This is a genomic window from Dickeya sp. MK7, from assembly GCF_000406305.1.
Lineage (GTDB): Bacteria > Pseudomonadota > Gammaproteobacteria > Enterobacterales > Enterobacteriaceae > Dickeya > Dickeya fangzhongdai.
Genome location: NZ_CM001984.1, coordinates 3,954,588 through 4,012,258, shown reverse-complemented (window position 1 = coordinate 4,012,258; position 57,671 = coordinate 3,954,588). Strand labels below are relative to the sequence as shown.

General features: G+C 57.2%; 46 protein-coding genes and 3 CRISPR repeat arrays (2 of these 49 cut by a window edge). Of the genes, 32 read left to right on the top strand and 14 right to left on the bottom strand.

What is annotated here, in order from left to right:
- Positions 1-1,897: the 3' portion of an excinuclease ABC subunit UvrA gene (gene uvrA, locus DXXMK7_RS17365; protein WP_038920160.1), read on the top strand. 935 nt of this gene lie to the left of the window's left edge; only the last 1,897 of its 2,832 coding nucleotides appear in the window; its start codon lies off the left edge, out of view; the stop codon is at positions 1,895-1,897.
- 90 nt (positions 1,898-1,987) lie between these two features.
- A complete protein-coding gene (locus tag DXXMK7_RS17360) occupies positions 1,988-2,407 on the top strand; it encodes a secondary thiamine-phosphate synthase enzyme YjbQ (protein ID WP_038920159.1) in 420 nt (139 codons plus the stop codon).
- A 4-nt stretch (positions 2,408-2,411) separates the two neighbouring features.
- On the opposite strand, the gene DXXMK7_RS17355 is transcribed toward DXXMK7_RS17360, so the two are convergent.
- Together DXXMK7_RS17355 and DXXMK7_RS17350 are read right to left on the bottom strand one after the other, a co-directional pair.
- Entirely contained in the window at positions 2,412-3,737 is a 1,326-nt protein-coding gene (locus DXXMK7_RS17355) for a diguanylate cyclase (RefSeq protein WP_157987368.1), read from the bottom strand.
- Positions 3,738-4,011: 274 nt separating this feature from the next.
- Positions 4,012-5,556, bottom strand: coding sequence for a sensor domain-containing diguanylate cyclase (locus tag DXXMK7_RS17350; RefSeq protein WP_231348882.1), 1,545 nt, complete (start codon positions 5,554-5,556; stop codon positions 4,012-4,014).
- Between the two features lie 1,036 nt (positions 5,557-6,592).
- Between DXXMK7_RS17350 and DXXMK7_RS17345 the strand changes: the two genes are divergently transcribed.
- From DXXMK7_RS17345 to cas6f, 7 genes are all read left to right on the top strand, one after another.
- The gene (locus DXXMK7_RS17345; RefSeq protein ID WP_038920155.1) at positions 6,593-8,293 is read left to right on the top strand and encodes a methyl-accepting chemotaxis protein; all 1,701 of its coding nucleotides are present in this window, start codon (positions 6,593-6,595) and stop codon (positions 8,291-8,293) included.
- Between the two features lie 330 nt (positions 8,294-8,623).
- Positions 8,624-9,912: direct repeats of the CRISPR family, unit length 28 nt; unit sequence TTTCTAAGCTGCCTACTCGGCAGTGAAC.
- 297 nt (positions 9,913-10,209) lie between these two features.
- The gene (gene cas1f, locus DXXMK7_RS17340; protein ID WP_038920154.1) at positions 10,210-11,190 is read left to right on the top strand and encodes a type I-F CRISPR-associated endonuclease Cas1f; all 981 of its coding nucleotides are present in this window, start codon (positions 10,210-10,212) and stop codon (positions 11,188-11,190) included.
- Positions 11,187-14,462: a type I-F CRISPR-associated helicase Cas3f gene (gene cas3f, locus DXXMK7_RS17335; protein WP_038920152.1), complete on the top strand. Its 3,276-nt coding sequence runs from the start codon at positions 11,187-11,189 to the stop codon at positions 14,460-14,462. Before cas1f ends, cas3f begins: the two co-directional genes overlap by 4 nt.
- A 760-nt stretch (positions 14,463-15,222) precedes the next feature.
- On the top strand, positions 15,223-16,560 hold the full coding sequence (gene csy1, locus DXXMK7_RS17330; protein ID WP_038920151.1) for a type I-F CRISPR-associated protein Csy1: 1,338 nt from the start codon (positions 15,223-15,225) through the stop codon (positions 16,558-16,560).
- Positions 16,557-17,495: a type I-F CRISPR-associated protein Csy2 gene (csy2, locus tag DXXMK7_RS17325; RefSeq protein ID WP_038920150.1), complete on the top strand. Its 939-nt coding sequence runs from the start codon at positions 16,557-16,559 to the stop codon at positions 17,493-17,495. The genes csy1 and csy2 overlap by 4 nt, the downstream gene beginning before the upstream one ends.
- Before the next feature lie 16 nt (positions 17,496-17,511).
- Positions 17,512-18,519, top strand: coding sequence for a type I-F CRISPR-associated protein Csy3 (gene csy3 / locus DXXMK7_RS17320; protein ID WP_038920149.1), 1,008 nt, complete (start codon positions 17,512-17,514; stop codon positions 18,517-18,519).
- A 6-nt stretch (positions 18,520-18,525) separates the two neighbouring features.
- Positions 18,526-19,080: a type I-F CRISPR-associated endoribonuclease Cas6/Csy4 gene (gene cas6f, locus DXXMK7_RS17315; protein WP_038920148.1), complete on the top strand. Its 555-nt coding sequence runs from the start codon at positions 18,526-18,528 to the stop codon at positions 19,078-19,080.
- 129 nt (positions 19,081-19,209) lie between these two features.
- Positions 19,210-20,018: direct repeats of the CRISPR family, unit length 28 nt; unit sequence GTTCACTGCCGTGTAGGCAGCTTAGAAA.
- A gap of 393 nt (positions 20,019-20,411) precedes the next feature.
- Here cas6f and DXXMK7_RS17310 read toward each other — a convergent pair.
- The 3 genes from DXXMK7_RS17310 to DXXMK7_RS17300 form a co-directional block, all read right to left on the bottom strand.
- Positions 20,412-21,605 (bottom strand): amino acid aminotransferase, encoded by a 1,194-nt coding sequence (locus DXXMK7_RS17310; protein ID WP_038920147.1) that lies wholly within the window; start codon positions 21,603-21,605, stop codon positions 20,412-20,414.
- Between the two features lie 41 nt (positions 21,606-21,646).
- Complete coding sequence (locus DXXMK7_RS17305; protein WP_038920146.1) at positions 21,647-22,261, bottom strand: YitT family protein; 615 nt, start codon at positions 22,259-22,261, stop codon at positions 21,647-21,649.
- 251 nt (positions 22,262-22,512) lie between these two features.
- Positions 22,513-22,989: an Lrp/AsnC family transcriptional regulator gene (locus DXXMK7_RS17300; protein WP_033112060.1), complete on the bottom strand. Its 477-nt coding sequence runs from the start codon at positions 22,987-22,989 to the stop codon at positions 22,513-22,515.
- Positions 22,990-23,371: 382 nt separating this feature from the next.
- On the opposite strand from DXXMK7_RS17300, the gene DXXMK7_RS17295 reads away from it, so the two are divergent.
- The 3 genes from DXXMK7_RS17295 (at position 23,372) to DXXMK7_RS17285 (ending at position 26,754) form a co-directional block, all read left to right on the top strand.
- Positions 23,372-24,745: an amino acid permease gene (locus DXXMK7_RS17295; protein ID WP_038920145.1), complete on the top strand. Its 1,374-nt coding sequence runs from the start codon at positions 23,372-23,374 to the stop codon at positions 24,743-24,745.
- Positions 24,746-24,782: 37 nt separating this feature from the next.
- Positions 24,783-25,290: direct repeats of the CRISPR family, unit length 28 nt; unit sequence TTTCTAAGCTGCCTACACGGCAGTGAAC.
- Positions 25,291-25,494: 204 nt separating this feature from the next.
- The gene (locus DXXMK7_RS17290; protein WP_038920144.1) at positions 25,495-26,262 is read left to right on the top strand and encodes a transporter substrate-binding domain-containing protein; all 768 of its coding nucleotides are present in this window, start codon (positions 25,495-25,497) and stop codon (positions 26,260-26,262) included.
- A gap of 243 nt (positions 26,263-26,505) precedes the next feature.
- Positions 26,506-26,754, top strand: a complete 249-nt coding sequence (locus DXXMK7_RS17285) for a DUF1471 domain-containing protein (RefSeq protein ID WP_038920143.1) — start codon at positions 26,506-26,508, stop codon at positions 26,752-26,754.
- A gap of 133 nt (positions 26,755-26,887) precedes the next feature.
- Here the strand turns inward: DXXMK7_RS17285 and alr are convergent, their stop codons facing one another.
- Both alr and dnaB read right to left on the bottom strand, forming a co-directional pair.
- The gene (gene alr / locus DXXMK7_RS17280) at positions 26,888-27,964 is read right to left on the bottom strand and encodes an alanine racemase (RefSeq protein WP_038920142.1); all 1,077 of its coding nucleotides are present in this window, start codon (positions 27,962-27,964) and stop codon (positions 26,888-26,890) included.
- 106 nt (positions 27,965-28,070) lie between these two features.
- Positions 28,071-29,474, bottom strand: a complete 1,404-nt coding sequence (gene dnaB, locus DXXMK7_RS17275) for a replicative DNA helicase (protein ID WP_038665989.1) — start codon at positions 29,472-29,474, stop codon at positions 28,071-28,073.
- A gap of 121 nt (positions 29,475-29,595) precedes the next feature.
- Here dnaB and DXXMK7_RS17270 point away from each other — a divergent pair, with 121 nt between their 5' ends.
- Positions 29,596-30,597 carry a quinone oxidoreductase gene (locus DXXMK7_RS17270; RefSeq protein ID WP_038920141.1) on the top strand — a complete coding sequence of 334 codons (1,002 nt, stop codon included), beginning with the start codon at positions 29,596-29,598 and terminating at the stop codon, positions 30,595-30,597.
- 370 nt (positions 30,598-30,967) lie between these two features.
- Positions 30,968-32,374 carry a cytochrome P450 gene (locus DXXMK7_RS17265; protein ID WP_038920140.1) on the top strand — a complete coding sequence of 469 codons (1,407 nt, stop codon included), beginning with the start codon at positions 30,968-30,970 and terminating at the stop codon, positions 32,372-32,374.
- Between the two features lie 409 nt (positions 32,375-32,783).
- Here the strand turns inward: DXXMK7_RS17265 and pspG are convergent, their stop codons facing one another.
- Both pspG and dusA read right to left on the bottom strand, forming a co-directional pair.
- Positions 32,784-33,059 carry an envelope stress response protein PspG gene (gene pspG / locus DXXMK7_RS17255; RefSeq protein WP_038920138.1) on the bottom strand — a complete coding sequence of 92 codons (276 nt, stop codon included), beginning with the start codon at positions 33,057-33,059 and terminating at the stop codon, positions 32,784-32,786.
- Positions 33,060-33,234: 175 nt separating this feature from the next.
- On the bottom strand, positions 33,235-34,251 hold the full coding sequence (dusA, locus tag DXXMK7_RS17250) for a tRNA dihydrouridine(20/20a) synthase DusA (RefSeq protein WP_049842463.1): 1,017 nt from the start codon (positions 34,249-34,251) through the stop codon (positions 33,235-33,237).
- Positions 34,252-34,396: 145 nt separating this feature from the next.
- Here dusA and DXXMK7_RS17245 point away from each other — a divergent pair, with 145 nt between their 5' ends.
- Positions 34,397-34,849, top strand: a complete 453-nt coding sequence (locus DXXMK7_RS17245) for an antitoxin Xre/MbcA/ParS toxin-binding domain-containing protein (protein ID WP_033569168.1) — start codon at positions 34,397-34,399, stop codon at positions 34,847-34,849.
- Positions 34,849-35,307, top strand: coding sequence for an RES family NAD+ phosphorylase (locus DXXMK7_RS17240; protein ID WP_038666006.1), 459 nt, complete (start codon positions 34,849-34,851; stop codon positions 35,305-35,307). The genes DXXMK7_RS17245 and DXXMK7_RS17240 overlap by 1 nt, the downstream gene beginning before the upstream one ends.
- A gap of 37 nt (positions 35,308-35,344) precedes the next feature.
- Here the strand turns inward: DXXMK7_RS17240 and DXXMK7_RS17235 are convergent, their stop codons facing one another.
- On the bottom strand, positions 35,345-36,052 hold the full coding sequence (locus tag DXXMK7_RS17235) for a UTRA domain-containing protein (RefSeq protein WP_038920135.1): 708 nt from the start codon (positions 36,050-36,052) through the stop codon (positions 35,345-35,347).
- Between the two features lie 267 nt (positions 36,053-36,319).
- On the opposite strand from DXXMK7_RS17235, the gene DXXMK7_RS17230 reads away from it, so the two are divergent.
- The 5 genes from DXXMK7_RS17230 to DXXMK7_RS17210 are packed head-to-tail and all read left to right on the top strand — an operon-like array spanning position 36,320 to position 40,886.
- Positions 36,320-37,372, top strand: coding sequence for an ABC transporter substrate-binding protein (locus DXXMK7_RS17230; RefSeq protein ID WP_038920134.1), 1,053 nt, complete (start codon positions 36,320-36,322; stop codon positions 37,370-37,372).
- A gap of 21 nt (positions 37,373-37,393) precedes the next feature.
- Positions 37,394-38,218, top strand: coding sequence for an alkaline phosphatase family protein (locus DXXMK7_RS17225; RefSeq protein ID WP_038920133.1), 825 nt, complete (start codon positions 37,394-37,396; stop codon positions 38,216-38,218).
- On the top strand, positions 38,215-39,057 hold the full coding sequence (locus DXXMK7_RS17220) for an ABC transporter permease subunit (protein WP_038920132.1): 843 nt from the start codon (positions 38,215-38,217) through the stop codon (positions 39,055-39,057). The genes DXXMK7_RS17225 and DXXMK7_RS17220 overlap by 4 nt, the downstream gene beginning before the upstream one ends.
- 20 nt (positions 39,058-39,077) lie before the next feature.
- Positions 39,078-39,860, top strand: a complete 783-nt coding sequence (locus DXXMK7_RS17215) for an ABC transporter permease (RefSeq protein WP_038666024.1) — start codon at positions 39,078-39,080, stop codon at positions 39,858-39,860.
- 33 nt (positions 39,861-39,893) lie between these two features.
- Positions 39,894-40,886, top strand: coding sequence for an ABC transporter ATP-binding protein (locus DXXMK7_RS17210; RefSeq protein WP_038920131.1), 993 nt, complete (start codon positions 39,894-39,896; stop codon positions 40,884-40,886).
- 13 nt (positions 40,887-40,899) lie between these two features.
- On the opposite strand, the gene DXXMK7_RS17205 is transcribed toward DXXMK7_RS17210, so the two are convergent.
- Positions 40,900-41,835: a LysR family transcriptional regulator gene (locus tag DXXMK7_RS17205; protein WP_038920129.1), complete on the bottom strand. Its 936-nt coding sequence runs from the start codon at positions 41,833-41,835 to the stop codon at positions 40,900-40,902.
- A gap of 124 nt (positions 41,836-41,959) precedes the next feature.
- On the opposite strand from DXXMK7_RS17205, the gene lysA reads away from it, so the two are divergent.
- A complete protein-coding gene (lysA, locus tag DXXMK7_RS17200; protein ID WP_038920128.1) occupies positions 41,960-43,222 on the top strand; it encodes a diaminopimelate decarboxylase in 1,263 nt (420 codons plus the stop codon).
- A 15-nt stretch (positions 43,223-43,237) separates the two neighbouring features.
- Here the strand turns inward: lysA and DXXMK7_RS17195 are convergent, their stop codons facing one another.
- The gene (locus tag DXXMK7_RS17195) at positions 43,238-44,248 is read right to left on the bottom strand and encodes a LacI family DNA-binding transcriptional regulator (RefSeq protein WP_038666035.1); all 1,011 of its coding nucleotides are present in this window, start codon (positions 44,246-44,248) and stop codon (positions 43,238-43,240) included.
- A 127-nt stretch (positions 44,249-44,375) separates the two neighbouring features.
- The gene (locus DXXMK7_RS17190; RefSeq protein WP_038920127.1) at positions 44,376-44,702 is read right to left on the bottom strand and encodes a PTS lactose/cellobiose transporter subunit IIA; all 327 of its coding nucleotides are present in this window, start codon (positions 44,700-44,702) and stop codon (positions 44,376-44,378) included.
- Positions 44,703-44,937: 235 nt separating this feature from the next.
- Here DXXMK7_RS17190 and DXXMK7_RS17185 point away from each other — a divergent pair, with 235 nt between their 5' ends.
- The 5 genes from DXXMK7_RS17185 to DXXMK7_RS17165 all read left to right on the top strand — a co-directional run bounded on the left by DXXMK7_RS17185 (position 44,938) and on the right by DXXMK7_RS17165 (position 49,513).
- Positions 44,938-46,278 carry a PTS sugar transporter subunit IIC gene (locus DXXMK7_RS17185; RefSeq protein WP_038920126.1) on the top strand — a complete coding sequence of 447 codons (1,341 nt, stop codon included), beginning with the start codon at positions 44,938-44,940 and terminating at the stop codon, positions 46,276-46,278.
- Positions 46,279-46,323: 45 nt separating this feature from the next.
- Positions 46,324-47,760, top strand: a complete 1,437-nt coding sequence (locus tag DXXMK7_RS17180) for a glycoside hydrolase family 1 protein (RefSeq protein ID WP_038920125.1) — start codon at positions 46,324-46,326, stop codon at positions 47,758-47,760.
- Between the two features lie 9 nt (positions 47,761-47,769).
- Entirely contained in the window at positions 47,770-48,087 is a 318-nt protein-coding gene (locus DXXMK7_RS17175) for a PTS sugar transporter subunit IIB (protein ID WP_038666046.1), read from the top strand.
- Between the two features lie 181 nt (positions 48,088-48,268).
- Positions 48,269-49,036 (top strand): FCD domain-containing protein, encoded by a 768-nt coding sequence (locus DXXMK7_RS17170; RefSeq protein ID WP_038921112.1) that lies wholly within the window; start codon positions 48,269-48,271, stop codon positions 49,034-49,036.
- 3 nt (positions 49,037-49,039) lie between these two features.
- Positions 49,040-49,513 (top strand): GNAT family N-acetyltransferase, encoded by a 474-nt coding sequence (locus DXXMK7_RS17165; protein ID WP_038920124.1) that lies wholly within the window; start codon positions 49,040-49,042, stop codon positions 49,511-49,513.
- A gap of 369 nt (positions 49,514-49,882) precedes the next feature.
- On the opposite strand, the gene galR is transcribed toward DXXMK7_RS17165, so the two are convergent.
- On the bottom strand, positions 49,883-50,893 hold the full coding sequence (gene galR, locus DXXMK7_RS17160; RefSeq protein WP_038921111.1) for an HTH-type transcriptional regulator GalR: 1,011 nt from the start codon (positions 50,891-50,893) through the stop codon (positions 49,883-49,885).
- A gap of 337 nt (positions 50,894-51,230) precedes the next feature.
- Between galR and lpxO the strand changes: the two genes are divergently transcribed.
- From lpxO to DXXMK7_RS17135, 5 genes are all read left to right on the top strand, one after another.
- Positions 51,231-52,133 carry a lipid A hydroxylase LpxO gene (lpxO, locus tag DXXMK7_RS17155; protein ID WP_038920123.1) on the top strand — a complete coding sequence of 301 codons (903 nt, stop codon included), beginning with the start codon at positions 51,231-51,233 and terminating at the stop codon, positions 52,131-52,133.
- 524 nt (positions 52,134-52,657) lie between these two features.
- Positions 52,658-53,533: a BglG family transcription antiterminator LicT gene (licT, locus tag DXXMK7_RS17150; protein WP_038920122.1), complete on the top strand. Its 876-nt coding sequence runs from the start codon at positions 52,658-52,660 to the stop codon at positions 53,531-53,533.
- A gap of 306 nt (positions 53,534-53,839) precedes the next feature.
- Positions 53,840-55,738 (top strand): beta-glucoside-specific PTS transporter subunit IIABC, encoded by a 1,899-nt coding sequence (locus DXXMK7_RS17145; RefSeq protein ID WP_038920121.1) that lies wholly within the window; start codon positions 53,840-53,842, stop codon positions 55,736-55,738.
- Positions 55,739-55,754: 16 nt separating this feature from the next.
- Positions 55,755-57,245 (top strand): glycoside hydrolase family 1 protein, encoded by a 1,491-nt coding sequence (locus DXXMK7_RS17140; protein ID WP_038920120.1) that lies wholly within the window; start codon positions 55,755-55,757, stop codon positions 57,243-57,245.
- Positions 57,246-57,299: 54 nt separating this feature from the next.
- On the top strand, positions 57,300-57,671 hold the start of the coding sequence (locus DXXMK7_RS17135) for a glycoside hydrolase family 1 protein (protein WP_038920119.1). It continues 1,026 nt past the right edge of the window; 372 of the gene's 1,398 nt are visible here — the first part of the coding sequence; its start codon is at positions 57,300-57,302; its stop codon lies beyond the right edge, outside the window.

The window sequence follows — 57,671 nt, the reverse complement described above, 5'->3', positions numbered from 1 at the left end:
CCGTAACTTCTACTATTTTCAGATGCTGCGCTCGCTGGCGGATCATTACGAATTCGACGTTGAAGCGCCGTTCGATAGCCTTAGCCCGGCGATTCAGAAAGTCATTCTTTATGGCTCCGGCAAAGAAAACATCGAGTTCAAATACATCAACGATCGCGGTGATACGTCGGTGCGCCGCCATCCGTTCGAAGGGGTGCTCAATAATATGGAGCGCCGCTACAAAGAGACTGAATCGACCGCGGTGCGCGAGGAACTGGCGAAGTTCATCAGCAACCGGCCGTGCGCCAGCTGTAACGGTACCCGACTGCGTGAAGAAGCGCGCCACGTCTATGTGGAGCAGACCACGTTGCCGCAGATTGCCGATATGAGCATCGGCCACGCGATGGAGTTTTTCCATAACATCAAACTGAGCGGTCAGCGGGCGAAAATCGCCGAAAAAGTGCTGAAAGAGATTGGCGACCGCCTGCGTTTTCTGGTCAACGTCGGCCTGAATTACCTGTCGCTGTCGCGCTCGGCGGAGACGTTGTCCGGCGGCGAGGCGCAGCGTATTCGCCTGGCCAGCCAGATCGGCGCCGGTCTGGTCGGGGTGATGTACGTGCTGGATGAGCCGTCTATCGGTCTGCACCAGCGCGACAACGAGCGCTTGCTGGAGACGCTGATCCATCTGCGTAATCTCGGCAACACCGTGATTGTGGTGGAACACGATGAAGACGCCATCCGCGCCGCCGACCATATCATCGACATCGGTCCCGGCGCGGGCGTTCACGGCGGGCAGGTGATCGCCGAAGGGACTGCCTCCCAGATCATGGCGGTGCCGGAATCGCTGACCGGCCAATTCCTGAGCGGCGCGCGCAAAATCGAGATCCCGGCGCAGCGCATTCCGGCGGATCCGGGTAAAGTCCTTAAGCTGATTGGCGCACGCGGCAACAACCTGAAAGACGTGACTCTCACCCTGCCGGTCGGGCTGTTCACCTGCATTACCGGGGTGTCCGGCTCCGGCAAGTCGACGTTGATCAACGATACCCTGTTCCCGATCGCCCAGCGCCAGCTCAACGGCGGCGAGCTGAACGAACCGGCGCCGTATCGCGACATTCAGGGGCTGGAGCATTTCGACAAGGTGATCGACATCGATCAAAGCCCGATCGGCCGTACCCCGCGTTCCAACCCGGCGACGTACACCGGCGTGTTCACGCCGATCCGCGAGTTGTTCGCCGGCGTGCCGGAAGCGCGCAGCCGCGGTTATAACCCCGGTCGTTTCAGCTTTAACGTGCGCGGCGGGCGTTGCGAAGCCTGTCAGGGCGATGGCGTGATCAAGGTGGAAATGCACTTCCTGCCGGATATTTACGTCCCCTGCGATCAATGCAAAGGCAAACGCTATAACCGCGAAACGCTGGAAATTAAATACAAGGGCAAGAGCATCCATGAAGTGCTGGAGATGACTATCGAAGAAGCACGCGAGTTCTTCGACGCCATCCCGGCGCTGGCGCGTAAACTGCAAACGCTGATCGATGTCGGTTTGTCCTACATCCGACTGGGGCAGTCCGCCACTACCTTGTCCGGCGGCGAAGCGCAGCGCGTGAAGCTGGCGCGCGAGCTGTCGAAACGCGGCACCGGGCAGACGCTCTATATTCTGGACGAACCCACCACCGGCCTGCACTTTGCCGATATTCAGCAACTGCTGGCGGTACTGCATCAGTTGCGCGATCAGGGCAACACCATTGTGGTGATCGAACACAATCTGGATGTGATCAAAACCGCGGACTGGATCGTGGATCTGGGGCCGGAAGGCGGCAGCGGCGGCGGTGAAATTCTGGTTTCCGGCACGCCGGAAACGGTGGCGCAGTGCGAGAAATCCCACACCGCCCGTTTCCTGAAACCGATTCTGGAACGCGGTTAAGCGTGTTCCAGACGGCGGTTGTTAAGCGCGGCTTGCCGCGCTTTTTTATGGCATCCTCCGGCAATCATTCATCACCACAGGAGACGTGAGATGTGGAAACAATACGATATTCGGCTGAAACCCCGTGCCCGCGGTTTTCATTTGATTACCGATGAGGTGCTGGCGCAGGTGACGGATCTGCGTGACGTTAAGGTGGGGTTGCTGCATGTGTTTATCTGCCACACCTCGGCCTCGCTGACGCTCAATGAAAACGCCGATCCGACGGTACGGCAGGATTTTGAAAGCGCCTTTAACCATCTGGTACCGGAAGACGAGCCGTATTACCGCCATACCTACGAAGGCAGCGACGACATGCCGGCGCACCTGAAAAGCAGTTTGCTGGGCAGCAGCCTGATGTTGCCGGTGCGCAATGGTCGGCTGCATGTCGGCACCTGGCAGGGAATTTACCTGTGCGAACACCGCAATAACGGCGGCAGCCGTTCGCTGGTGGCGACGCTGCAGGGCGAGTAAGTTATTACAGTTTCTCGTGTTCCGCCGACGGTAAGACGGGCAGGTATGATTCCGATTCGTTTGTGTCCTGCGCCAGAATGCGCAGGGTAGCTCTATCTTTCCCCGCCTGCTTGGACTGATACAGTAGTTTATCCGCCGTTTCGATCGCCATGACAAAATCCGGTGATTGCCGATACTCGAATGTGCAACCGCCGATACTCACCGTGACGTGCCGGGCAATGTCGCCGTCAAGCGTAATCTGCAACTCGCGGATACTGTCCAGAATGCGCGTGCTGAGGGTATTGAGATACGGTTTGTCCGGTGAGCGCGACAAAATCAGAAATTCTTCGCCGCCCCAGCGCACGGCGAGATCGTGGTGCGAAATATGCGTTTTTATGGTGTGGGAGACGGCCTGAATAATTTTATCGCCATTGCCGTGCCCATAGGTGTCGTTAATGTGCTTGAAGTTATCAATATCGCAGATCAAGACCGACAGCGTGGTCTCTTTGGGTATTTCCTGGACCTTTTTCCACAGGAATTTCCGGTTGTATAGCCCTGACAGATAATCGGTATAAACTTTCCGCTTGATAATGTTGATGGCGAAACGTTTGGCGTAATTCTTTTCACAAATGAGCATGATCACCAGACAGGAAATCAGGGTGTTCAGGCGATAGGAAATCAGGTTTTCAAGATAGATAAGCGAGGTGTCTTTCCAGTAGTCGCCATAATAACGTGTGGAGATAAGGGTATAGACGATGAATAGCGTCAGGCCCGACAGCAGGGCCGACGGATAGAAATTCAGTTTTATCGAAACCAGCGCCAGCGGGATAAGCAGCAGTATGGTTTGTTCCAGCGTGCTGCTTTGTATCAGCAGAATTTGCACCAGCACCGAGGCGGCGATCAGCATCGCGTCGGCTTTATGCCGCTGAACCGCCTTTAATAATGGCGCGCCTACCCGTTTATAGGCCATGAATCCGGTCAGAATCAGGAACAGCAGAACGCCGGTGGCGATCTGTTCGGTCGCCCAGTCGAGCGATGCCATCACATAATTGCCGTTATCAAGCGAGTACAGCAGGCTGCAATATACCAACGACTGGAGAATACTGGTCACCACTATCGGCGCACACAAAATGACCGTTCTTCGAATGGGGTAGTACAGGTTCTTAAACCGGATAACCGTCTGCAAGGACAGAAAATAGAGCGGCACAAACAGGCTGTCGATAACGCCGAGCAGCATCTGATTTTGTCGGGAAATATCCTGCGGGATGCTGAATGAGGCCGCCGTGTGGCTAATAAAAAACAGGACAAAAAAAACGGAGTAATGGAGCTGCTTTCTGTTGGTTATCGCCATGAAAGCCATAAAAGCGTTAACCGGCCAGAGCGGGGCAATTTTCGCATTCTGGATGTTAAATAAAAATAAATAAGATAAACAAAAAGATACCAATAAACCGGCACAAAAAAGTTTGGTTTTTTGACAGTCTGCCATTGTCGTTTAACGTCCGATTTTTTGTTGTGATTACACGAATCTATAACATTAGGCAGGGTCTCACAATTAAGCTAATGCGCCCAGGTCGAGCCTTTAGGCAGGCGGAGGAACCGCGCCGCGACACAGCGGCCGGGCGTGGTTAATGCTGTGCCAGAGAAATATCGTCGGAGAGGTATTCCACCACCACCTGATTACGGCCGCCATTTTTGGCTTTGTACAGCGCGTTGTCCGCCGTCTTGATGGCGATATCCAGCGCCGACTTCTGCGGGTTAAAGGTCGTCACGCCAATTGAAATGGTGACCTGATGGTGACGGGAACCTGGCATATAGACGGTGTTGGCGACGTTATTGCGCAGCCGTTCGGCAATTACCGTGGCGACATGAATATCGGCGCCCGGCAGCAGAATCAGGAATTCTTCGCCGCCAATGCGGCAGACCAGGTCGGTCTTGCGGAAGTTTTTACGGATCTGCTGGCTCAGTTTGCGGATCACCTCGTCGCCGACGTCGTGACCAAAAGAGTCATTGATCGTTTTGAAGTGATCGATATCAATGGCGATCACCGAGACCTTCTTATATTCGCTGCGGATCTCTTCCATGCTTTCCAGCATGCCTCGTCGGTTCAACATGCCGGAAAGCAGGTCGGTATGGGCTTCCGAGCTGAGGCGGCCAATACGCTTGTGCAGCAATACAGTGCCCATTAGTAAGACCCGTTTTAGCTGTTCTGCTTCCAGGTACCAGGACTTGACCGAGCGGATTTTGCTAATGACGCCGAGCTGATCCATGCTGCTGGCCGATTTGGCCAACTGACGCAGCGGTTTGGAGATGTAATAGGCCAGAATGCTGAGCGCCAGCAGAGTAAGGATACCCAGCGGCGTGCCTTGCTTCAGGACGCTGAGCATCACATCGTTCAGCGCTTCCTCAAGCGAATGGAACGACTGCTGGGTGATAATAATCCAGTCCGCCTTTTGTGTTCGGATAAACGACGCCGGTGAAGGGATACCTTGTTCGTCCGGCATCATAAAACTGCCCTTACCCTGATTGGCGATCGAATTCAGAATATTTGAGTCGCTGAATTTTCTGCCAATCTGACTGGCGTCGCGGTGATAAATAATGGTGCCTTCTTTATCAATCACATAAGTATTAAAACTGTCATTGCTGAATTGCGTATTCATGAATTCATTCAGAATACGGCGGTTATTAAGATAAAGGGAGCCACCGATATAACCGAGATAATTACCGATGTCATCCACGATAGGGTAGGATATATAGACAATATAATTGCCGCTTAGGGACGTATGAGGTGAGCTAATAAAAAATCTTCTGGCTTTTAATGTCGCCAGGTGTTCGTTTGAGGTAAGTGTGATGCCTGTCAAATTTAGCGACGTCGGCGAGGCTGCAATGACCTGGCTGTTTGCCGTAATCACCAACATCGAGTTGAATCCGTGGCTTAACTGATGAATACGTTGCAGCTCGGCTTGTAGCGACCGAAAATTACCGGACTGGATATGGTTGGCGATCAGCCTGGCGCTGTAGTCCAGCTGTTCTTCCGACGTAGAGAAAAAGTTATCCACGGTCGCGGATAATTTGGCTGAATAACTAGAATTTACCTTAACTGCCTGTTCAATAAGCAATTTCTTTTGAACATGATAAAAGGTGAAATAGCTATTCAATAGCGTAACGAACATGCTGGAGAGAGAAATGAACAGGATTAAATGCAAAAGATTTATTTGTAGCAGTTTTTTTATCCGCATTTAGTTATATTTACCGGCTTATTACCATTTCTGGTTGCACAAAATGTGCAATTAATTCATTTCCCAATTAAGGCAGAGTATTACCCTTAATGATTAAGTATTAGTCAAGGTTTAAAATAGTGTCAACAGACGCTACGGGAAATTTTTAGCAGGAACGGGAATAAGGGAAGGAACCGTGTTTTAATAAAATTAATTCCATGATTATGAATGTCGGATATAAGAATTGTTATCACGTCTGGCTGCTTTTGATTAGCCTGGTATTAATTTCGTTTGGTTTTCTTACTCCCTGGTTTGCTCAAAAATAGGGATTAAGGAAACCGGTCTGGCGACGGTCTTTTTAACTCATTCTGGCCGTTTACCGCGATCACCGTTCGCAATTTTTTTTGCAACTGATTATTTTTATTAATGAAAAATAGTCAGGTTGCTCTTCTTCTCCCTCTCTCTTTTTTAGCCGGCGTTGCCGCGGAACCTTGTTAACGTTTCGCTGCTGATGTGCGTTAACCTTGAAAAGAGTATGTCTTTTTTGTGGTTATTTCCGATCGATATCTGAAAACCAATAGCCAATTGCTATTTATAGTCATTATTTGAATGTTTTTATCGATCGAATCATAAAGGTTGTTAGAATGAGGTGCCGATAGTAGGTCAGGGAGCAGGCCAGAGTGCATGTCATGGCGGCCGATGAATACTATTCCGCGTCCGGTCTTAGCCTTACTATTTTTGAATTTCTTTTTTTTATAATGTTTTTGTCTTACACACTGTGGAAAAGAAATGATTTTTGTCGCCTGAAAAGGGGATGAGAAGTATTTCATCGTGATGGCTGGCGACGTATTAGCCTGATTGTTGCTGTGCCCTTATCACGATTACTGACAGTAACGGATGCGATGCCTGTTTTAACGCGGCTCTGTGTTTTGCCCCTGAGGACGTCATGTTTATGACATTTTGTTATTAGTAAAGGAGTGAGGAGCTGAGAATGCGTTTATCTGACTGGCGAATTGGTTATCGTCTGGGGGCCGGATTTGCCGCCCTGGCAGCCATGCTGTTGATAGTGGGAATACTATCAATATTGAAGTTGTCGAGTTTTCATGACAATGCACGCGATATCGTACAAGAGATATATCCCAAAACTGTTGATGCCAATAATCTGATCGAAAATGTTAGTGAAGGTGTCAGGGTATTTCAGCAATTATTGCTGGTGTCTGGTGATGACAAAATCAAGTCCGTCACCGATCAAATTCCTCCTGTTTCCCAGGAAATTACCCGGCTGATGAGCGAGCTGGAAAAATACGCCAACGAATCCAATAATGCAAAAATTCAGCAGGTCATTAGTGATATTCGCACTATTCGTGCTGATTTTTTGAGTTCCGGCCAAAAAGTGATTGCGCTGGTGAAAGCCAATGATCGGGACGCGGCGATCAACGAATTCAACGACCACCTTAATCCGTTACAAAAAGCCTACCGCAAGGCGGTGCGCCAACTGGTGGATTATCAGGACGATATGATGATGAGTACTGTCGATAGCATGTCGGCTACCTATCATGAGATCCGTCTGGTGCTGCTGGTGATTCTGGGGTTGGGTGTGGCGCTCAGTGTGTGGATTGCCTTGGCGATCACCCGTAGCGTCACCCAGCCGATTCAGCAGGCGCTGGTGATGGCGGACCGCGTATCGCAGGGCGATCTCACCTCGCAGATTTCCACCAGCCGCAAGGATGAAGCCGGATTGCTCTTGCAGGCGCTGGACAACATGAACGACAGCCTGCGCCAGATTGTCGGCCAGGTGCGCGACGGCGCGGAGGCGATTTCCACCGCCGCCTCGCAAATTGCCGCGGGTAATCAGGATCTCTCGTCCCGTACCGAAGAACAGGCCAGTTCGCTGGAGCAGACGGCGGCGTCGATGGAAGAGCTGGTGTCGACCATCAAAAACACCGCGGAAAACACCCAGCAGGCCACGTCGATCGCCAATCAGGCGTCGTCGGCCGCGCACCGTAGCGGCGAAGTGATGCTGTCGGTCACCAATAAGATGCGGAGTATTCGTGAAGCCTCTATGCGTATGGCTGAAATCATCGGCGTGATCGATGGCATCGCGTTCCAGACCAACATTCTGGCGTTGAACGCCGCGGTGGAAGCCGCGCGTGCCGGCGAGCAGGGGCGCGGTTTCGCGGTAGTGGCCGGCGAGGTGCGTTCGCTGGCGCAGCGTAGCGCCACTGCGGCCAAAGAGATCAAGGAACTGATCGACGATTCGGTGGACAAGATTCAGGAAGGGATGCAACTGGTGGATACCGCCGAATCCACTATGGATGGCCTGACCGGTCACGTTAAAGATGTGCATAGCATTATCAATGAGATCTCGCAGGCCAGCCATGAGCAGAGCGATGGCATCAGCCAGATCAACATCGCGGTCGGACAAATCGACACCACCACCCAGCAGAACGCGGCGCTGGTGGAAGAGTCGGCATCCGCCGCGCTGTCGCTGCAATCGCAGGCGTCGCTGCTGGCCGAAGCGGTCAGCGCGTTCCGCCTGACGCCGCAGGGCAACAACGGCGCGCCGTCGCCGGCCCGCCGGTCAGCGGCGCTATCCCACGCGCTGCCGTCTGCCGCTTCCGTTCGCCCGGTTGCGACTGAAAAACGTGCCGCCGCCACCGCTGGTAGCAATGACGACTGGACGTCGTTCTGAGTGATATTTCCCTCCCCGAGTGGGGGAGGGAATACTGCCGGATGAGGATAGAGAGAACATGTCGGTGCTGTGAAGGGTTTCGTGCGTGATAAACAGTGTCGTTTCTTTGCCACTTCATCGCACGCACGACAAGGATAGGCTCAAACGCCGCCTCTCCTTGACCACTGGCTGGAGGCTAAACTACGCCGCTACGCGGTGCCTTCGGCGTTCGCCTTCGCTGTTCGGGCCGCCTGTGACGTGCTCCCAGCACGGCACAGGCTTTCGCCGCGTCCGTGCGGCTCACCCGGCGAAGTCGCCCACCTCAGCGTAGTTTTTAACGCCAGAAAACCCGCCAACCTCTGCCTACTCGGCAGTGAACCTCAGTGAAGCCGCGGACTTATTCCCCTTTCGTTTCTAAGCTGCCTATCCGGCAGTGAACTCGTGGAACGGCGCAATCGATGCGGCTGTGCTTTTCTAAGCTGCCTACTCGGCAGTGAACTTTCAACCGTCATTTCTACGGTTTTGTAGTCATTTCTAAGCTGCCTACTCGGCAGTGAACGCAGGCATCCTGCAGGCGTTGATTAAGTGTAGGTTTCTAAGCTGCCTACTCGGCAGTGAACGGATAGCCCTTTGCTGCCCGCCTGCGCCTGACTTTCTAAGCTGCCTACTCGGCAGTGAACGTACTATCCTCTGCACGCACAACTACGTCATTTTTCTAAGCTGCCTACTCGGCAGTGAACTATCGCTCGCATCGACAACGAGCGCGGTTTCTTTTCTAAGCTGCCTACTCGGCAGTGAACCAGCAATAGCGGATAAAGGGCTTGAGCGCGGCTTTCTAAGCTGCCTACTCGGCAGTGAACTTCAGGGTCATTAGTTACATGCCACTGCCTGATTTCTAAGCTGCCTACTCGGCAGTGAACAGCTGGCCGTTGGCGTTTGCGGGATATACGGCTTTCTAAGCTGCCTACTCGGCAGTGAACATGACGGGATGTCGCCTGTTGCTGTAGAACTGTTTCTAAGCTGCCTACTCGGCAGTGAACCGCCCGCGCTGACGAGATTATTTCCCGCAACATTTCTAAGCTGCCTACTCGGCAGTGAACCAAATTGCGCGTGAAGAAGAGTTGCGCCGCCATTTCTAAGCTGCCTACTCGGCAGTGAACGTATAACGTCAGGTCTTCCAGCGGTGGCACCGTTTCTAAGCTGCCTACTCGGCAGTGAACAATACGCCCGCGCATTTCCACCTCGACAAGCTTTTCTAAGCTGCCTACTCGGCAGTGAACTTCATGCGTCTGGAAAAAGGCGCGATTCTTGCTTTCTAAGCTGCCTACTCGGCAGTGAACAACGTTTCATTGCTGCCGGCCTGCGGGTTGTATTTCTAAGCTGCCTACTCGGCAGTGAACTTCCAGCGTTCAGATGTCGCCAGCGTCATGTTTTTCTAAGCTGCCTACTCGGCAGTGAACGTTATTGGCATCCGCCCTTTTTTGTAGGTTTCTTTCTAAGCTGCCTATCCGGCAGTGAACTTATAGCGGGCGGTGGCCTGGCTGATTTGATCTTTCTAAGCTGCCTATCCGGCAGTGAACAATACTGGCAACCCATTCAGGCATTTTTCAGCTTTCTAAGCTGCCTATCCGGCAGTGAACTGTAGCTCGTTGACTCTAACCCTTTGTATCTCGGCCCACAATTGGCGATTTTCGCCGTCAGACCCTTTTTTTTCGGCCCTCGGTAACTTATTGATTTTTCAATGCCGAAAAAGGCGGCTGAAAAAAAGGGTATCGAAGCGGGAAAAGTGTTTCTGGCGTCATTCACTTTCCCGTTTGGGCTGTGCTAGGCTGATTTTCGTTACTTTCCAGTAGATTACGTGTTTTCTAATTCATTATTAGCCTGCGTTTTATTACGCGGGTGGTGTTTGTCTATCACTGCGTCAGAGAGTCTGTTTTATGGATAACGTATTCAGCCCGTCGGATTTAAAAACCATTCTGCATTCCAAACGCGCCAATATTTATTACCTCCAGCATTGCCGTATTTTGGTGAATGGCGGACGGGTGGAATATGTCACTGAAGAAGGAAATCAGTCGCTGTACTGGAATATCCCTATCGCCAATACCAGCGTGGTGATGCTCGGCACCGGCACCTCGGTGACGCAGGCGGCGATGCGGGAATTTGCCCGCGCCGGGGTGATGGTCGGGTTTTGCGGCGGTGGGGGCACGCCGCTGTTCGCCGCCAATGAGGCCGAAGTGGCGGTGTCGTGGCTGTCGCCGCAGAGCGAGTACCGACCTACCGAATATTTGCAGGATTGGGTCAGCTTCTGGTTTGACGAACAACAGCGGCTGGCAGCGGCCATTGCCTTTCAGCAGGTACGCATCGGGCAGATTCGCCAGCACTGGCTGGGAGGGCGACTGTCGCGCGAATCGCGTTTCGCCATCAAACCGGAACAGGTGGAAGCCTTGCTTAACCGCTATCAGCAAGGGCTGGTTGACTGTCGCACCGGTAACGATGTGTTGGTACAGGAAGCGATGATGACCAAAGCGCTGTACCGGCTGGCGGCCAACGCGGTGAGCTATGGCGAGTTTACCCGTGCCAAACGCGGCGGCGGCACCGATCTGGCGAACCGCTTTCTCGACCACGGCAACTATCTGGCTTATGGGTTGGCGGCGGTGGCGCTGTGGGTGCTGGGCCTGCCGCATGGTCTGGCGGTGCTGCACGGCAAAACCCGGCGCGGCGGGCTGGTGTTTGATGTGGCCGATCTGATCAAAGACGCGCTGATTTTGCCGCAGGCGTTCATTGCCGCGATGGAAGGCGAAGACGAGCAGGATTTCCGCCAGCGCTGCCTGACGGCGTTTCGCCAGTCAGAGGCGCTGGATGTGATGATCGACAGCCTGCAACAGGTAGCGCAGCAGCGCAGCCAGGTGGCGCGATGAATATTCTGCTAGTTTCCGAATGCAACAAGCGGGCGCTGGTGGAAACCCGCCGGGTGCTGGATCAGTTCGCCGAGCGTAAGGGAGAGCGCACCTGGCAGACCGCCATCACCGCAGAAGGGCTGAAAACGCTGCGCCAGTTGCTGCGTAAAACCGCGCGACGTAACACCGCCGTCGCCTGTCACTGGATTCGCAGCGCCAATCACACCGAACTGCTGTGGATTGTCGGCAATCTGCGGCGTTTCAATCTGCAGGGCAGCGTACCGACCAACCGCACCGAGCGCGATATTCTGCGCAGCAACGATGAAAACCCGTGGCATAGCGCCGAAGCCTTCAGCCTGCTGGCGGCGATTGCCGGCTTGTTCCACGACATCGGCAAAGCCAATGGGTTATTTCAGGCCGGATTGCAGGGTAAAGGGCCGCGCAGCCAGCCCTATCGCCATGAATGGGTGTCGCTGCGGCTGTTTCAGGCGTTTGTCGGCGATCGGGATGACACCGGCTGGCTGACGGGGCTTACCGCCGTCAGCCCGGAGGATGAGGCCGCGCTGCTGGCGCGGTTGCAGCAGGATGATCCGGAGTCATGGGCATCGCCGTTTCGCGCTTTGCCGCCGCTGGCGCAGGTGGTGGGCTGGCTGATTGTGTCGCATCACCGCTTGCCGCTGTTTCAGCCGTGGGAAAAGCAAGATGGCGACAACGTTTCGCCCGATCTGGCGTGCGCTGACCGTTGGCTTACCGGGCAGGTTTCACCGCGCTGGAATGCCGTCAACCATCTGAATTTTGATGGCAGCGATACGCAGTGGGAACAGGTGTGGCAATTCCCGCATGGCACGCCGCTGCAAAGCCGCGTTTGGTGCGAAAAGGCGCGCAAGTTCGCCGCCCGCGCGCTGAAATTGCCGTCGCTGCCGACCTTCGGTCAGTTGGATCAACGGTTGACAGTGCATCTGGCGCGGCTGGTGTTGATGCTGGCGGATCACCACTATTCATCTGCTTCAGCCACAAGCGGCTGGCAGGATCCCCGCTATACGGTATGGGCTAACACGGATAGGAAGACCGGCAAACTTAAGCAGCAACTGGACGAACACTGCGTCGGCGTCGGGCAGAATGCGCTGCTGCTGGGGCGCAGCGTGCCGCACCTGCGCGACACGCTGCCCGCCATCACCCGGCACAAAGGCTTTCGCCAGCGCAGCACCGATGCGCGTTTTCGCTGGCAGGATAAAGCGTTTGATAAGGTTTGCGCGATACGTGAGCAGGCCGCCCGCCACGGCTTCTTTGGCGTCAACATGGCCTCTACCGGGCGCGGCAAGACGCTGGCCAATGCCCGCATCATGTACGCGCTGGCAGACGAATCCGCCGGGTGTCGCTTTTCGGTGGCGCTCGGTCTGCGCACGCTGACGCTGCAAACCGGCGACGCGCTGCGCCAGCGCCTGACGCTGGAAGAGGACGATCTGGCGGTATTGATCGGCTCGCAGGCGGTGCAGGAGCTGCATGAGCGACGGCAGCAAGAGGAACGTGCCGCGCAGACCGGCAGCGAATCCGCCGAGGCGCTGTTTGCGGAACATCAGTACGTCAGCTACGAAGGTTCGCTGGATGACGGGCGGCTGAAAACCTGGCTGGAAAAATCGCCGACGCTGCATCAACTGCTGAGCGCGCCGGTGCTGGTCACTACCATTGATCACCTGATGCCGGCGACCGAAAGCCTGGGCGGCGGTCATCAGATTGCACCGATGCTGCGGTTGCTGACCGCCGATCTGGTGCTGGACGAACCGGACGATTTCGGGCTGGAAGACCTGCCCGCGCTGTGTCGGCTGGTGAACTGGGCGGGGATGCTCGGTTCACGGGTGTTGCTGTCGTCCGCCACGCTGCCGCCGGCGCTGATTCGCGCGCTGTTCGAGGCTTATCTGAACGGTCGCGCTGCCTGGCAGCAGGCGTATGGCGAGCCGGGAACGCCGCTGGATATTTGCTGCGGCTGGTTTGATGAATTCGACAGTGACTGCCGGCAGTTGGCGAATACCGACGCCTTTGCCGAACAGCATCAGGCGTTTGTCGCCGGGCGTATCGACAAGCTGCAACAGCAGGAACAGCGACTGCGCTGGGCGGAGATTGAACCGGTGGCAAGCCCGACGCAAGAGGCGAGCGCGGTGTGCCAGGCGCTGGCGCAAACCCTACACCCACGGTTGTTTGCGCTGCATCAGCACCATCACCAGACGCATTCCGGCGGCAAAACCGTGTCGCTGGGGTTGATTCGCATGGCGAACATCAACCCGCTGGTGGCGGTGGCGCGTGAACTGATGGAGATGCCTTCCCCGCCGGATTACTGCGTGCATTATTGCGTTTATCACAGCCAGCACCCGCTGGCGATGCGCTCCCACATCGAAGCGCGGCTGGATGCGGCACTGATGCGCAAAGACCCAGAGGCACTGTGGCAGGTGGCGGAAATTCGTGACGCCATCGAACAGCAGCCGCAACGGCATCACTTGTTTGTGGTGCTGGCAACCTCGGTGGCTGAAGTGGGCCGTGACCACGACTATGACTGGGCCATCGCCGAACCCAGCTCGATGCGTTCATTTATCCAGTTAGCCGGGCGTATTCTGCGCCACCGCCAGCGTGACGAGTTTGTGCCGACTTCGCCCAATTTTTATTTGCTGAGCCATAACGTGCGGGCGCTGAAAGGGGAACCGGTGGCGTTTTGCCGCCCCGGTTTTGAATCGAAAGATCGCCGACTGACCAGCCATGACCTGCGGGAATTGCTTAAACCGGAGGACTATCGTGCTATCAGCGCCGCGCCGCGTATTCAGCCACCGGAACTCAAAAAGCCGTTGACGCTGGTGACGCTGGAACATGCCGCGCTGGCCGGGAAACTGTTTGGGCAGAAAAACGTATCGCCTTCGCAGCCAACGGCGGTGCTGTGGTGGCGCGAACCGCTGCACTGGAACGGCGAACTGCAACGGCGCACGGCGTTTCGCCAGTCAGAACCACAGCAGCGCTACTGCCTGTGGCTGGACGACGAAAGCGACGCGCCGCGTTTTATGGTGCCGGACGACGGGCCGAGCGGCTGGAAAGACAGCGACGCGATCCGGCCCGTAACGCTGACGCTGGCCGAGGGCGTCACCAGTTGGGTGGAGATGGACTGCGCCGCCCGCTATTCGCAACTGGCGGAGGAAAAACAGTGGGAACTGGCGTGGGTCAGCGCCCGCTTCGGTGAAATCAACCTGAGCAAGCGAGATAACGAATGGTTCTGGCATCCGCTGTTGGGGGTGTTTGGCGCACTCAAATGAGTGCGCCGCTGCCTATGCGGCAGTTAATGATGCTGATAAACAGCAGTTCTTGTTTCTAAACTGTCTGGTTCGACAGTGCTCGCATCATATATATGGAAATTGGGTTATACAATGATTTGGATAAAGAGCAGCTCTAGGGTGTTGATCGTTTGATGGGCATTGTGTAGCATGGCTTCACTGTCTTGATTTATTAGTGAGGCTAATCAAATGAAGCGCCATCGTTCAACGTTGTTCTGTGTCACTGTGCTTTTTATCGTTGCAGGGTTGCTGATGAGACCGGTATCTATGACTGTCAGTAATCCATCTGACTCGTCAGTAAAAGCGCAGTGGTTCTCGATTTTTTCTGTAAACATTAATCATAACTAATGGAATTACTGGTGAGGCTGTCAGGGACACGATGGTGGTGTTTTCCCGGCGTTAAAAACTGCGCTGAAGCGAACGACTTCGCCGGGTGAGCCGCATGGATGCGGCGAAAGCCTGTGCCGCGTATGGAGCGCGTCACAGGCGGCCCGAACAGCGAAGGCGTAAGCTGAAGGCACCGCGTAGCGGCGCAGTTTAGCCTCTAGCCCGAGGTCAAGGAGAGGCGGCGCTTGAGCCTCTCCTTGTCGTGCGAGCGATGGCGTTGCAAAGAGATAACGGAGGCCATTACGCACGAAACCTTCCACTGTGCTGGCATTAATTCGCCTGTAACAAAATAACAGGGCTATTTATCAATGGTCTTAATAAATCAGTGAGTTATAACACGCTCAAGGAATCGACTATGAGTAGTGAAGGTTTGCAAGCGTTTATCCTGTCGTATATCGAAACCCGAAAGCAGACCAAACTGGATGCCTTCGATAAAGCCGCCGATAAACAGCGGGCGGTGTTAAGCGGTGAGGCGCAGGCCGAAGCGGAACTGACGCTGGCGCAGCAGCGGCGTGAGATAGAACAGACTTACCAGGTACGTACCTGGCTGAGCGACGCCGCCAGCCGTGCCGGACAGATTAGCCTGGTGACCCACGCGCTGAAATTTACCCACAGCGACGCCAAAGGCAGCAGTGTGTTCAGCACCGAACCGGCTGCCGACAGTGCGGTGCTGTCTACCGCGTCGCTGGCGCAACCGGCGATTGACGCGGTGGGCAACGCGGCGGCGCTGGACGTGGCTAAGCTGCTGCAAACCGAGTATCACGGCGATTCACTGTTGGCGGCGCTGCAACGGGGCGACCACCGCGCGCTGGAGGCGCTGGCGGAAAGCCCGCAGCAGCTCACACAGTGGCTGGCCGGGTTCGGGCAGGTGTTGACCGATAAACAGCCCAGTACCCATAAACTTGCCAAACAGATCTATTTTCCGGTGGGGGAAGGGCAATATCACTTACTCAGCCCGCTGTATTCGTCCTCGCTGTCGCAGGCGCTGGACCAGCGCCTGACGGCGGTGCGCTTTGGCGAAGCGGCCAAAGCCACCCGTGAAGCCCGGCGGCAAAAGCGTTGGCACGATGAGGTTGACGTCAGCTACCCCGGTATTGCGGTGCAGAACATGGGCGGCACCAAGCCGCAAAATATCTCCGCGCTCAATTCCGCCCGCAGCGGCCGTTCCTATCTGCTCAGCAGCGCGCCGCCGCAATGGCGTAGCCAGCTAAAACCGCCGGTTGAGCATGACACCATCTTTCGTGAACGAGGTGAGGTGGATGCGCTGACCTATACCGAGCGCCGGGAGATGCGGCAATTTCTGCTCAGCGTCAAAGAGGTGGAAAACAACCGCGAGATTCGCAATCAGCGCCGGCGCTACCTCGACCAGTTGATCGATACCTTATTTGGCTATGTCGCCACGGTACAAAACCTGCTCCCGGCGGGCTGGAGTGTGGATTCCCGTCTGAATGTTCCCCTGCAACTGTGGTTGGATCCGTTGCGCGGCTTGCAGGATAAGGATTTTCTGCGTGAACGAGACGCCGGCGACTGGCAGCAGGACGTCGCCCATGAGTTTGGTCAGTGGCTGAATGCGCGCTTAAAGCACGAAAAACTGATTTTCGGCGAAGTGGAGCGCCGCGAGTGGTCCACCGCTGCGTTGTTCAAACAGCGGCTGCGGGAAAACGAGCGACTGCTGAAGGAGGAACTGGCATGAGCAGCCTGATTATTCTGCGGCGTATTCAGGTGGAAAACGCCAACGCCATCGCCGGGCACACTTACGGTTTTCCCGCCATCAGCCATTTTCTCGGCTTTACCCACGCGCTGTCGCGCCAGTTGCAGCTATCACATGGCCTGACGCTGCAAGGCTGCGGCGTGGTGTGCCATCAGCACCAGTTGCACGCTTACGGCAGCGGCTGGAACCGCAGCTTTGCGCTGACGCGCAACCCGCTGACCAAAGAAGAAAAAACCGCCGCCTTTAATGAAGAAGGGCGGATGCACCTCACCGTGTCGCTGCTGATTGAATGTCACGGCATGTTACCCGGTGAAGACGGGCTTGAGGCGTTAAAACAGCGGTTGCAGCAACTGGCGCTGCGCCAGCGGCTGGCGGGCGGGCTGATTGTGGATATCGAACAGGTAAACGTCCATGACCTGCCTGCCGACGAGAGCAAGACCCGCGGCCTGATGCGTCGTTTGCTGCCGGGGTTTGTGCTGCTGGACCGCACCCCGCTGTTGCCGTCTCATCATCAGACTTTACAGCAGAGTGACCCGCAGGCAGAGATGCTGGATGCCTGGCTGGATTTCGCCGCCCTGAAACATCACGCGGTGCGCTCCCCGGACGATGACGTGAGCTGGCAGCCGCTGCCCAAGCCTGACGGCGGCTATCTGGTGCCGCTGATGACCGGCTACCGCGCCATTTCGCCGTTGTATGCCCCCGGCGAGGTGGAGAAAACCCGTGACCCGTCCACCCCGTTCTGTTTTGCCGAGGCCATTTACGGCGTTGGCGAGTGGTGCGGCGCGCATCGCATTAATGATATCAACCGTATCCTCTGGCGTTACCACTATCAAAACGGCACCTACCGATGCCTGCAAACCGCTGACGACCTGAACAGCGCGGCGGATGATTACGACGAACTCGAATTCAATTACTGAGAAAAGGATTAAGAACATGGCAAAAGCAGCAACCACGTTGAAAACCGCATCGGTACTGGCGTTTGAGCGCAAGCTGGCGAATTCCGATGCGTTGATGTTGGCGGGCAACTGGCAGCAGGACCAGTGGACGCCGGTAGTGATTCAGGAAAAATCGGTGCGCGGCACCATCTCCAACCGGTTGAAAAACGCCGTCAGCAGCGACCCGGCCAAGCTGGACGCCGAAATCCAGAAAGCCAACCTGCAAACGGTGGATGTGGCGGCGCTGCCGTTTGACGCCGACACGCTGAAAGTGGCGTTTACCCTGCGGGTGCTGGGTAATCTGGCGCTGCCGTCGGTGTGTAACGATCAGGATTATCAGCAGGCGCTGACCGAACTGATTAACGGCTACGCTCGTGAACCGGGCTTTGGCGTACTGGCGGCGCGTTACGCCGAGAACATCGCCAGCGGTCGTTTCCTGTGGCGCAACCGTATCGGCGCAGAAGCGGTGCAGGTGGTGGTGACACATAACGATAAGCGTTGGGAATTCAACGGCGAAGATTACTCGCTGCGCCAGTTTAGCCAACCGTCTGGCGCGCTGGCCGAGTTAGCGCACGCCATTGAGCAGGCGCTGGCGGGGAGTGATTCAGCGTTCTTCCGCGTGGAAGCGCAGGTGAAGCTGGGCAACGGGCAGGAAGTGTTCCCGTCGCAGGAACTGGTGCTGGATGAGCGGGCGCGCAGCGGCAAGAGCAAGATTCTGTATCAGGTCAACGACGTGGCGGCGATCCATTCACAGAAAATCGGCAACGCGCTGCGCACCGTCGATGACTGGCACCCGGAAGCGGCGGAAACCGGACCGATCGCGGTCGAACCCTATGGCTCGGTGACCAGCCGCGGCCGCGCCTACCGTCAGCCGAAAGATAAAATGGATTTCTACACGTTGCTGGATAACTGGGTAATCAAAGGCAACGTGCCGGAGGTGGCGCAGCAGCACTACGTGATCGCCACGCTGATTCGCGGCGGGGTGTTCGGCGAGAAAGGCGAGTAACGCGCTATGGACCACTATATCGAGATTCGGGTGCTGCCCGACCCGGAGTTCAACGGCGTGCAGTTGCTGAGCGCGCTGTTCGCCAAGCTGCACCGGGCGCTGGGGCAGCGGGCGACGGGCGCCATCGGGGTGAGCTTTCCGGATGCGGGCAAAACGCTGGGAGAACGGCTGCGGCTGCACGGCAGCGTGCAGGAGCTGGCGGCGCTGGAGCAGACTGGCTGGCTGAAAGGGCTGCGCGACTATACCGCCATCACCGAACCGCTGCCGGTGCCGGCGGGGGCGAAGCACCGCACCGTGCGCCGGGTGCAGGTGAAAAGCAGCGCCGAACGGTTGCGCCGCCGCGCGGTGAATAAAGGCCGGATGACGGAGGATGAAGCCATCGCCCGCATTCCCTATGCGGTAGAAAAACGCACCTCGCTGCCGTATCTGCCGCTGCGCAGCCTCTCCAACGGACAAGCGTTTTTACTGTTTGTCGAGCACGGCCCGTTGCAGGATAAACCGGTCGCCGGGGCGTTCTCCAGCTACGGGTTAAGCGCCGCCGCCACCATCCCGTGGTTTTGACCCTTTTTTTGCGGCCAGAGCTAACGTATTGATTTTAAATACCGAAATCTGGCCGCCAGAAAAAAGGTTTTTTTCGTCAAAATAGCGTTTTTTCTTTAATAATCAGGTGATAAGCGATAATTCACTACAGTTCACTGCCGTGTAGGCAGCTTAGAAACAGAACATAAACAAACGCCAGTCCTAGGACTGAGTTCACTGCCGTGTAGGCAGCTTAGAAACGCCCCGGCGACAAATCTTGTTGGCCTACCCCGTTCACTGCCGTGTAGGCAGCTTAGAAACTGAATTCAACACGCACGATGACCAGCTCGATGTTCACTGCCGTGTAGGCAGCTTAGAAAAGCTGACGGCCACGTTGCGACCGTTCCAGAATGTTCACTGCCGTGTAGGCAGCTTAGAAATACGTGCAGCACCGGACCCAGGTCAGCCAGGCGTTCACTGCCGTGTAGGCAGCTTAGAAAGGAGTACACCCACGCACCGAACTGGTCCAGAAGTTCACTGCCGTATAGGCAGCTTAGAAAGCATAGGATATTAGTCACATGAAAACCATCAAGTTCACTGCCGTATAGGCAGCTTAGAAATGAAACGCAAAAAGATTTTGCTGGCGATCGAAGTTCACTGCCGTATAGGCAGCTTAGAAACAATCCTCAACTTCGCGTTTTAACTCCCTGATGTTCACTGCCGTATAGGCAGCTTAGAAAACTCAGGATAAGCCATGACGCTTTGTCTTATTGTTCACTGCCGTATAGGCAGCTTAGAAAAACATCCATCGGGATGATCGCTGCAGCGAATCGTTCACTGCCGTGTAGGCAGCTTAGAAATTGTTGTGCGGGCTGCGTTGTTGAGGCCGCCAGTTCACTGCCGTGTAGGCAGCTTAGAAAAGTCAGGAGTTACACAGAACTGTTCTGAAAGGGTTCTCTGCCGTACAGGCAGCGGTTGACGGGGTTTCTGGCGTTAAAAACTACGCTGAGGTGGGCGACTTCGCCGGGTGAGCCGCACGGACGCGGCGAAAGCCTGTGCCGTGCTGGGAGCACGTCACAGGCGGCCCGAACAGCGAAGGCGAACGCCGAAGGCACCGCGTAGCGGCGTAGTTTAGCCTCCAGCCAGTGGTCAAGGAGAGGCGGCGTTTGAGCCTATCCTTGTCGTGCGTGCGATGATGTGGCAAAGAAGCGACACGGTTTATCCCGCACGAAATGACTCGCTACCCCGGCATATATTCACCAGTAACTCAAACTCCCGATATTTTTCAACAGCCCCATTCCCGCACAGGAATAAAAAAATCCCCCACCCGTTATCGGCTGGGGGAAAAGGCGTAAAAAAGTGAAAGGAATAACTTACTGTACGGCAGCGAATGCGGCAGCCACGCGCTGCACGTTGTGATGGTTTAAACCGGCGATGCAGATACGGCCGCTGGCGATAAGGTACACGCCGAACTCTTCGCGCAGGCGGTCCACCTGTGCGGCGCTAAAGCCGGTGTAGCTGAACATGCCGCGCTGGGTCAGCAGGTAGTCGAAGTTGCGATTCGGCAGCGCTTTTTTCAGTTCATCCACCAGCGTCTGACGCATTTCCAGAATGCGCAGGCGCATGGCTTCCACTTCTTCATGCCAGCTGGCGTTGAGCGCGCTATCGTTCAGTACGCGCGATACCACCTGCGCGCCGAAGCTCGGCGGGCTGGAGTAGTTGCGGCGCACGGTGGCTTTCAACTGGCCGAGTACGCGGCCGGCGGCGTCCTGGTCTTCGCACACCACGGACAACCCGCCGACGCGCTCGCCATACAGCGAGAAGATTTTGGAAAACGAGTTGCTGACCAGCGCGGGCAGGCCGGCGCTGGCGATGGCGCGGATGGCGTACGCATCGTCGTCAATGCCGCCGCCAAAACCCTGATAGGCGATATCAAGGAACGGCACCAGTTCGCCTTTGATCAGCACTTCGATGACGCGGTCCCACTCGGCGTGGGTCAGGTCTGAGCCGGTCGGGTTGTGGCAGCACGGATGCAGCAGCACGATGCTGCGCGGCGGCAACTGTTTTAGGGCGTTGATCATGCCTTCCACGTTGACGCCCAGCGTGTCGGCGTCAAAGTACGGGTAGGTGTGCACCGTAAAGCCCGCGCCGGAGAAAATGGCGATGTGGTTTTCCCAGGTCGGGTCGCTGACCCAGACTTCGGAATCCGGAAAATAGCATTTGAGGAAGTCTGCGCCCACTTTCAGCGCGCCGGAACCGCCCAGCGTCTGGATGGTGGCGATGCGCTGCGCGGTGAGCGCCGGGTGGTGTTCGCCGAACAGCAGCGTCTGTACCGCGCTGCGGTAGGCGGCCAACCCTTCCATCGGCAGGTAGACCGAAGCCTGCTGCGGCTCGGCCTGCATCTGTGTTTCCGCGGCGCTGACCGCCTGCAACTGGGGAATGACGCCCTGTCCGTCGTAATAAAGCCCAATACTGAGGTTTACTTTGTCAGTACGCGGGTCTTGTTTGAATTTTTCCATCAGGGACAGGATAGGGTCGCCAGCGTAGGCGTCAACATTCTGGAACACGGTCGGTAACTCTCCTGAGATATAAAGGGTCAAGCTGTTCGCTAGGCGGTGTAACGGCCAGGTCGATGATTCATGGCGATAATCAGATTCAGCGCCGCCGCACCCAGCACAGACGCGATCAGCATAGGTATGCTTACCACGAACAGGGAAGTCAGCACAATGGTAACATCCACCGCCATCTGGAATTTTCCGGCGCGGATTCCACTTTTGTCCTGTAAATAGAGCGCCAGAATATTCACCCCGCCCAGACTGGCGCGATGCCGGAACAGCACAATGAACCCCAGCCCCATAATCAGGTTGCCAAACAGCGTGGCGTAAATCGGTTGCAGGTGGTCAAAATGGATGAATAACGGGTGCAGGTCGGAAAACAGCGACACCATCGCTACCGCGCAGAAGGTTTTGATCGTGAATTGCCAGCCCATACGCCGAATGGCGAGGTAATAAAACGGCAGATTAAGCAGGAAGAACGCGGCGCCGAACGAGATATGGGTGGCGTAGTGCAACAGAAACGCCATCCCGGCGGTGCCGCCGGTCAGCGCTCCCGCCTGACGCAGCATAATAACCCCGAAGGACACCATCAGGGTGCCGATAAGCAGCGCCAGAACGTCTTCCAGCAGCGTATGTGAAATCGGTTGGGGGGTAATGACGTTATCCATGAAATATCGCCTGATAAAAGAAGGAATACCTGTCTTTTCAAGCAAAAAACGCACCAGTCGTTATGACGGCAGGTATCGTTTGAAGGTTTTCTGTACGGGAGAAGGGGTAAGGCATTGAATGCACAGGATGAATTTATTATGCGTATTTTGTGCGAGAATTGTGGTTTTTGTGGTTATGTCGTGTGTTTGTTTTGTTTTTGATGCAAGAGTTATGCAATCTTGCACCGTGTGGAAGCAGCGTCCGCACCAATTTAGGGCAACACGGTCGCCGGCGCCATCAGACCGTTCTCTTTCAGGCGGTTGAGCACCACCGAGGTTTTCAGGTGCGCCACGCTTTTGTTGCGCGCCAGAATCTGGCTGATCAGCGCGCTCAGGCCGTGCAGGTCCGCCACCGCTACTTTCAACATGTAATCCGCGTCGCCGGTGGTTTTGTAGGCGTCGATAATGGCATCGACTTCGCCCAGCATCTGGTGAAAGCTGTCTACGCATTCCTGAGTGTGATTGATTAATCGCACTTCAATCAGGCCCATCACTTCCAGCCCGACCGCATCCGGCGCCAGTCGGGCATGATACCCGAGAATCAGTTGCGCCTGTTCGAGGGCAATACGACGACGAGAACACTGTGAGGCAGACAGCCCAACCAGATCGCTGAGTTCCTGATTGGTAAGGCGTCCGTTCGCCTGCAGCAGTGTGAGGATCTTCAGATCAAAATCATCAATGTTGTACATAGCCCTGCCTTGCCAGAAGCACAAAAAGACAGACTATCAGCTTTTTTTACTTCCGGAAGTTTGTTGTTTGCCATCTTATGCCGCCAGCGCGTTTTTCCGTCTGACCGGCTGCACCATCCTGGTTCATTTTAGTGTATGTCGGCAAGGCTGCCTGGTGATTTCATGCAAATTCTGAGTATTTTTCACACTAAATCAACGCGATGGCTGTTTTGTTGCAAAAAGCGTGAATGTGAAACTTTTTTTAAATTGATTCAGTTTGTTAAGCGCCTTAAACATGTCGCCGCGGTCGGCGATGACGTGGTTGGCCTGATAATTGCTGGATAATTGCAGTGAGAGAGTGATTACTTCAAATGAATTAAACCATTTTTCTGGGGGAAGGGTGATGGACACACAGCAAGACAGCCAATTGCAACGGGGGCTAAAGAACCGGCATATCCAGCTAATCGCGCTGGGCGGCGCGGTCGGCACCGGGTTGTTTCTCGGCATCGCACAGACGATTCGTATGGCCGGGCCGTCGGTGCTGCTCGGTTACGCCATCGCCGGCGTGATTGCTTTTTTCATTATGCGTCAACTGGGTGAGATGGTGGTGGAGGAGCCGGTGGCCGGTTCGTTCAGCCATTTCGCCAACCAATACTGGGGTAATTTTGCCGGGTTTATGTCCGGTTGGAATTACTGGGTGCTGTATGTGCTGGTGAGCATGGCGGAACTGAGCGCGGTGGGCATCTACATCCAGTACTGGTGGCCGGCGGTGCCGACCTGGGTATCGGCGGCGGTGTTCTTTGTCGCCATCAATGCCATCAACCTAAGCAACGTCAAAGTCTACGGCGAGTTGGAGTTCTGGTTTTCCATCATCAAGGTGGCGGCGATTATCGGCATGATCGTGTTTGGCGGCTATCTGCTGTTTAGCGGGCAGGGCGGGCCGGAAGCCAACGTCGCCAACCTGTGGCAGCACGGCGGTTTCTTCCCGAACGGCATCAGCGGCATGGTGATGGCGATGGCGGTGATCATGTTTTCCTTTGGCGGGCTGGAGCTGGTGGGGATTACGGCGGCTGAAGCCGATGACCCGCAAAAGAGCATTCCGCGCGCTACCAATCAGGTGATTTACCGCATCCTGCTGTTTTATGTGGGTGCGCTGGCGGTGCTGCTGTCGTTGTATCCGTGGCAGAAAGTGGTGGAAGGCGGCAGCCCGTTCGTGCTGATTTTCCACGCGCTGGACAGCAATCTGGTGGCGAACGTGCTGAATCTGGTGGTGTTGTCCGCCGCACTGTCGGTCTACAACAGTTGTGTGTACTGCAACAGCCGTATGCTGTTCGGGCTGGCGCAGCAGGGCAACGCGCCGCGCGCGCTGCTGACGGTCAATCGCCGCGGCATTCCGCTGGTGTCGCTCGGTGTCTCTGCGCTGGCGACGGCGCTGTGCGTGCTGCTCAACTACCTGATGCCGGGCAAGGCGTTTGAACTGCTGATGGCGCTGGTGGTGTCGGCGCTGGTGATCAACTGGGCGATGATCAGCATCACCCATCTGAAATTCCGTCAGGCCAAGCAGCGCGCGCAACAGCAAACCCGCTTCAAAAGTCTGGGCTACCCGCTTACCAACGTGCTGTGCCTGCTGTTTCTGGCCGGGATTCTGGTGATCATGGCGATGACGCCGGGCATCCAGATCTCCGTGTGGCTGATTCCGTTCTGGCTGCTGGCGCTGGCCGCCGGTTATGCCATCAAAAAGAAAAGAGGGGCGGTTCGCGCACTGGCGGCAGAATAAACCTGAATCCGCTGATGCCGGGGCAACGGCATCAGCGGGATATTGCTGCCTGTACGGCAGTGAACCTCGGCACGCGATTCGGCGGCAACAAACCACATTTCTAAGCTGCCTACACGGCAGTGAACCGCGGTGCCCGCGTCAATCTGGAGCACATCAATTTCTAAGCTGCCTACACGGCAGTGAACGTTTCATATATCCCCGGCGTTTTATTTAACAATTTCTAAGCTGCCTACACGGCAGTGAACTTTCCGAATTTCTGGCTGCCGATTGCGGGGTGTTTCTAAGCTGCCTACACGGCAGTGAACGCGTATTGCGGTGATTCAAGCAGTTCCGGGGATTTCTAAGCTGCCTACACGGCAGTGAACGGCCATGTTGGCATTATGTGGTACTCCCGGATTTTCTAAGCTGCCTACACGGCAGTGAACTCCCCACGATGTGGGGAACATTTTGAATACATTTTCTAAGCTGCCTACACGGCAGTGAACGTCATCCGGCCAGGTGACAGTATTCTCGCTGTTTTCTAAGCTGCCTACACGGCAGTGAACCGTAGCAATTTATCGCTGGTGGGCTGATTTTAAAAGAGAAACGAGGATTTTTGTCTGAAAACCCTTTTTTAAAGCCGATCGTTATCATCGTTAAAAATCAGATAGTTATAAATGGGCGAAAAAAAGGGTCAAAATCGGTGGGCGAGGAAGCGGCGTGCTACAGTGACGCTTTTGCCAGACAGGCGTGACTTGCAAGGAACTATCATGAAAAAACGGTTTTCATTCATTCTGTTACTGGGGTTGGCCGGCAGCGCCGGCGCCGCGTCTCATCTCGATCAGGTGCAGGAACAAGGGGTGCTGAAGGTGTGCACCACCGGCGACTATAAGCCGTACACGTCGCTGAGCGCCAATGGCGATTACGAAGGGATCGATATCGCTATGGCGCAATCGCTGGCTAAAAGCCTGGGCGTGAGAGTGGAGTGGATAAAAACCAGCTGGAAAACCCTGATGCCGGATTTTCAGTCCGGCAAGTGCGATATTGCTATGGGTGGGATTTCCGTGACGCTGGAGCGTCAGAAAAAGGCGTTTTTCTCCAGCATGCTGGACGTGGACGGCAAGATCCCGCTGGTGCGTTGCGACGACAAGAGCAAGTATCAGACGGTGGCGCAGATTAATCAGCCGTCGGTGCGGGTAATCGAACCGGCAGGCGGTACCAACGAGGCGTTCGTTCATGCTCATTTGCCGCAGGCCAACCTGATGTTTCATGACAACGTGACCATCTTCCAGCAACTGGTGGACAAGCAGGCGGACGTCATGATTACCGATGCCTCGGAAGCCTTGTACCAGCAGAAACGCTACCCGCAACTGTGCGCGGTCAATCCGTCCTCGCCGATGCAGTATGGCGAGAAAGCCTATATGCTGCCGCGCGACGACATGAGCTGGAAGTTATACGTGGATCAATGGCTACATCTGACGAAAGCGACCGGGGAATACCAGAGGATAATTTCTGAATGGCTGGGTAAAGCGGAATAAAAGTTGGCTATTGTTATGTAAATCAACGTAAGGCAATATATTGAAGAGTATATGGCGGGATAATATCCCGCTATTGCGCACCATGAGATAGTTTTTGCTTATCTTTTGGTGCTTTTTTTATTCAATTTTTTTGATAAATGACAGCAAATTAACCCGATTTTAACAGCCTGCTAACAGCGCTATCCTGCTTCACATCGAAGGCCGTCAAGCCTTCCCAACCTGATTAACGTGAAGAGGCTTACCATGAAATCGATCAAAACTGTTGTTGCTGCTGCCGCTCTGGCTACTCTTTCTTTCGGTTCGATGGCCGCCACCGAAGTGCAATCGGTACAGAGCCGCGACCTGGGCACCGTTTCCGCCACTGCCCGTACTCTGGATGATTTGCAGGCTCAGCTGTCCGCCAAAGCCGATGCCGCCGGCGCCAAATCTTTCCGCATTATCACCGCTACCGGCGATGAACAACTGCGCGGTGTTGCCGAACTGTACAACTAATCGCCGGTTTATTAATCGCTGATTGATTAATCACTGATTTCTCTAACGGTGAGCGAGAAAGCCCGAACCCCGGATAATCCGAGGTTCGGGCTTTTTGCGTATGGCATGCTCGGTATTGAACAACGAACCGGGGCTAGCCGATGTACTCCAGCCGGGTGCGGCTGGTCAGGCGGGTAATCAGTTCATAAGCGCTGATGCCGGTGCAGGCGGCGATTTTTTCCACCGGCAACGGACCGCCCCACAAAATCACTTCATCGCCGACCTTGTCCTGCGCGTCCGGTCCCAGATCGACGGTAATCATATCCATTGAAACCCGGCCGGACAGCGGCACTTCACGGCCGTTGATCCACACCGGCGTGCCGCTTTTGGCGTCGCGCGGATAGCCGTCGCCGTAGCCAATCGCCACCACGCCCAGCCGGGTATCGCGCGGGCTGCTCCAGGTACTGCCGTAACCGACCGGCTCGTTTACGTGGTGCTCGCGCACCGCAATCAGGTGCGAAGTCAGAGTCATTGCCGGTTTGAGCTGCCACTGGCTGGCGTCGCCCTGCGCCAGCGGCGAGACGCCGTACTGGATAATGCCGGGGCGGATTTGGTCGCGGTGAGCTTGCGGCCACAACAGAATACCGCCGGAGGCGGCGATAGACTGGCGGCCCGGTTTGTCTTGCACAAAGGCGTCGAAGCAGTCGAGCTGACGCTGAGTGGTGCCCGCTTCCGGTTCATCGGCGCGGCAAAAGTGACTCATGATGTTCACCGGTTGCACCACGCTGGAGCAGGCGCTCAACCGGGCGTAAAAGGCTTCGGCCTGTTCCGGCAGCACGCCGAGGCGGTGCATGCCGGTATCGAGCTTCATCCACACCGTCAACGGGTGCGGCAGGTGCGCCTGCTCCAGCGCCGCCAGCTGTTCTTCGCAGTGCACGGCGGTTTCCAACTGGTGTTCGGCCAGCAACGGCAGCTCGTCAGCGGCAAAAAAACCTTCCAGCAGCAGGATGGGTTTGGTGATGCCGACGGCGCGTAACGCCAGCGCTTCGCTGAGGCGGGAAACGCCGTAACCGTCGGCGTCGGAAAAGGCGCGGGCGGCTTCCACGGCGCCGTGTCCGTAGGCGTTGGCTTTGACTATGGCGATCAGCCGGCTTTGCGGGGCCATCTGCCGGATACATTGCAGATTGTGGCGCAAAGCCTGACGATCAATGACGGCGGTTGCCGTTTTCATTCTGAGTCCTTAGTGCGTTTATTCGTCATTGACGGTTATTCATTATCGACGGTTATTCATTCATCGACGGTTATTCATCGTCATGCGGTTATTCATCGTCATGTGGTTATTCATCGTCATACTGTGGCCCGGCGTAATTATCGAAACGCGACCACTGCCCGTTAAAGGTCAGGCGAACGGAGCCGATCGGCCCGTTACGCTGCTTCCCTATAATGATTTCAGCGATGCCTTTCAGATCGCTGTTTTCGTGATACACCTCGTCACGGTAGATAAACATGATCAGGTCGGCGTCCTGCTCGATGGAGCCGGATTCACGCAGGTCGGAGTTGACCGGACGTTTATCGGCGCGCTGTTCCAGACTACGGTTGAGCTGCGACAGCGCGATGACCGGCACTTGCAATTCTTTTGCCAACGCTTTGAGCGAACGGGAAATTTCGGCGATTTCCAACGTTCGGTTATCGGACAGCGACGGCACCCGCATCAACTGCAGGTAGTCGATCATGATCAGACTCAGGCCATCGTGCTCGCGGAATACCCGGCGGGCGCGGGAACGCACTTCGGTCGGCGTCAGGCCGGAGGAGTCGTCGATGTACATGTTGCGCTTTTCCAGCAGCAGCCCCATGGTGCTGGAGATGCGCGCCCAGTCCTCGTCGTCGAGCTGGCCGGTACGGATACGGGTCTGGTCCACGCGCGACAGCGACGCCAGCATACGCATCATGATCTGCTCGCCGGGCATTTCCAGACTGAAGATCAGCACCGGTTTTTCCTGCGTCATGGCGGCGTTTTCGCACAGGTTCATGGCGAAGGTGGTTTTCCCCATTGAGGGGCGCGCCGCCACGATAATCAGGTCCGACTTTTGCAGGCCGGCGGTTTTCTTGTCCAGATCCTGATAGCCGCTGGAAACGCCGGTCACGCCGTCGTGCGGGCGCTGGTAAAGCTGTTCGATGCGCGAGACGGTGTCTTCCAGAATGCGGTCGATGCTTTTCGGCCCTTCATCCTTGCTGGCGCGGTTTTCCGCGATCTGAAACACGCGGGATTCGGCCAGATCCAGCAGGTCTTCGCTGCTGCGGCCTTGCGGATCGTAACCGGCGTCGGCGATCTCGTTGGCGACGGCGATCATTTCACGCACTACCGCACGTTCGCGCACGATGTCGGCATACGCGCCGATATTGGCGGCGCTGGGGGTGTTTTTCGCCAGTTCCGCCAGGTAGGCGAAACCACCGGCGGACTCCAGCTCGCCTTTTTGCTCCAGCGACTCCGACAGGGTAATCAGGTCAATGGGCTTGCTCATTTCCAGCAGGCGCTGCATCTCGTTAAAGATCAGCCGGTGGGCGCGGTTGAAAAAGTCGTTGGCGGAGACGCGCTCGGCGACGTTGTCCCAACGCTCGTTGTCGAGCATCAACCCCCCTAGCACCGACTGTTCCGCTTCGATGGAATGGGGCGGGAGTTTTAGCCCTTCTACCTGACGGTCGCGGGATTCTGCCGGTTTAGTTGGTTTTTTTTCTGCCATGAAACGCGTTCTTTACTGGTTGATTTACCTTTAGGGGTGGGAGCATTGTATATCCTAAACTCAGGAATGACATATGTCCGATGACATCACCGGGCACACACGATAGAGCGAGGAGATCATCATGGCAAAACGTATTCAGTTCAGCGACCACGGCGGGCCGGGGGTGCTGGAATATGTGGATTACACGCCGCGCGAGCCGGGTCTTAACGACGTTCAGGTGGAAAACCGCGCCATCGGCATTAACTTTATCGATACCTATTTTCGTTCCGGGCTGTATTCGCCGCCGTCGTTTCCCTCCGGTCTGGGCACCGAAGCGGCTGGCGTGGTGGTGAAAGCCGGGGCTAACGTAAAACATCTCAAGGTGGGCGACCGCGTGGTGTATGCCCAGGCGGCGCTGGGCGCTTACAGCGAACGGCATAATGTTCCGGCGGACAAGGTAGCGCTGCTGCCGGATGACATCAGCTTTGAGCAGGCGGCGGCCTCATTCCTGAAAGGGCTGACGGTGTATTACCTGCTGCGCCAGACCTATGAAGTGAAACCGGGCGAAGTATTTTTGTTCCATGCGGCCGCCGGCGGCGTTGGGTTGATTGCCTGCCAGTGGGCGAAGGCGCTGGGGGCGAAACTGATCGGCACCGTCGGTTCCGACCACAAGGCGGAACTGGCAAAACAGGCCGGCGCCTGGGCTACCATTAACTACCGCAAGGAAGATATCGTTCATCGGGTGCTGGAACTGACCCATGAAGAAAAAGTCTCGGTCGTGTATGACTCGGTGGGTAAAGACACCTGGGAAGCCTCGCTCAACTGCCTGAAGCGTCGCGGGCTGATGGTCAGTTTCGGCAACGCGTCCGGCCCGGTCACCGGGGTGAATCTCGGCATTCTTAACCAGAAAGGGTCGCTGTACGTTACCCGGCCGTCGCTGTTCAGTTACATCACCAATCGTCAGGAACTGGAGCAGGCTAGCCGTGAACTGTTCGCTCTAATTGCCAGCGGCGCCATCAGGGTGGACGTGCCGGACAGCCAGAAGTTCGCGCTGGAAGACGCCCGGTCCGCTCACCGCGCGCTGGAAAGCCGTAGTACTCAGGGGTCATGCCTGTTGATTCCCGGTTCCGTCTCTCATGGTTAAGTAACCTGAGAACGGTCGGAACAGGCGCCTTTCCCCGTGCTAAAACACAGGGAAAGGCGCACCCGCCACACCTTCTCACTTCCCCTTGCCGGTGTATTACTTATTAACAAAAAAGCCACAGAGGAATGTTTATTTTTTAACCTGCCGGCCGGTACGATGTGACCCATTGCGGATTATTTATAACGTCAACCATGCCCCGGAAAACCGGGCGAACGCACTGTTCCGTAGTCTTTTGCGTGCTGTCTTTTTAGCGTCTCATATCTCGTTTTTAGCGTCGTTATTTGCCATTCCTTCTCTCCTTATCTCTTCGGGATCACGATAGTCGCTTTTTCGCAGGTCACTTATCACCTGAGCAGGAAGGACATTGAGTATGAGATCAATCAGGCAACTGCCGGCGCCTCCGGCCAGAAGCATTCTCGGACATGTTGATTATTTAAAACGACCTGACATCCATTTGCAGATGCTGCACTGGAAAGAGCGCTATGGCCTTTTTTACCGGCTAAGACTGGGATTCACGCCGGCGATGGTGATCGCCGATTCAGAATGGATTCGTACCATAATGAAAGCCCGCCCTGACGATTTTCGGCGTAGAAGCAGTATTGAATCCGTTTTTCAGGAAGCCGGGTTGAACGGCGTTTTCTCCGCGGAAGGCGCGCGATGGATGCATCAGCGGAAACTGACGGAACCGATGTTTCAGCCTGCGCATCTGAAACATTTCTATCCCAGTCTCAGGAAAGTCACCGTGCGTTTATCAGAACGTTTCGCCAAATTGGCTGAAACCGGGGAAGTGGTTTCTCTGGTGGATGAATTTAAGCGCTATACGGTGGATATCACGTCGTTATTAGCCTTTGGCGAGGATATCAATATCCTTGAGCAGGGCGAGAATCCGCTATCGGAAAGTTTACGTCGCCTGTTCCCGGTGATTAATGAACGCTGTGGTTCTCCCATTCCGTTATGGCGCTATATCAAGATGGCGCGGGATAAGCAGTTTGATGTCAGCCTGAAGCTGATTCACGACCAGCTTAACGAATTTATTTGTCGTCAGCGGGAGCGAATCGAGCAGTCTCCCCAGCTCATGGATGCCCCTGAAAATATGCTGCAAATCATGATCGCAGAACAGCAGAAAGACGGGACGATGACGGACGCGGACATTCTGGCTAATGCGTTTACGCTACTGCTGGCGGGAGAGGATACGACCGCGAATACGCTTGCCTGGATGAGTTTTCTGCTTTGCTCTTCACCTTCGGTGGAGGCGCAGGTCGTTAGAGAGTGCCATCAGGCGACTGAGGAGGTGGGGACGGGACTTCCGTGGCCTTTGCCTCGCATGCCGTTGCTCACCGCCGTGATGTATGAGTCGATGCGGCTTAAACCGGTGGCGCCGCTGCTTTACCTGGAGCCGATCAAAGATACCGTCATTGCTGATTTCCTTATCAAAAAGGGAACGCCCCTTTTACTGATGCTGAACGCGAGCGGATTTGAAGAGGCTTTATTCCATCAGCCCGGTGATTTCATGCCTGAGCGGTGGCTTGAGCGCGGACAGGCGTCTTTTTCCGATCTGCAGCCATTTGGCGGGGGGCCGCGCATGTGCCCCGGACGATCGCTGGCGTTAATTGAAATCAAACAGGGATTTCATGCGCTGTGCAGCGGATTTCGTGTTGAAGCGCAACAACCCGCGTCGGACGTGATGGAGAGTTTTGCCTTCACCATGACCCCGACCGGTTTTCGCGTGAGGTTACATAAGCGACCTCAACCCGATACCGCCCAACATGAGGTTTGATATTGCAGTTTATTGCAATATGGGCTGTGTTTTTGATGGCTCTGCGGGTGGTGGAAAAGTCATGACATGGGGGATTTTTCTGTGCTGCGATAGAACCGGGTAATAATACCGACCCTCGACGAGTCGGCATTATTCCACAGGACGGCTGTTGCCATTACGCTAATTTCATCCACTGCATGTAGGGTACAGTGTGGTGCTCGTCACGAAGGTACCGCTGGGCGGCTATTATTTCCTGACGATGATGAATTAAAGGATCAGCTCGCACCTTAATGAAAAGGGCGAGCCAGATAGTGAGCGACATCCTAGCAGCCACGATAAGGAAAAAATATCTGCTGGCGCACAATTTTGCATCAGGCGCGGTATGCCCGTCATTTCCATCCGTTATGCAGATTTTGTTACTTTTCAGGTATTACCACTCACCGCCCCGGCGATGACGAAAGGTATATTTTTTACGGTAGCTGTAGCGGTGCACAGTGGATACCGGTCGATCCTGAAACCGCCGCCACAGCCATACTACGACGACCGCCAACAGCAGCCACGGCAGTACTTTTATCGCCACGGCGAACAGCCCGCCAATCAGCATAACCAGAGAGGCGACAACCAGCGCCGCCATTACCCCCAGCAGCGACACGCCGGTGACCAGCAGCATGATAAAAAAGCCGATAACGAAGAAAATTTCCAACATGGTGTGCTCCTTAGCCGTTAAACCGCGTCTTGCGCAGGGGAAAACATCGTTCATGACAAGAGCGGTATTACAAGAACCGTGCCAGAATGCGTCGCTGATAAGTTATTGATTTATCAGCGACAGGCAGAAGGGTGGGGATAGAAGGTTGGTCAAAAATACCAATAATTGGTTTTTTTCAGGCGATGTTAACCAGCGCCAGCGCGCGTTCCACCACGGCGGCATCCGCACCGGGCTTATGGGCATTTTCACTCAGGTAACGCCGCCACTGGCGCGCGCCGGGCACGCCCTGAAACAGCCCGAGCATATGGCGGGTAATGTGGCCTAACGATGCGCCGCCGGAGAGTTCGCGCTCGATATACGGGTACATCGCCCGCACCACGTCGGCCTGATCCGGCGCAATCGAGCCTGCGCCAAACAGTTCACTGTCGACCTGCGCCAGCATACCGGGGTTTTGATAGGCTTCGCGGCCCACCATCACGCCATCCACGTGTTGCAGGTGCTGCTGCGCCTCGGCCAGCGTTTTGACGCCGCCGTTAATCGCCAGCGTCAGCGACGGGAAATCGCGCTTGAGCTGGTAGACGCGCGGGTAATCCAGCGGCGGGATCTCGCGGTTTTCTTTCGGGCTAAGGCCGGACAGCCAGGCTTTGCGGGCGTGTACGATGAAGGTATCGCAGCCGCTCTGCTCGGAAACGGTACGGATGAAATCGCACAGAAATTCGTAGCTGTCCTGATCGTCGATGCCGATGCGGGTTTTGACCGTCACCGGAATGCCGACGCGTTCGCGCATCGCTTTCACGCAGTCCGCCACCAGTTGCGCTTCCGCCATCAGGCAGGCGCCGAAACGGCCGTTTTGCACGCGGTCGGACGGGCAGCCGACGTTGAGGTTGACTTCGTCATAGCCGCGCTGTTCCGCCAGCGCCGCGCATTGCGCCAGCGCCGCCGGGTCGCTGCCGCCGAGCTGCAACGCCAGCGGATGCTCTTCCTCGCTGTAGGCCAGATAGTCGCCCTTGCCGTGCAAAATCGCCCCGGTGGTCACCATCTCGGTGTACAACAGCGCGTTGTGACTCAGCAGCCGGTGAAAGTAGCGGCAATGACGGTCAGTCCAGTCCAGCATCGGGGCCACGCTAAAGCGGCCGTGCCAGAAGGTCTGGGGCTGGTCGGTGGCGAAAGCGGTTGGGGCTGGACTTGTCACGATACGAACTCACTGTCTGGCTGAAAATAAAGGGGCGTTATAGTAGCGTGATTTGCCGGTCTTTGGGAGGTCGGCGGCGGATTTTGCGTTTCCCGTGCAATTGCAATAAACTGATGTTGCAACTGCAACGAATCAGGAGGGAATTATGACAGCGCTGTTTACGCCGACCGTCCGTGTACTTGAGCACGAGGGGATCTTAGCCGCCCTGTCCCTCTCTTCTTCGCTGGTGCGGGCGCATGAACAGATCAGCGAAGGCTTACCGGTCAGCATCATCCGCGAAGCCGCCAATAAGGCGCAGCTGGATGAAGGTTATTTGCTGCGGCTGGTCGGCGTCGATCGCAGCACCTACCACCGCCGGTTGAAACATCCGGAGAAAACCTGGTCGGTGGAGCAGGGCGCCAGAATTTACGCCAGCGTCCGGGTGCTGGATGCCGCCGCCCGGCTGTTCGATCATGATTACGTCAAAGCCGTTGACTGGCTGAATCAGCCGGCTAAGGCGCTGGGTGGGCAACCGCCGGCCGCCATGTTGAAAACCCCGGCCGGCACCGAAGCGGTGCTGGATCTGATTGGTCGCATCGGCCACGGCGTCATCAGCTGATGGCGACGTTTTACCGCCTGGTAAAGCAGACATATGTGTCACAGGCGTTTGATGGCGCGGGCGCGAAACTGTACGGCGGGCGCTGGAACAACAAGGGCGTTCCCTGCGTCTATCTGGGCGGCACCATCGCGCTGTGCCTGCTGGAGACGCTGGTACATCTGAGGGAAGTGACCATGCTGCCGGCGTTTTCGCTGCTATCGGTGGAGGTACCCGATACACTGGTGATGGAATTAAGCCGGGATGCCTTGCCCGCTGACTGGCAACAGGATCCGCCGCCGGACGCCACCCGGCAGATCGGCGATGAGTGGCTGGCGTCGCGCGTCAGTCTGGTGCTGAAAGTGCCGAGCACGCTGACCGGCGAATGGAACGCGCTGTTCAACCCTGAACACCCAGAGGCGCAGCAGGTGTTATCCACGCTGCAGGTGGTGCCGTTCTATTTCGATTCCCGCCTGTTGTAGTTCCGGCGGTCTTCCTGTCCCCTGCGTGGCCTACGGGTCACGCTTCCACATCAATATACAACGCGTCATAGCGCCAGTACTCGCAGTCGCAGTCGATGATGCGGTCGTGCTGATCGCGGTTGATGCGGGTGATGAACAGCGCCGGACTGCCGGGCGCGAGTTTTAACGCCGGGGCGGCCACCGGCGGCAGCGGCGTCGGCAGCATGGTGAAACGCACCCGGCCGTAACGAATGTCGTATTGCGACTGGTAAAGCTGGGTGAGCGAGCGCGTCAGGTCGCTCTTCAGCAGATCCGGGAACCAGGCCGGGTTCAGGTAGTGTTCCACATACAGCACCGCGCGCCCGTCGAGGCGCCGCAAACGGCGGATACGGTAGATATCCGCGCCTTCCTCCAGCTCCAGATGACGGGCGATCGCCGCATTCGCCGTGATGACGCCGGCATCCAGCACCTCGGTGGCGGCTTTACGCCCCTGTTTTTCCGCCATTTCATGAAAGTGACTTCTGTGCAGCGGATTATAGCTAAGCCGCGGCGGTGAGATGAACCAACCGCGCCGCAGTTCACGATAGATGATGCCCTGCGACTCCAGCAGGGTGAGCGCTTCGCGCAGGGTAATGCGGGTAGTGGAAAACTGCTCGCTGAGCGCCCGTTCGGACAGCAGCCGCCCGTGGGCGAACTCGCCCCGGCGAATCCGTTCGAGCAGCGCATCGGCAATCTGGGCGACGGCGGTTGGTTGTATTTTCATCATCGTTAGAGCCTTGATGTTGTGCAGCCTGCACCATAGCAGGGATTGTTGACTATCAGGTTGCATGTCTGTCGGGATGATGCAAATCCCAAGCCGACGGGCGTTAGAGGCCGCCAGCAGGCGCTTGCAGACCGGCGCTGAAACCTTTTCGTCATGCTGCCGACATGAAAACTTCATCGCCGTGTGCTGAATTGGCGTACTTATTGCTGGACTAGACCAGCAGAGTATCAGACCAACAGCGTATCACTCCCCTTCCTATGGAGCATAATGATGAAAAAATTGTTGTCTTCTGTATTAATCAGCAGCGCGTTGTTTTCGACCGCGGTCATGGCGCAGGATCTGGCGGCGCTGGAAAAAGCCGCCCGCGCCGAGGGCGAAGTTAACAGCGTCGGCATGCCGGACAGCTGGGCCAACTGGAAAGATACCTGGGACGATTTGAGCGCCAAATATGGCCTGAAACACAGCGATACCGACATGTCTTCCGCGCAGGAGATCGCCAAGTTCGCCGCCGAGAAAGAGAACGCCAGCGCGGATATCGGCGACGTGGGCGTGGCCTTCGGCCCGGTAGCGGTGCAGAAAGGCGTGAGCCAGCCGTACAAGCCGACCACCTGGGAACAGGTGCCGGACTGGGCGAAAGACAAAGACGGCCACTGGGCGATGGCCTACACCGGCACCATTGCGTTTATCATCGATAAACAGCAGGTAAAAGACATTCCGCATAGCTGGGCGGATCTGCAAAAAGGCAAATACGTGGTGACCATCGGCGACGTCGGCACCGCGTCCCAGGCCTCCAGCGGCGTGCTGGCGGCCAGTTTCGCGCTGGGCGGCAACGAGAAGAACCTGAAACCGGCGCTGGATTTCTTCGCCAAACTGGCGAAAGAAGGCCGCCTCGGTCTGACCAACCCGGCTATCGCCAATATCGAGAAAGGCGAAGTGCAGGTGGGCGTGGTGTGGGACTTCAACGGCCTGAACTACCGCGACAAGATCAACAAGGATCGCTTCGAGGTATTGATCCCGTCTGACGGTTCGGTGATCTCCGGCTACACCACCATCATCAACAAATACGCCAAACACCCGAACGCCGCCAAACTGGCGCGCGAGTACATCTTCTCCGACGCCGGTCAGATCAACCTGGCGCGCGGCTACGCTCGCCCGATCCGCGCCCAGCACATTACCCTGCCGGATGACGTGAAAGCCAAGCTGCTGCCGCAGGAACAGTATAAAAACGCGCATCCGATCGCCGACGCCGAAGCCTGGGACAAGACGGTGAAAGCGCTGCCGCGTCTGTGGCAGGAAAACGTCATCATCAACATGAAGCAGTAACGGCGCAGGCGGGAGCACGGGATGAAAACGATTCTGGTGATACTGGACGGGCTGAGCTTTCAGGTCGGACGCGAGGCAATGGGCTACCTGCAGGCGGAGTGCGCCGCCGGGCGCGGTTGCCTCTACCAACTGGAGTGCGAGCTGCCGTCGCTGTCGCGCCCGTTGTATGAGTGCATTCTCACCGGCGTGACGCCGGTGCAGAGCGGCATTATCCACAACGGCGTCGACCGGCTGAGCCGCGAGCGCGGCATTTTCCATTACGCCCGCGACGCCGGCCTGACTACCGCGGCGGCGGCATATCACTGGGTCAGCGAGCTGTACAATCGCACGCCGTTTGACGCGGCGCGCGATCGTCATACCGTCGAGCCGTCGCTGCCGATCCAGTACGGCCACTTCTACCATGACGACAGCTATCCCGACTCCCATCTGTTTGAAGACGCGGAAAGTCTGCGCCTGCGTTACCAGCCGGACTTTCTGCTGATTCACCCGATGAACATCGATGACGCCGGGCACCGCTACGGCCTGTCGACCCCGCAGTACCGCAACAAGGCGCGCATGGCGGACGGCTACCTGTCGCACTGGATGCCGCGCTGGCTGGAGGAGGGGTATCAGGTGCTGGTGACCGCCGATCACGGCATGAATGACGACCGCAGTCACGGCGGTATTTTGCCGGAAGAGCGTCAGGTGCCGCTGTATGTGTTCGGCGACGGTTTCTCGCTGCAACCGGATGCCGCGCCGCAACAAACCGAGCTGTGCGGTACGGTGTGCCAGCTGCTTGGCGTGGCGCATGACAAGCCTGTGAGCCGCAATTTACTGATAAAAGGCACCGCGGAGGGGCGAGCGTGAGGAGTCGATGGCTGGCGGCGCTGGTTCTGCTGCCGTTTTTTGCGGTGTTTATCGCGTTTCAGATAGCCCCGTTGGTGTGGATGGCGATCAACAGTTTTTACAGCGACATGGAAAGCGCCTGGGGGCTGGCGAACTACCGTGACCTGCTGACGTCGCCGTTCTATTTGCAGGCGATGCGCTTTTCGCTGGATATCTCGTTCTGGTCGAGTTTGTACGGCCTGTTCATCGCGCTGGTCGGCGGCTATTCGCTGCAACAGCTGGGGGAAGGGCGAATCAGGCGCTTGGTGATGTCGTTCGCCAATATGACCAGCAACTTTGCCGGCGTACCGCTGGCGTTCGCCTTCGTGATCATGCTGGGGCTGAACGGTTTTATCACCCTGTTGCTCAAGCAAAACGGACTGATCGACGGCTTTAATCTCTATTCCCGCGACGGGCTGATCCTGATTTATACCTATTTCCAGATTCCGCTCGGCATCCTGCTGCTCTATCCGGCCTTCGACGGGCTGCGCAGCGAATGGCAGGAGTCGGCGGCGCTGCTGGGCGCCAGCCGCTGGCGCTACTGGCTGCATATCGGCATTCCGGTGCTGGCGCCGGCGTTGCTCGGCACCTTCGTCATTCTGCTGGCGAATGCGCTGGGGGCGTACGCCACGATTTACGCGCTCACCACCGGCAATTTCAACGTGGTGCCGATCCGCATCGCGGCGCTGGTCTCCGGCGATATCTCGCTGGACCCGAATCTGGGCAGCGCGCTGTCCATGCTGCTGGTGCTGCTGATGGCGCTGATTACCGTCGCCCACCAATCGCTGCTACGCCGGAGTTACCTCCATGCTGCCCGCTAATTCTGTCGTCGGAGGTCGCGATGTCCCACGCTGAACGCCGTTATCACCTGCTGGTGGTCTGGCTGATATTACTGATTCTGATGTTGCCGCTGCTCTCCACGCTGGTTTACGCGCTCGCCACCGAGTGGGGCGCGACCATTCTGCCGCAGGGATTGACCCTAAAATGGTTTACGCAACTGTGGAGCGACGGCCGTTTTCTGGTGGCGCTGGGTCACTCGCTGCTGATCTGTTTCGGCGCATTGCTGTTTTCGTTGCTGTTGGTGTTGCCGGCGATGTTCGTGATCGCCTGGGCGTTTCCGAAGCTGGACGGGGTGATGAACGTGCTGATTTTGCTGCCGTTCGCGGTGCCGCCGGTGGTGTCGTCGGTGGGGCTGTTGCAGCTTTACTCCGCCGAGCCGCTGGCGCTGACCGGCACCCCCTGGATTCTGATCGGCTGCTATTTCACCATCGCGCTGCCGTTTATTTATCGCGCCATCGCCAACAACATGCAGGCCATCAATTTGCAGGAATTGCTGGACGCGGCGCACCTGCTCGGCGCCAGCACCTGGCAGGCGGCGCTGTGGGTGGTGCTGCCCAACCTGCGTAAAGGGGTGATGATTGCCGTCCTGCTGTCGTTTTCGTTCCTGATCGGCGAGTTCGTGTTCGCCAATCTGCTGGCGGGCACCAACTACGAAACCCTGCAGGTGTACCTCTACAACAAACGCAACGACAGCGGGCATTTCACCAGCGCGCTGGTGATCTCCTATTTTCTGGTGGTGCTGCTGGTGACCTGGCTGGCGAATGCGCTTAACCGCAATCAATGAATCAAGCAATGAGTAAAAAGGGACACGCTGAACATGGCCTACCTTGACGTCATCAATCTGAATAAACACTACGGGCCGACCAGAGTGTTTCAGGATATCCAATTTTCGGCCGATGAAGGCGAGTTCGTCACCCTGCTGGGGCCGAGCGGCTGCGGCAAGTCGACGCTGTTGCGCTGTCTGGCCGGGCTGACGTCGGTGGACAGCGGCCAGATTCTGTTGCAGGGCCGCGACATCGTGCCGCTGTCGCCGCAAAAGCGCGATATCGGCATGGTGTTCCAGAACTACGCGCTGTTTCCCAATATGACCGTCGAAGGCAATGTGGCTTTTGGCCTGAAGATGCAGAAACTGCCGGCCGGCGAGATTCGCGCGCGGGTGGCGGAAGTGCTCGCCCTGGTGGAATTGGGCGACTACGCCCGCCGCTATCCGCATCAGTTGTCCGGCGGCCAGTGTCAGCGCGTGGCGCTGGCGCGCTCGCTGGTGACCCGCCCGCGTCTGCTGCTGCTGGACGAACCGCTGTCGGCGCTGGATGCGCGTATTCGTCGCCATCTGCGCGAGCAGATCCGCCGTATCCAGCAGGAGCTGAACCTGACCGCCATTTTCGTCACCCACGATCAGGAAGAGGCGCTGACGTTATCCGACCGTATCGTGCTGATGAACAAGGGCGAAATCGTGCAGAACGGCGACGCCGAATCGCTCTACACCCAGCCGGCCAGCCTGTTCGCCGCCGGGTTTATCGGCAGCTATAACCTGCTAAGCGCTGAGCAGGCGATGCGCCTGACCGGCGGACGTTTTTCCAGCCAGGTGGCGCTGCGCCCGGAATCGGTGCTGCTGTGCGCGCCGGAACAAGGGCTGGCCGGAGAGATCGTCGGTCACAGCCTGCTGGGCAACGTGGTGCGCTATCGGGTGCGCATCAGCGAGGTGGAGCTGTCGGTGGATGTGCTCAACCGCTCGGTGGCCGATTTACACCCGGCCGGCAGCCGGGTCGGGGTGCAGATCGATCTCAGCGCGCTGCGTGAGGTGGCGTAAAGGGGGATTTGCTTTAAACCGGGTCGTGCGCCAGCCAGTGCTGCAACCGGGCGGGAAAGCCTTCGGCGAAGGCGATCAGCTGTTCGGTGAATTGCTCCACCAGTGATGAGGCCGGGCGGTGCAGCGGGCGAATCAGGCTGACGGTAAACGGCACCTCGATGCTGAAACGGCGCACCGCCACCGCGCCGCTGCTGGCGTAATCCACCGCCGTCAGCGGATTGACGATCGACAACCCGACCCCGGCGCGCACCATCGCGCACACCGAGGCGGCGCTGTGGGTGTCCAGCACCAGCCGCCGCGTCACGTTCGCCTGCTCAAACTGCTGGTCCAGCAACTGCCGGTAACTGTCGGTACTGGACAGGCTGACGAACGGCTGGTCGCGGAAATCCTCCGGCGTCAGCACCGCTTTGCGCGCCAGCGGGTGGCCGATGGGCAACACGCAAACTTCATTCAGCTCCATCAGCGTCTGTCGTTCTGTTCCGGCAGGCGTATTCAGGTTTTCCGTCAGCCCCAGATCGTGGCGCTGCGCCGACAGCCACTCTTCCAGCAACGGCGATTCCTGCGGGATGACGTGCAGGTTGAGCGCCGGATAGCGCGCCAGCAGCGGCTGACATACCTCGGGCAGCAACGACTGGGAGAACACCGGCAGACAGGCCACCGATAACGGCGCCTGCCGGAACTGCCGGATATCGCGCGCGGCGTTGATGATGCGATCCAGCCCGTAATAGGAGTGCTGCACTTCGTCGAACAGCTGCAACGCTTGCGCGGTAGGGTGCAACCGCCCGCGCAGGCGCTCAAACAGCGGCATCTGCACCAGATGTTCGAAGCGCGCCAGCTCGCGGCTGACCGTCGGCTGCGAGGTATTGAGCAGCGCAGCGGCTTCCGTCAGGTTGCCGGTGGTCATGACCGCGTGAAAGATCTCGATGTGGCGCAGGGAAATATCAGCCATCTGTCCCTCTTTTGTTCGGGTTTCCCATATCAGAAATGAATAGAGTCTGCGAAAAAGGATATTTGTATTATAGGTTGCAGGCCAGCACAATTTCGGCATCTGATAACGCCACGGTACGATATCCATGCCACATGACCTGAATGACTTTTCTCACGCGCTGAACGCCCAGAGCCTGCGTGCGCTGCCGGAACGCTTTGGCTGCCCGCTGTGGGCCTACGACGCCGAGACCATCATTGAGCGCATCGGTCAGCTGCGCCAGTTCGACACGATTCGTTTTGCGCAGAAAGCCTGCTCCAACCTCCATATTCTGAAGCTGATGCGCCAGCAGAGCGTGAAGGTGGATTCCGTGTCGCTGGGCGAAATCGAACGCGCGCTGGCGGCTGGGTTCGAGCCGGGCACCGACGCGCATGAGATCGTGTTTACCGCCGATGTGCTGGATGAAGCGACGCTGCAACGGGTGCACGAGCTGAACATTCCGGTGAACGCCGGTTCTATCGACATGCTGCATCAATTGGGCGAGCGCTCGCCGGGTCACCCGGTGTGGCTGCGTATTAATCCGGGGTTCGGTCACGGTCACAGTCAGAAGACCAACACCGGCGGCGAAAACAGCAAACACGGTATCTGGTATGCCGATTTGCCGCAGGCGCTGGAGGCGCTGGGCCGTTACCGTCTGAAGCTGGTGGGCATCCACATGCATATCGGCTCCGGCGTTGATTACGGGCATCTGGAGCAGGTGTGCGACGCGATGGTGCAACAGGTGCTGGCGGTCGGGCAGGATCTGGACGCCATTTCCGCCGGCGGCGGGTTGTCGATTCCCTATCGTCATGGCGGCGAGCGCATTGATACTCAACACTATTATGGGCTGTGGAACCGGGCGCGGGAGCAGATCGCCGCTCATCTGGAGCATCCGGTCACGTTGGAAATCGAACCGGGGCGGTTTCTGGTGGCGGAGTCCGGCGTGCTGGTGGCGCAGGTGCGCGCGGTAAAAGACATGGGCAGCCGTCACTTTGTGCTGGTGGACGCCGGGTTCAGCGACCTGATGCGCCCGGCGATGTACGGCAGTTATCATCACATCACCCTGCTGCCGGGCGACGGGCGCGACCTGAGTCAGTCCGCGCTGCGCGACACCGTGGTGGCCGGCCCGCTGTGCGAATCCGGCGATGTGTTTACCCAGCAGGCGGGCGGCGGGGTGGAAACGCTGGCGCTGCCGCCGGCGCAGGTGGGCGATTATCTGGTGTTCCATGACACCGGGGCTTACGGCGCGTCGATGTCTTCCAACTACAACAGCCGCCCGCTGATTGCCGAAGTGCTGTTTGAGCAGGGTCAGCCGCGGTTGATCCGCCGTCGCCAGACGCTGGACGAGCTGCTGGCGCTGGAGCGGGTGTAACCGCGCTGCGCTGATTCAGCGCGCGTGCGGCCCCTTCGCTACTGAAGCGCGCAGTTTCAACTCGCCGGTAAACGGGGCGATCGGTTTGACCGATTCGCCCTCGCACAATTTCAGCGCCTGGGAAATAGCGGCGCTGATCATCTCTTCAATCGGTAAATACACCGTGGACAGCGCCGGGTTCAGGTAAGGGGCGCTGGGGATATCGTCAAAACCAAATAGCGACACGTCTTGCGGCAACCGTTTACCGGCTTCGAGCAGCGCTTTCATCGCGCCGATGCACATATCGTCGTTGCTGGCGAAGATAGCGGAAAAACCGGCGTCATGCGCCAGCAGTTCGCGCACCGCCTGATAACCGCCGGGCACCAGATTGTCGCCGTTGATGACCCGCAACGGGTCATAGGGGATGTGATGATGGTCCAGCGCCTGTCGGTAACCCGCCAGACGCGCGCGTGCGGTCGGGGTGTTGATCGGTCCGGTGATGCAGGCAATTTCGCGGTGCCCTTGCTGCACCAGATAATCAATCAACTGAAACACCGCCTGCTGTTGTTCGAACCAGACGCAGCGGTCAGGCGCCATCGGCAGGTGGCGGTTGATGACCACGATCGGCACCGTGGATTGCTCCAGCAGCGCCATCAGCGCCGCGTCGGACATGTGGCGGGTATAGAGCACAATGGCGTCGCAGCGGCGATCGGTCAGCAGTTGCACCGCCTGTTGTTCGTCTTCCGGCGTGTCGTGGCCGTCGGTAACGATCAGGTGCTTGCCGCTGGTTTCGGTGCGTTCCGCCGCCCGGCGCAGCAAACGGCCGAAATAGGGGCCGTCGAAATTGGATACCACCAGGCCAAGGCTGTTTGAGCTACGTTGCGCCAGCGATCGCGCCAGAAAGTTGGGGCGATAGCCCAATTCTTCCATCGCTTTGAACACGGCATCGCGTGTGCTTTGCTTCACCTGACCCGTACCGTTCAGCACCCGTGATACCGTTGCTTTGGATACGCCGGCATGCCTTGCCACATCAAGCATGGTCATCATGGTTTGCACCTTCCCTGTTTTTACCGAAGTCTGTCACAGAGTTGTTATCAATCTTTGTCACATACTAGCACACTGGCACAGCGTCAGTGGGGCAGGCGCAGAATATCTCTCTGCCGGCGCGGCGTCGTCAGGCAGACGGGCGCTCAAACAGTTCTTTGCGCAGCAGCACCAGCTCTTCGGCCAGATCGTGGCATAACATGGCGGTCATCAGATGATCCTGCGCGTGCACCATGATCAGATTGACCGGCACCTTGCCTTCGCCTTCATCCAGCCCGATCAGCCGGGTCTGGATAAGGTGGGCCGCTTTCGCCGCTTCCTTCGAGGCCTGCAACTGTGCGTCGGCCTGCGCCCAGTCCTGCCCGCGGGCGGCCTGAATCGCCATCATGGCGCTGGAACGGGCTTCTCCGGCGTTGATCAGTAACTCCATCACGGTCTGTTCCATATCGAATTCCATCGCATTGTCCTCTTGGTATGCCAAATTTGATGTTTTCCATGTTATTGGAATTCCAATATTGGCTTGTGAGAACAATGTCACAGAAAAATTATTCATTTGTTTTATTTTTTGGCATGCCAAACGCGAAAGCGCTGAACCTGCCGTCCATTCTTCCGCGCGTAACGGCCACTACGGGGGCGATAGCCCCTGATAACAACAACCCCTGAAAATGCAGGTAAATCAAAGAGGTGGAGTTATGTCATTCAAGGATCAGGCCATCGATTCATTGGGATCGTTCGCCAACCAGTTCAACAGCCTGAGATACATCATGGCGATCAAAGCCTCGTTCATCACGCTGATGCCGGTGATCATCGTGGGCGCGTTCTCCGTGCTGATTTCCAATATGGTGCTTGACCCCAGGAACGGACTGGCGAGTTTCGCCATGTTCTCATTTCTGGCGCCGCTCAAGCCGATCATGAGCGGCATTAACTATGCCACGCTGAACTTTCTCACCATCGGCGCCGTGTTTCTGATCGGCATCGAGCTGGGGCGCATCAACGGCTCCCGCGGGCTTTTCCCCGGCTTGCTGGCGGTGATCTGCTTCATTTCCATCACTCCCACCACCATCGATATGGTGATCAACGGACAGACTTTGCCGGTGAAAGACGTGCTGGCGCGCCAGTTTTCCGACACCAAAAGCCTGTTCCTCGGCATGTTTATCGCCATTCTGTCAGTCGAAATCTATTCGAAGCTGGAGTCGGTGGACCGGTTGCGCATCAAGATGCCGGACAGCGTGCCGCCGAATGTGTCGGCGTCGTTTTCGGCGTTGATCCCGGCGATCATCACCGTGACGCTGGTGGCGACCTTCGGTTTTACCTTCCAGAAAGTGACCGGCATGTACCTGTATGACGCCATCTATATGGTGGTGCAGCAGCCGCTGGAGTCGGTGGTGCAGAGCCTGCCGGGGCTGTTGATCCTGATGTTCGTCGCGCAGCTGTTCTGGGTGATCGGTATTCACGGCAACCAGATGATCAAGCCGATCCGCGAACCGCTGCTGCTGGGGGCCATCGCGGTGAACATGACCGCGTTCGAGCAAGGCCACGAGGTGCCGAACATCATCACCATGCCGTTCTGGGACGTGTACATGAGCATCGGCGGGTCCGGCCTGACCATCGGTCTGCTGCTGGCGGTGATGATCGCCTCCAAACGCCGGGAGATGAAAGAGATCGCCAAAATCTCTTTCGGGCCGTGCGTGTTCAACATCAACGAGCCGGTGATCTTCGGCATGCCGATCATGCTCAACCCGATTCTGGCTATTCCGTTCATCATCACGCCGCTGGTGACCGGCACCATCGGTTACTTCGCCACCAGCATGGGCTTTGCCGGTAAAGCGGTGGTGATGGTGCCCTGGACCACGCCGCCCATCATCAACGCCTGGCTGTCCACCGCAGGCTCTATGGGCGCGGTGGCGACGCAGATTGTCTGCATCATCGTCGCCACCCTGATTTACCTGCCGTTCGTCAAAGTGGCGTCCCGTCGCGCCGAGCAGGCGCAGCGAGACGCGGAAGCCGAGCAGGTCAGTGCAGCGAAAAACTAGCGAATCGAAACACGAAGCGAATCGAAAAATGAAAGGGAGACAGGCATGAGCAAGGTATCAATGACCCTTCCCGAGGGCTTCATTCTGGGGGCGGCGGCGTCCGCCTGGCAGACCGAGGGATGGTCGGGTAAGAAAGCCGGGCAGGATTCCTATCTGGACTTGTGGTACAAGCGCGACCGTCAGGTGTGGCACAACGGCTACGGCCCGGCGGTGGCTACCGACTTCTACAACCGCTACCGCGAAGATGTGGCGCTGATGAAGCAAACCGGGCTGACCCATTTCCGCACCTCCATCAACTGGTCGCGCTTTATGCTGGACTACGAGAACGGTGTGGTGGATGAAGAATACGCCGCCTACATCGACAACCTGATCGACGAAATGCACCGGCAGGGCATCGAACCGATGCTGTGTCTGGAGCACTATGAACTGCCGGCGGTGCTGTTCGAGAAATATCAGGGCTGGTCGTCCAAACAGGTGGTGGAGTGGTTCGTACAGTACGCCGACGCGGTGTTCGCCCGCTATGCCGGCAAGGTTAAACGTTGGTTCACCTTCAACGAGCCTGTCGTGGTGCAGACCCGCGTCTATCTGGACGCGGCGCGCTATCCCTACCAGCAGGACACCGGCGTCTGGATGCAGTGGAACCATCACAAGAATCTGGCGACCGCCAAAGTGGTGCAGCTGTTCCGCGACAAAGGCTATCACCGGCAGGGCGGCAGCATCGGGGTGATCCTCAATCCGGAAGTGACCTATCCCCGCTCCAGCGCCGCGCACGATGTGGAAGCGGCGCGCCTGTATGATCTGTTCTACAACCGGGTATTTCTGGATCCGGCGCTGAAAGGCGAGTACCCGGCGGAGCTATTGGCGCTGCTGGAAAAACATCAGGTCAAATGGGATTACAACGAGGAAGAGCTGGCGATCATCCGCGCCAATACCGTGGATGAGGTGGGGATCAACCTCTACTACCCACACCGGGTCAAAGCGCCCAGTCGGGCGTGGAACAGCAGCACGCCGTTCCACCCGGCCTACTACTACGAGCATTTCGAGCTGCCCGGCCGCCGCATGAATAAGTCCCGCGGCTGGGAAATCAACCCCCGCATTATTTACGACATGGCGATGCGCCTGAAAGACGACTACGGCAACGTGCCCTGGTTCGTGTCGGAAAACGGCATGGGGATTGAAAACGAAGGGCAGTTCAAAGACAGCCGCGGCGTGGTGCAGGATGATTACCGCATCGCGTTCATCGCTGAGCACCTTTACTGGACGCTGAAGGCGCGCGAAGACGGGGCCAACTGTCTGGGCTACATGCTGTGGGCGTTTACCGACAACGTCTCGCCGATGAACGCGTTCAAGAACCGTTACGGCCTGATTGAAATCGATCTGGAGCACGACCGGCAGCGGCGGCCGAAGAAATCGGCAGGCTGGTTCCGTCAGGTGCGGGACAGCGGCGTGCTGGCGTTCGAACTGGACGATGAAGATAAATAAGGGGGAAAGATGAAACGGATCGTACTGGCCTGCTCGGCAGGCATGTCCACGTCGCTGGTGGTGACCAAGATGGAAAAAGAAGCGACGGCGCGCGGCATGGAATACCAGATTTACGCCATTCCCGAACAGAACCTGCGGGATGAACTGCAAACCTACGGCGACGATATCATTGCGGTGCTGCTTGGGCCGCAGGTGCGCTTCAAGCTGGCGGAAAACAAGAAACTGACCGACGAGTACCAGATTCCGATTGCGGTGATCGACTCGGTGGCCTACGGCACCCTGAACGGCGCAAAGGTACTCGATCAGGCGCTGAGTTTGGTAAACTGAGCCCCTGATTGCTGTAAAGCGCGGACCGGTGGTGCAGACCCCGGTCCGCGTTTAGGCTGTAGCCCCTGACGAATGCGCGCGCCGTGCCGGCGAGGCGATGATTCAGGGGCGCGCAGCCTGGTATCCGGCCCCGCGTCGGGGCGGCAGCGGTGTTCAATTCTCGGCCGTTCAGGGTGGCATTGTGGCGAAGGTTGTGGTTCTACAAGAAAGAAAGCAATACCAGGAGATAGGGTGTGACCTGAGGGAGAAAATCCAGCAGGGGGAGTACCCGGTCGGGTCGCGTCTTCCGCCGGAGCGGAATATCGCGGAAACTTACGGCGTCAGCCGCACCATCGTGCGTGAAGCGTTGCTGATGCTGGAGCTGGAAGGCACGGTGGATATCCGCCAGGGGTCGGGCGTGTACGTGCTGCGCGTGCCGTCGGCGGAAGAGCCGTCTCCCAATGCGCAAAACCGCATCGGCGCGTTTGAAATGCTGCAGGCGCGTCAGTTGCTGGAAAGCAATATCGCCGCCTTTGCCGCCCGCATGGCGACCCGTAATGACATCGACACCCTGCGGCATACGCTGGAGCAGGAGCAGGCGGCCATCGCCGCCAACGATTACCGCAGCGATTTCGACAAAATCTTTCATCTGCAGGTGGCGGGCGCCACCCAAAACCAGATGTTGCTGGAAACGGTCAGCAATATCTGGTCCTGCCGGGACGAAAGCCCCATCTGGCAGCAGCTTTACAGCCATGTCGGCAACCACGGCTACCGGCTGAAATGGCTGGCGGACCACCAGACGATACTGGCGGCGCTGCGCCGTCGGGACGTCAGCGGTTCTTATCAGGCGATGTGGCAGCATCTGGAAAACGTCAAAACCACGCTGATGGAGATTTCCGACGCCGAAGCGCCGGAATTTGACGGCTACCTGTTCGACTCGGTACCGATCTTTCAGGGAAAACTGGTCTGACGCATGACGACGATGGAATCTCAGCCAACGATTGGCTATCTGGCGGATTACCCGCATTTTGAAACCCAGGTCGTCGACTGGCTGTGGCAGGCGTTTGGCGACGGGCTGAGTCGGGATTTTTTTGCCAGCGTCGTGCATCACAGCATGGACAAACGGGCGTTGCCGCTGACGTTTGTGGCGCTGGAAGGCGAGCGACTGGTGGGCACCGTCGGGCTGTGGCGTTGCGATCTGATCAGCCGGCAGGATCTGACCCCCTGGCTGGCGGCGCTTTATGTGGACGAGCGCTACCGCGATCGCGGGCTGGGCGCCGAGCTACAGCGCTTTGTGGTGGAATTCAGCCGCGAGCGCGGCTTTGACGATCTCTATCTCTACGCCGATTTCAGCGGTTACTACGAACGCCACGGCTGGCGCTATCTCGGCGACGCGCCGGAGTACCCCGACAAAATGGTGCGGCTGTACCACCGCGCGTTAAGGTAATCTATTTCGTTGGCAAGTCTAACCAATGACGGCTTATATGATGGGTTTTCCGGCGTCAAAAACCGTGCTGAGGCAGGCGGCTTCGCCGGATGCGCGGCAGGGAAGCCGCGCAAGCCCGTGCCGTGTCGGGAGCACGTCACGGGCGGTCCGAACAGCGAAGACGAATGCCGAAGGCACCGCGTTAGCGGCACGGTTTAGCCCTTAGCCAGTGGTCAAGGAGAGGTGGCGCTTGCACCTCTCCTTGTCGTGCGTGCGATGAAGCAACAAGGAAACGACACCGGTTATCCCGCACGAAACCATTCACCAACCAGATATAAATCCATTATTAGTGAGACAACGTGGCTGTTTGTTAACAGCCTTGACGCACCACTAGTGCCCATTATTCAAACTGGCGACGGAATGACGGCGGATCAGCGTCGGGTGGAACAGGTTGATGGCGTTGGGCAGCGGCGTGTCGTTGGCCAGCGCCAGCGCAATCTGCGCCGCCTGCGTCGCCATTGCGGTAATCGGGTAGCGGATAGTGGTAAGGCGCGGGCGCAGGTAACGCGACAGCAGCACATCATCGAAGCCGATCAGCGACATATCCCGCGGCACCTCAATACCGTTATCGCTCAGCACCGCCAGCGCGCCGGCGGCCATCGGGTCGTTGTAGCAGCTCAGCGCTGTCAGCGGGCGGCCGCGTTCCAGCAGCGTGATCATCGCGGCTTCGCCGCCGCTTTCGTCCGGTTCGCCGTAGGCGATCAACTGCTCATCCAGCGGAATCGCGTGCTCGGCCAGCGCGTCCCGGTAGCCGGCCAGACGGTCATCGGCGTCGGAGATGGCGTGGTTGGAACACAGGATGCCGATCTGACGATGCCCTTGCAGGATCAGGTGTCGGGTCGCCAGCCAGGCGCCATAGCGGTTATCCAGCGCCACGCAGCGCGCTTCATACCCCGGCAGGATGCGATTGATCAGCACCATGCCCGGAATCTGTTCCATCAGTTGCGTGAGTTCCTCATCCGGCAGCATTTTAGCGTGGACCACCAGCGCCGCGCAGCGATGGCGAATCAACTGTTCGATCGCCTGACGCTCCTTGTGCGCCACATGATAACCATTGCCAATCAACAGGAAGTTGCCGGTGCGATAGGCTTCCTGCTCCACCGCCTTGACCATGGTGCCGAAAAATGGGTCGGACACATCGGACACCACCAGCCCCAGCGTTTCGGTGGATTGTTGGGCCAGCGCGCGGGCGTTGGCGTTCGGATGGTATTGCAACTGCTGCATGGCCTGCAGTACGGCGTTGCGCGCCTGTGCGCTGGCTTTCGGCGAATCGTTGATGACGCGCGACACGGTTGCGACCGACACGCCCGCCAGCCTGGCGACGTCCTTAATGGTGGCCATGGAGGTTTCCTGTTGTTCCTGATGTGAAATGGTGCGCTGAATCAAGTGACTGCCAGAGTGTCACGGAATTAAGCCGCAGCCGCAAGAGGCGGGGATCGCAACTTTCGCTGTCGGCGCGTCGTCATATTCTCCCCGGCAGCAATATTGGTGAAACGTAAATGTGTTGTTTGCCATAGGTTATGAATGTGTTGTTTACCATACGTTATAAATGTGTTTCTTCAACGAGCCGTCATCCTGCGCCGGGTGCTGATGCTCTGTATCGGGAATGGCGCCGGAAAGTAGGCCGGCCTTTCCCATGCGGGCAGGATGGGCTCATCGCTCTCAGGGAAGTCACTGCATGAAATATGTCATTCTGATGGTGTTTATTCTGGCGGTCGCCTATGTCCACTTTCGTGGTCGCGTACGTTATAAGTTCTGGCGCCAACTGTCGGATCACTCGACCTTTACCGCGCCGCTCAACGGCTTTATGTACTTGTTTTCCCGCGTCCCGGTGACGCCGTATCTCAGGCCCGGCCATTTCCCCGAACTGGCGGTGTTGCAGGAGAACTGGCCGATGATCCGGGAAGAGGGGGAAAAGCTGCTGGCAATGCAGGAAATCAAAGCGTCGGATCGCTATAACGACGCCGGTTTCAACTCGTTCTTCAAGACCGGCTGGAAACGGTTCTACCTGAAATGGTATGAGGATGCTCATCCGTCCGCGGATGTGATGTGCCCCAATACTACGGCGTTGCTGCGTTCGCTGCCGTCGGTAAAGGCGGCGATGTTCGCCACCCTGCCGGATGGCAGCCGTTTGCCGCGCCACCGCGACCCGTACGCCGGTTCGCTGCGTTACCATCTGGGGCTGAAGACGCCCAATGACGATCGCTGTTTTATCGAGGTCGACGGCGAGCGCTACAGCTGGCGTGATGGCGAAGGCGTGCTGTTTGACGAAACCTATATTCATTATGCGGAAAACACCAGCGGTCAGAATCGGCTGATCCTGTTTTGCGATATTGAACGGCCGATGCGCTATCGCTGGGCGCAGGCGATCAATCACTGGGTGGGGCGCAATCTGATGAGCGCGGCGGCCGCGCCTAATACCGACGCGGATCGCACCGGCGGGATTAACCGGATCTTCCGCTATGTCTATGCGATCAGAAAAGTGGGCAAGCGGCTGAAAAGCTGGAACAAGCCGGTTTACTATCTGGTGAAGTGGACGTTGTTCGGCGGTATTGCGGCGCTGATCTGGCTGGCGTTATAGCCAGCCCGAGCGGCGATCGTCCGCCGGCTGAATTCTGGTCGGCGTCGGCCGGTAAAGTCGGCCGAATTGCATGACAACCGTTGTTTTTCACGGCTTTATTACAGCTCACTCGAGAATTTTACAGTTGGTTGCACTTCGAACGTTTATCTTTCGATTCTGCGCTAGTGATTCGGGATGACTCTCTTTAGAGTAACAAGTCCCAGAGGTATTGATGGGTGACAAATCGATGTGTTCTCCACATTGAACCATTCAAATTGCACCAACCTACGCGGATGCGTAGGTTTTTTTTGCCTGCGTTCCGACTGGCGGGAAAATAATACCCTTGTCACAAATAAAAAAGAAATCCTGCCACCTGTCAGAGGCGCGATTGACGCCAAAAATAGCGGGTGATAGTTTTTGCTCATTGCATAAGGCTTGTTACCGTTCGGCGGGCAAAACATAAGTGCAGCAATCGTATGAAGTCGAATGACTTCGCCGTCTGCTGTATTTACGTTTTGCCCGTTTCTGTTTTCAGGGGAAATGCGATGAAGATAACTCAAGTCCTGAATAATAATGTAGTCAGCGTGACCGACAATCAGGGGCAGGAGCTTATCTTGACCGGCTGCGGATTGGGTTTTCATTCCCGAACCGGGCAGGATGTGGAAATGCCGCGGGTGGAAAAAATATTCCGTTTGCAGGATAACGTCATTTCCGCGCGTTTTAAGGACCTGGCGCAGGAAGTCCCGCTGGAAATATTGCAACTGACCAGCGACATTGTCGAAACGGTGAAAAAGCAACTACAGCAGAAACTGAGCGAAGGCATTTACGTCACGCTGGCCGACCACCTCGCGTTTGCCCTGCAGTGCCAGCGCAACGGCACCCTGATTCAGAACCCGCTGCACTGGGAAGTGCGCCACTTCTACAAGCAAGAGTATGCCGTGGCGGAGCAAGCGCTCGCGTTGATACGGGAAACGCTGGGCGTCACTCTGCCGGAAGATGAGGCATGCAGTATTGCGTTGCATATCGTCAATGCCGAGCTTGGCGACAATATCGGTAATATGAAGCAGATTACGCAGCTGATTTATCAGGTGCAGAATATCGTCAAATATTATTTTCAGGTGCCGCTGGATGAAAACAACGGCAATTATTACCGCTTCATTACCCACCTGAAGTTTTTTTCTCAGCGGGTGGTGGAAGGCGCTTCGCTGGATAATGACGACGGCGATTTATTTACCATGGTTCAGCAACGTTATCAAAAAACGCTGGGCTGTGTGGAAGCCATCAATACCTTTATCAAAAAAAACTACCAACACACCATGACCAATTCGGAGAAACTCTACCTAACCATTCATATCGATAATATGATTCATTATCTTACCCAAAATAATTCGAGTTGCAGGACAAAACGTTCTGCGTTTTGAACAACGCAACGCGTTGGCCCTTTAGGGCAAGGCTCATAAGAGCCTTGTAACGCGGCAACCGAATGAATCCCCGGGAGCTTACATAAGTAAGTGACCGGGGTGAATGAGGGCAGCCAACACACCGGCAACTTGAAGTATAAAGGGTATAAATCATTCCGAATAGGCTTGTTACTGGCAGCGGCGATTCGTCGGAGACGAGGCGATATCCGCTGACGCAGGCAAACCCCAGAGGAACAAGGCGCCACGGTAAATACCGTGCGGTTGTTGCAGAAATCGTAAGATTTCTTTCTGGAAAGAGGAATTGTTATGTCAGTTAATTATCAGGAGATGGCAAAGAACATTGTGGCGCTTGTCGGGGGGGAAGGAAATATCCGACAGGTTTTTCATTGTATTACCCGATTGCGTTTTTATTTGCATCAAGCGCAGCGTATCGATCGCGCCCAGCTGGAAGCATTAGACGGGGTAATTGGTATTAATGTCGCCGGCGAACAGTTTCAGGTGATCATCGGCAACGACGTGGCGGATGTCTACCGCGCGTTGATCCGGCAGTTTCCGCTGCTGGCGAGCCAGACCGCCGACGCCCCGGAGGCCGGGCGGCCGCGACACCCTATCTCGGCGCTGCTGGAGGCGTTTTCCAGCATCTTCTCGCCGGTGATCCCGGCCATTGCCGGCGCCGGTATCCTCAAAGGGATCCTGTCGCTGCTGGTGGCGCTGCACTGGGTATCCAACACCAACCAAACCTACCTGATTCTGTCCGCCATCAGCGACGGTATTTTCTACTTTATGCCGCTGGTGCTGGCGTTCAGCGCCGCCCACAAGTTTGGCTGTAATCCGTATGTGGCGGTGGCGCTGGCGGCTACGTTGCTGCATCCCACTCTGACCAAGCTGTTTCAAGGCGGCGGCGAGATTACCTTCCTCGGGCTGCCGGTATCGCCGGTGTCTTACGCTTCGTCGGTGATCCCGATTCTGCTGGCGGTGTGGCTGATGTCCTGGGTGGAGCGCCGTGTCGACCGCATCATGCCCGGCGCGCTGAAAACCATGTTCGTGCCGCTGCTGACGTTGCTTATCGTCGCGCCAGTCATGCTGATCGCCATCGGCCCGCTCGGCATCATCGTCGGCAACCATCTTTCCACCGGTATCGTCTGGCTGGTGGACAACATGGGCATTCTCGCCGGGCTGATTCTGGGCGGCACGCTGTCGATGATCATCATCACCGGCATGCACTATGTGCTGATCCCCATCATGATCAACAACATCAGCAAGATGGGGTTCGATCCGTTCAAGATCATCTTCTATATCGCCAACATGGGGCAGGCAGGGGCGGCGTTCGGCGTGTTCCTGCGCGCTCGCGACAAGAAAACCAAGTCGCTGGCGTTGTCCACCAGCCTGACCGCCACTATGGGCATCACCGAGCCGGCGATGTACGGCGTCAATATCCGTTTCAAACGCCCGTTCGCCGCCGCGCTGATTGGCGGCGCCTGCGGCGGCGCGTTCGCCATGTTTTTCGGGGTGAAGACCTACGCCTTTGCCTTGAGCGGGCTGCCGGGGTTGCCCGCGCTGGTGGGGCCGACCTTCCTGTACGCGCTGGCCAGCATGGCGATTTCGTTCACCACGGCAACGGTGATGACCTGCTTACTCGGATTTGAAGAGAACGTGGGAAAAGCCGCCACGCCGCATGAAGGGCAGACGGTGATGCCGGCCGCGCCGGTGGCGCTGAGCGAGCATAACGAACAGCTATTGCATAACGAAAAACTGTTCGCGCCGGTGGCCGGTCGGGTGGTGGCGCTGGAGAGCCTCAGCGACCCGGTATTTGCCGGGGAGGTATTCGGCAAGGGGATCGCCATCTACCCGGAAAACGGCGAACTGCTGTCGCCGGTTAATGGGCGCATCGAGTCGATATTCGACACCCACCACGCGCTGACGCTCAAAAGCGACACCGGCGCCGAGGTGCTGATCCACATCGGCATCGACACCGTCAAACTCGGCGGCCGCCACTTTATCCGTCACGCCCAGCCTGGGCAGATAGTGGAAGTCGGTGAACCGCTGGTGAGCTTCGACCTGCCGGCGCTGCTGGCGGAAGGCATCGACCCCAGCGTGATCGTGATCGTCACCAATACCGAATGTTATGGCGAAGTGAGCCCGTTGCTGAATGGCGACGTCCACTCGCGCGACGCCTTAATGAAACTGACCGCTGCGGCGGCCTGAGGGAGAGGAAACAAGCATGAGCGTATCAAAAACGTGTCCATCGGATTTAAACGCGTTTCCACCGGATTTTCTGTGGGGCGGCGCGACGGCCGCCAACCAACTGGAAGGCGCCTGGAACGTGGGCGGCAAAGGGCTGTCGGTATCGGACGTGTATACCTTTGACAGCCGCACGCCCAAAGAACGCTGGCTGGATCAGTGGCTGTTTATGACCCACCAGCAGGTGGCGGACGCGCAGGACCCGCACAGTAAAAAGTACTATCCAAAACGTAAGGGCAACGGCTTTTATTACCACTACAAGGAAGATATCGCGCTGTTCGCCGAGATGGGCTTCAAGTGCTTTCGTATGTCGATCGCCTGGACGCGCATTTTTCCGCGCGGCGACGAAACCGAACCGAATGAAGATGGGCTGGCGTTTTACGACCGGGTGCTTGATGCCCTGCTGGCGCACAACATTCAGCCGATTGTGTCGTTGTCCCACTACGAGATGCCGCTGTGTCTGGTTACCGAATACGGCGGCTGGCCCAATCGTAAGCTGGTCGATTTTTACGTGCGTTTCGCCACCACGGTATTCGAACGCTATCGACACAAGGTCAAATACTGGATGACCTTCAACGAGATCAACTGCGTCAAACATCACCCCTACGTCAGCGTCGGGGTGATCGAAGAAGACAATCCGCATCTGGAGCAGGACAAGTATCAGGGCGTGCACCATCAGTTTATCGCCAGCGCGCTGGCGACCAAAGCCTGTCATCAGATCATTCCCGGTTCGCAGGTCGGCTGTATGATCAGCTACCAGATCCTCTATCCCAACACCTGTCACCCGGACGATCTGCAGGCCTGCGAGGAAGCGCAGCGGGTATCGCTGTTCTTCAGCGACGTGCAGGCGCGCGGTTACTACCCGGCCTATACCGACCGTATGCTGGCGGAAAAAGGCGTGGTGCTGAACAAGGAACAGGGGGACGACGAGATCCTGCGGCAGTACCCGGTGGATTACGTGTCGTTCAGCTACTACATGTCCAGCACCATCAGCGCCCACCCGGAAAAGCTGGAAGGCGCGACCGGCAACCTGATCACCGGCGGCATCCGCAATCCCTATCTGCCCACCAGCGAGTGGGGCTGGCAGATTGACCCGAAAGGGTTGCGGCTGGCGCTCAACCAGCTGTATGACCGCTATCAGAAACCGCTGTTCATCGCCGAAAACGGGCTGGGCGCGGTGGATAGCGTCAATCCGGACGGTTCAATCGACGATGACTACCGCATCGAATACCTGCGTCAACATGTGGAACAAATGAAGGAAGCGCTGGCGGACGGCGTCAAACTGTTCGGCTACACCTGGTGGGGGCCGATCGACGTGGTCAGCGCCGGCACCTCGCAAATCTCCAAGCGCTACGGTTTTATTTACGTCGATCAGGACGACGACGGCCACGGCACCCAGCAGCGCTCGCGCAAGAAGAGCTTCTACTGGTATCGAAAATTGATCGCCTCCAACGGCGCGGACCTCGACTGACCCAGACGCCGGCGGCGCGGGCCGTCGGCTTTACCGGACATGTAAGGAGTGATCATGGCTCGTTTCCCGCAAGGGTTTTTATGGGGCGGCGCGATTGCCGCCAATCAGGCGGAAGGCGCCTGGAATGAGGACGGCAAAGGGCCGTCGATTGCCGATGTGGTACGCGGCGGCATCGTGGCGGGTAAACCGGATACGGCCGTCGACCCCGCAAGTTACTACCCCAGCCACGAGGCGATCGATTTCTATCACCGCTACCGGGACGACATCGCCCTGTTCGCTGAAATGGGGTTCAAATGCTTTCGTACCTCGATCGCCTGGTCGCGCATTTTCCCGCAGGGGGATGAGACGCAGCCCAACGAAGCGGGGCTGCGTTTCTACGACCAGTTGTTTGACGAACTATTGAAGTACGGCATCCAGCCGGTGATT

What these genes read in the sequence shown, in the direction of transcription:
- DXXMK7_RS17180 (WP_038920125.1), top strand. Translation starts at nt 46,324, where the DNA reads ATGAGCAAGGTATCAATGACCCTTCCCGAGGGCTTCATTCTGGGGGCG.
- DXXMK7_RS17355 (WP_157987368.1), bottom strand. Translation starts at nt 3,737, where the DNA reads ATGGCGATAACCAACAGAAAGCAGCTCCATTACTCCGTTTTTTTTGTC.
- DXXMK7_RS17210 (WP_038920131.1), top strand. Translation starts at nt 39,894, where the DNA reads ATGGCCTACCTTGACGTCATCAATCTGAATAAACACTACGGGCCGACC.
- DXXMK7_RS17215 (WP_038666024.1), top strand. Translation starts at nt 39,078, where the DNA reads ATGTCCCACGCTGAACGCCGTTATCACCTGCTGGTGGTCTGGCTGATA.
- DXXMK7_RS17300 (WP_033112060.1), bottom strand. Translation starts at nt 22,989, where the DNA reads ATGTACAACATTGATGATTTTGATCTGAAGATCCTCACACTGCTGCAG.
- DXXMK7_RS17205 (WP_038920129.1), bottom strand. Translation starts at nt 41,835, where the DNA reads ATGGCTGATATTTCCCTGCGCCACATCGAGATCTTTCACGCGGTCATG.
- DXXMK7_RS17145 (WP_038920121.1), top strand. Translation starts at nt 53,840, where the DNA reads ATGTCAGTTAATTATCAGGAGATGGCAAAGAACATTGTGGCGCTTGTC.
- DXXMK7_RS17245 (WP_033569168.1), top strand. Translation starts at nt 34,397, where the DNA reads ATGACAGCGCTGTTTACGCCGACCGTCCGTGTACTTGAGCACGAGGGG.
- DXXMK7_RS17265 (WP_038920140.1), top strand. Translation starts at nt 30,968, where the DNA reads ATGAGATCAATCAGGCAACTGCCGGCGCCTCCGGCCAGAAGCATTCTC.
- DXXMK7_RS17270 (WP_038920141.1), top strand. Translation starts at nt 29,596, where the DNA reads ATGGCAAAACGTATTCAGTTCAGCGACCACGGCGGGCCGGGGGTGCTG.
- DXXMK7_RS17225 (WP_038920133.1), top strand. Translation starts at nt 37,394, where the DNA reads ATGAAAACGATTCTGGTGATACTGGACGGGCTGAGCTTTCAGGTCGGA.
- DXXMK7_RS17350 (WP_231348882.1), bottom strand. Translation starts at nt 5,556, where the DNA reads ATGTTCGTTACGCTATTGAATAGCTATTTCACCTTTTATCATGTTCAA.
- DXXMK7_RS17185 (WP_038920126.1), top strand. Translation starts at nt 44,938, where the DNA reads ATGTCATTCAAGGATCAGGCCATCGATTCATTGGGATCGTTCGCCAAC.
- cas1f (WP_038920154.1), top strand. Translation starts at nt 10,210, where the DNA reads ATGGATAACGTATTCAGCCCGTCGGATTTAAAAACCATTCTGCATTCC.
- DXXMK7_RS17190 (WP_038920127.1), bottom strand. Translation starts at nt 44,702, where the DNA reads ATGGAATTCGATATGGAACAGACCGTGATGGAGTTACTGATCAACGCC.
- DXXMK7_RS17305 (WP_038920146.1), bottom strand. Translation starts at nt 22,261, where the DNA reads ATGGATAACGTCATTACCCCCCAACCGATTTCACATACGCTGCTGGAA.
- licT (WP_038920122.1), top strand. Translation starts at nt 52,658, where the DNA reads ATGAAGATAACTCAAGTCCTGAATAATAATGTAGTCAGCGTGACCGAC.
- alr (WP_038920142.1), bottom strand. Translation starts at nt 27,964, where the DNA reads ATGAAAACGGCAACCGCCGTCATTGATCGTCAGGCTTTGCGCCACAAT.
- DXXMK7_RS17235 (WP_038920135.1), bottom strand. Translation starts at nt 36,052, where the DNA reads ATGATGAAAATACAACCAACCGCCGTCGCCCAGATTGCCGATGCGCTG.
- galR (WP_038921111.1), bottom strand. Translation starts at nt 50,893, where the DNA reads ATGGCCACCATTAAGGACGTCGCCAGGCTGGCGGGCGTGTCGGTCGCA.
- csy2 (WP_038920150.1), top strand. Translation starts at nt 16,557, where the DNA reads ATGAGCAGCCTGATTATTCTGCGGCGTATTCAGGTGGAAAACGCCAAC.
- lpxO (WP_038920123.1), top strand. Translation starts at nt 51,231, where the DNA reads ATGAAATATGTCATTCTGATGGTGTTTATTCTGGCGGTCGCCTATGTC.
- csy3 (WP_038920149.1), top strand. Translation starts at nt 17,512, where the DNA reads ATGGCAAAAGCAGCAACCACGTTGAAAACCGCATCGGTACTGGCGTTT.
- DXXMK7_RS17345 (WP_038920155.1), top strand. Translation starts at nt 6,593, where the DNA reads ATGCGTTTATCTGACTGGCGAATTGGTTATCGTCTGGGGGCCGGATTT.
- lysA (WP_038920128.1), top strand. Translation starts at nt 41,960, where the DNA reads ATGCCACATGACCTGAATGACTTTTCTCACGCGCTGAACGCCCAGAGC.
- pspG (WP_038920138.1), bottom strand. Translation starts at nt 33,059, where the DNA reads ATGTTGGAAATTTTCTTCGTTATCGGCTTTTTTATCATGCTGCTGGTC.
- cas3f (WP_038920152.1), top strand. Translation starts at nt 11,187, where the DNA reads ATGAATATTCTGCTAGTTTCCGAATGCAACAAGCGGGCGCTGGTGGAA.
- cas6f (WP_038920148.1), top strand. Translation starts at nt 18,526, where the DNA reads ATGGACCACTATATCGAGATTCGGGTGCTGCCCGACCCGGAGTTCAAC.
- DXXMK7_RS17165 (WP_038920124.1), top strand. Translation starts at nt 49,040, where the DNA reads ATGACGACGATGGAATCTCAGCCAACGATTGGCTATCTGGCGGATTAC.
- DXXMK7_RS17240 (WP_038666006.1), top strand. Translation starts at nt 34,849, where the DNA reads ATGGCGACGTTTTACCGCCTGGTAAAGCAGACATATGTGTCACAGGCG.
- DXXMK7_RS17290 (WP_038920144.1), top strand. Translation starts at nt 25,495, where the DNA reads ATGAAAAAACGGTTTTCATTCATTCTGTTACTGGGGTTGGCCGGCAGC.
- DXXMK7_RS17230 (WP_038920134.1), top strand. Translation starts at nt 36,320, where the DNA reads ATGAAAAAATTGTTGTCTTCTGTATTAATCAGCAGCGCGTTGTTTTCG.
- DXXMK7_RS17360 (WP_038920159.1), top strand. Translation starts at nt 1,988, where the DNA reads ATGTGGAAACAATACGATATTCGGCTGAAACCCCGTGCCCGCGGTTTT.
- DXXMK7_RS17140 (WP_038920120.1), top strand. Translation starts at nt 55,755, where the DNA reads ATGAGCGTATCAAAAACGTGTCCATCGGATTTAAACGCGTTTCCACCG.
- dnaB (WP_038665989.1), bottom strand. Translation starts at nt 29,474, where the DNA reads ATGGCAGAAAAAAAACCAACTAAACCGGCAGAATCCCGCGACCGTCAG.
- DXXMK7_RS17295 (WP_038920145.1), top strand. Translation starts at nt 23,372, where the DNA reads ATGGACACACAGCAAGACAGCCAATTGCAACGGGGGCTAAAGAACCGG.
- csy1 (WP_038920151.1), top strand. Translation starts at nt 15,223, where the DNA reads ATGAGTAGTGAAGGTTTGCAAGCGTTTATCCTGTCGTATATCGAAACC.
- DXXMK7_RS17195 (WP_038666035.1), bottom strand. Translation starts at nt 44,248, where the DNA reads ATGATGACCATGCTTGATGTGGCAAGGCATGCCGGCGTATCCAAAGCA.
- DXXMK7_RS17175 (WP_038666046.1), top strand. Translation starts at nt 47,770, where the DNA reads ATGAAACGGATCGTACTGGCCTGCTCGGCAGGCATGTCCACGTCGCTG.
- DXXMK7_RS17285 (WP_038920143.1), top strand. Translation starts at nt 26,506, where the DNA reads ATGAAATCGATCAAAACTGTTGTTGCTGCTGCCGCTCTGGCTACTCTT.